The following is a 57671-nucleotide window of genomic DNA, read 5'->3' on the forward strand; positions in this document are numbered from 1 at the left end:
GGTCCATCGAAGTGATCTCCGGTAGTTTCCTGGACCCGTTCGCCGGGATTCGCCTCATCCGGATATACCAATCAACCGACATGTGCGTAATCGCTTATTGTCAAACGGCCGTCTCGGGCGGCAACACGTACCACAAGCCGTCATCGTGCCGGAAGAAAAAGAGGACAACCACGGCTTCCGGTCGCTGCGCCTCGACGCATACGTAGCGCCTCAGGTTAGAGCGTGTGTGACTGAATCGCATTACGCGAATCGGCATCGCCAAAGTCGGACTCAGCCATTCTTCAATCAGCAAACGCAGCGATTTTCCCGCGCTCACCCACTTCTCCTACAACCTCGTTCCGATTGGATCGGCCCGCGTCCTTACCTACTCGCGAAGACAAAGATCCAACCCCAAGGAACTTTATAATTCGCGTAACGGATACTCGATGCAATCCAACGAGGTAACGGCAGCGACCTCCGCAGTTTTATGAATTCCTGATTCAGTACCCAGGAAGATCTTTTTTATGCAGGGTCAAATGGCATTTCATCGACACTGCTTCCGTCGCAAGAGTCGTCACGAACCATTTCGGAGCATAAATTCGTAACCCAACCTGCACCGCCCCGAACTATTAAGCGGCCGTATTGCACGAAGCGTTATTGCGCTATCACACAGCTGACGACTAGGATGCTCCGCTGCTGCGATGATAAACGTCGCGCCACGAAACGCCTGCTTCATTGCTCGCTTAATCCTCCGCGCGAAACACATCTAACGGGACCGGCTACTCTCGGCCGAAGCATAGAAAGATGCAGTTGTGCCTCGCGCCAAACGCGAAAGCGCGATAATCATCACGATGACATCGGACTGCGGAATCTGCAAAGTAGAAACCGTGCGGATCGGATAACACTACGACCTATCATCCGGGAATACGCATGGTGACAAATTCTTCCGCAGCGGTAGGATGAACACCAAGCGTGGAGTCAAATTGGGCCTTCGTAGCACCCATTCCAACGGCGATAGCTACGCCTTGAATGATCTCAGCCGCATCACGTCCTACCATGTGCGCGCCGAGGATCCGCTGCGTGGCACTGTCCACCACCAGTTTCATGAAAGTCTTTTCGTCACGCCCCGACAGCGTATGACGCAACGGTCTGAAAGAAGACCGGTAAATATCCACCTCAGCATATCTCTTTCGGGCGTCTGCTTCCGCCAATCCAACCGTCGCCACCTCGGGCTGACTGAATACTGCCGATGGCACCGTATCGTATTCCGTAGGCACCGTCGGTGAATCACTAAACAGTGTCGTCGCCAGCGTCGCTCCCTCGCGGATAGCAACCGGTGTCAGCTGAATCCGATCGGTCACATCCCCGATCGCATGAATCGAATCGATGCTTGTCCTTGACCATTCATCAACCACGACTGCCCCATTTTCCTTCAAGGCTACGCCGACGACTTCAAGGCCCAGCCCTTGCGTATTCGGCGCGCGGCCGATCGCATACAAAACGGTATTGTAATCACCATGGGTGCCATTCGCGTGAATGATCCTCACGGTATCGTCCGAGATTTTCTCCAGCGCAGAAACTTCAGTGCGGGTACGAATCCCCACGCCTTTCTTTTTCATTTCCACAGCCAGCGTGTCGCGGACGTCATCATCGAAACCGCGCAAGATTTGATCACCTCGGTAAAGCACATCGACACGCGCGCCCAAACCATTGAATATGCCAGCGAGCTCAAGCCCAATGTACCCGCCACCCACTATCGCAATCCGCTCCGGAAACGTTGGAAGATCCAACGCTTCGTTCGAACTGATCGCATGCTCGATTCCCGGGATGTTGGGCATCACAGGTCGTGATCCCGTCGCGACGACGATGTGTCGCGCGCTGATCCGGCCGCCGCCGATCTCCACGTGATTGCTGCCGCTGACAGTGGCGCGCCCATCAAAGAGCGAAACGCCCGAGTTCGCAAGGAGATCCAGATAGACGCTATTGAGGCGGTCAATTTCGAGACCCTTTCTCTCGATCAGCTTACTCCACGAGAAAGTTCCGGGTTCAAAGTGCCAACCGTAGCCCTCCGCATCTTCCAATTCTTCCTTGTAATGCGACGCATAAACCAACAGCTTCTTCGGAACGCATCCCCGGATAACACACGTGCCGCCTACCCGACTCTCTTCGGCGATCGCTACACGCGCACCGTAGGCGGCAGCCATGCGGCTTAAACGCACGCCACCAGATCCAGCGCCGATCACGAACAAGTCATAGTCGAAATTCATCTCTTTGGTTCTCGCGTTTCTAACACCTGATTGACGCCTTATGTCAGTTTGATCTCAAACCCACGCTGGACACGTGGCCGAGCCATAAGACTGTTGTACCAGCGGTGGACTTGAGGGAAGTCCAGAAGATTGACTTGATGCCGCTCGTGCCGCCACACCCAGCCCAGCACGGCGAAGTCCGCAATCGACAGTTCTCCTGCAATAAACTCTGATCGACCTAATTGCAGATCAAGCACCCCATAAAGTCGACGGGTTTCGTCACTGAAGCGCTTCAAGCCGTATCGACGATCAACTTCATCCTTAAGACCGAGAAAGTGGTGCACCTGTCCCGGCATCGGGCCAAAGCCGCCCACTTGCCACATTAACCACTCCAGAACCGAAATACGCTTGCGCGTATCCGTGGGCAAGAATTGTCCGGTTTTTTCAGCCAGATAAAGAAGGATCGCACCGGATTCGAATAGGCTAATAGGTTTCCCGTCCGCGCTGCGCGGATCTACGATGGCGGGAATCTTGTTGTTCGGGCTGATCTTCAAAAACTCAGTCTCGTGTTGCCTTCCCTTTGTAATATCCACGGGCTCTACGACGTACGGCACTGCCATCTCTTCCAGGGCGACGCTGATCTTACGGGCATTGGGTGTATTCCAGGCATAAAGCGTAATCGTCATGTTACTTGCACCTCGTCGCTCGTGGGCCGGTAGTGGCTAGCTCAGTGGCACAGCGATGTAGCGCTGGAACCCCGCGCTCGCTGCGATGCGTCCGTACCATGACGCGAGCGCTGGCAAATCCAGCCGTTCTACGCCTTCTAGGCCAAACCAGCGCCGTGCATATGTGCCAAGAGCGATATCGCCTATTGAGAAATGATCACCCTCGATCCACCGCCGCGATGCCAAGTATTTGTCCAGCATGGCCCAATGCACACCGACCGAACGGAAATCGGCGTCTAGCGTGGCCATATCGCGCTGCTCCGCAGGAGTGCGCACGAGAGCCACGAATACAGTCCTCTCGGCCGGCGCGAGCGTGGATAGTGTCCAGTCTAGCCAACGATCAATGCTGGCGCGCACCGGCGGCGAATTCGAATACAGATCTGTATCGCTTCCGTATTGAAGTGCCAGATAACGCAAGATCGAGTTGGACTCCCACAGTACAAAGTCTTCATCGACCAATGTCGGCACCCGACCATTCGGATTCATCGCAAGGTAATCAGAATCCTTATTGCGGCCATGTTGCATGCCCGCATCGATCCGATCAAATGGCAAAGACAGTTCTTCGCAAAGCCACAGCACCTTCTGCACATTCACCGAATTAGCCCGGCCCCATATTGTTAGCATTGTCCGCTCCTTAATGCGCCCGTCAGGCCAGCAATCCATGCGGATCAAGCACGAACTTCTTTGCGGCGCCGGCATCAAATTCGTGATATCCGTCCGGAGCCTGATCAAGTGCAATTACCTGCACATTCACCACTTCCGCGATATTGATCCGGTTCCAAAGGATGGCTTGCATTAACTGCCTGTTGTACTTCATAACAGGCGTTTGCCCAGTAAAGAAACTGTGGGACTTCGCCCAACCCAGACCGAGTCTTACGCTCAGGCTACCCTCCTTCGCAGCTTCATCGACAGCACCCGGATCGCCGGTAACGTAAAGGCCAGGAATGCCAATGTTACCCGCGGCACGCGTTACTTCCATGAGTGAGTTCAGCACTGTGGCGGGGGCCTCAAGGGCCGATCCTGATACACCATGACCACGCGCCTCGAAACCCACGCAGTCGATCGCGCAATCAACTTCCCGATGGCCCAGCACGTCTTCGATTTGATCTACCAGCGGCGTGTTCTTCGATAAATCTACGGTCTCAAAGCCCATTTTCCTTGCATGTTCAAGACGAGCTTTGTTGACGTCACCGACTATGACAACGGCAGAGCCCAGTAACCGTGATGACGCTGCGGCCGCCATGCCCACTGGACCAGCACCTGCAATATAAACCGTCGTTCCTGGCCCCGCCCCAGCCGTCACCGCTCCGTGATAGCCGGTGGGAAGTATGTCGGAAAGGCAGGTCAGATCGCGTATCTTGCTCATCGCCTGATCCTTATCCGGAAACTTCAACAAATTGAAGTCCGCGTAAGGGATCATCACGTACTCGGTCTGGCCACCAATCCAGTCACCCATGTCTACATAGCCATAAGCACCTCCAGCTCGCGCCGGGTTGACGGTTAAACAAACGCCCGTATTACGTTGCTTGCACATCGGACAGCGCCCGCATGCCACGTTGAAGGGTACGGAAACCAGGTCACCTACCGCTATTGTTTCGACATCGGAACCGATCTCGATGACCTCTCCGGTAATCTCGTGTCCGAGAACGAGACCGACCGAAGCGGTTGTTCTTCCGCGAACCATGTGCTGATCCGAACCGCAAATGTTCGTCGAAACGACACGCAAAATTACACCGTGATTGATTTTCTTCCCGCGCGGGCTCTCCAGCCTCGGGAACGGTATCGTCCGCACCTCCACGCGCCCGTTGCCAGCATAGACAACGCCTTTGTTTGATGTCATTTTCGTCTCCGTTATGGTTTCCGTTTTCCAGCATATTCAAGCCACCGATCACGTTGAGGAAATTCCCTGCAACATCGAAAGATGACTGAACTCGATCGCTGATCTCCTCTGTGGAAACTGCCTGTCCAGCGTTGAGAGCACATGGCGATATTAGAGCGTTTAGTCATGCGAACGGCTATCCCCTCTTGGGAATGTTGCTGATGCCCGTGCCGGATATTGGTCCAACAGATCAATGGATCGGCGACCGTTCCTCACCTGACTAACAGGAATACCCGACATGCCGCTTTGGGAATGGACGCCAATTTCCGGTACCCGCAGGATGCACGCACAGAAACCGGCGTCCCGGGTAATCGCGCTCGGCGAGACGTTTGATCCGACGTGCCGGTCACAGAGAAAGAGCCGTACGACCGATCCCGCTTCATGGAGCAGTAAGCCATGAGCCTGATCCGGACCCCGGAAAGGAGGCCGGGAATAAAGGATGTCGAAGACAAAAAGCTTAAACATAAATAAACGAAAGGGGTTCCATACCCCGAGGAGGAGACATGATGACAAACATACGCAAAGCGTGTAGCCAGACGTTCGCCCTGAAGGCCGTTGCGATTACGCTATTTTCTTGGGGTGCCACTCCATCATTCGCGGTGGACGGCGCACAGTTAAGTAGCTTCGGCGTGATCGCAGGCGGAATGGCAGGTGTTTCAATCGCCCTACCCCAGGATAGTGTGTCCGCAGCGAACAATCCCGCCGGAATGGGAGTCGTGGGAAGTCGTTTCGACTTCGGGCTTCAGGGCATCGAGCCGCAGATTGACTATGAATATGGATCCGCCAACAATCACCTTCATTCCGGTGGCGTCTCTGTTGTTCCCGAGGGTGGATTCAACCTGCAGATCAATCCGCGTGTCACCTTCGGCGTATCGCTGTTCGGCGTGGGCCTGGCCGCTAACTATGGAAGTCCAGCGTTGTCCATCCCCGGCGCTCAAATCGCCAAATCGAGTCTTCAGGCCATGGCAGCGGCGCCCACTGTGACCTATAAGTTTAACGAACAAAACATTATCGGTTTGAGCGTCGTTCTGGCATACGAGCGATTCTCAGCAGAGGGCATCATTCTACCGGACGAAAGCGGTGGCCTGACCACACTGCCGTCGCACGGAGTGTCTCGAGCATTTGGATACGGTGGTCGAATCGGCTATCTGTGGAAGCCAGTGCCAAACTTCACGCTAGGCGCGATGATAGCGACCACGATCCGGATGGGACGACTTTCAGGCTACGACAACGACATTCTGGCTGCTGGAGGTGGCCGGATAGACGTGCCCCCTGAATATGGTATTGGCGTGTCGTATGAACCCGTTCCTGCGCTCAAACTTGCCGCGGACTGGCTTCACATTTCCTGGTCGAAGACTATTTTGGGGTCCGCACAAACGTTTTCGTGGAAGGACCAGGACGTGTTCAGGATCGGCGCTTCGTATGATATCAGCCGCCGCTGGACTATTCGTGCTGGATTCAGTTACGCGAACCCGACGTTCAACTCCAACGCCGTCGCGCAAAACTTCCTTACTCCTATCGAAAATGGCAAGACGGTGTCTGCGGGTTTCACATATCGAGTAAGCAATAAAGACGAAATCAGTGCACTTTTCGAATATGGCATTCCGGTCAATATGCACGGAACTGGCCCGAGCGAGGGGTTTAACGTTAAAACTACGACGGAAGTTATCGGCATCACTTATGGCCACAAATTTTAGCACCGATGGGGTCGGATTTTTTTGTCGGACGGTCAAGCATATACGGTTCTGAAGGACCAACCATGTGGTGATCTGACGTGACCGGAGAATTCGACCGATGAGGCCTTGTGTCTTTTCGCTGCCGGACAGTCGACATTCCACTTTGGAATTTCCCCTATTGCCGAGAAGCTATAGCCGCCAAGTGGAGGAAACACCATACTTTCATCATGCGGCGTCACGGCTATGCCGGCGCCCCAGGTTCGCGGCGGTGCCGTGAATAACATAGGTTCAACTCAAGCAAGGAGCTAGCATGAACAACGATTCTATTAGAGGACTGCATCACATTACCCTCTGCACTTCATCAGCTCAGGCCGATGTTGACTTCTTTGTGAAGGTCATCGGTCAACGATTCATCAAACGCACCCTCTTCTATGACGGACGCATTCCGATTTACCACTTGTACTTCTCCGACGAAGTTGGCACACCCGGAACCGTCATGACCACCTTCCCGATGCTTCGTACCGGCCTCACCAGTCGAAAAGGTTCTGGCCAGTTCACCGCGATCGCCTACTCGGTTCCGCCGGGTGCGCTAGACTTCTGGCGCGAGCATTTCCGGAAGAACAACGTCGAATTTTCGGGTGAATCCGAGCGTTTCGGTGAAAAGTATATCCGTGTCGTTCACGCCGGCATCGATTTCGAAATTGTGGAAGACGAAACAGACCTCCGCACCCCCTGGAAATCGGATTACGTGCCCGAGCAATACGCGGTACGCGGCTTTCACAACTGGACTGCTACCGTGCGCGAGTTCGAGGATATGGAGGTTTTTCTCAAAGCCGCTTGGAACTTCAGGGCGACGATGAGCGACGGGAACTTTACGCGCTATGAGACTCAGGAAGGAGGCGCCGGCAAACGTCTCGACGTCTTGCATGCTCCAGACCTCAGACAAGGAAGCTGGACCCTTGGTCAGGGGATCGTTCATCACGGTGCGTTCGATGTTGCTGACTACGACACCCAGTCGCGCATCAAATTCGAATCCGAGAGTATGGGATTCACTGACTTCTCCGACCGAAAGAACCGTGGCTACTTCGAGTCCGTATACGTGCGTACACCGGGTGGGGTCATGTTCGAAGCGACTAAATCACTCGGCTTCAAAATGGACGAGGAAGAGGCACAACTCGGAACGGAATTGAAGATGTCTCCGGAACTCGCGCCATCACGCGATGAAGTACTCGCGCTCATGGAGCGGGACGATCCAATCCATGTCTGAGATCGGCAAACGCGCCATGGGCAAATCAGAAAACAAGGAGACAACTCAATGAAATCATTCAAGCTGATCGGCATCGGCGCACAAAAGGTATTGCTATTTCCGGGTTTGATGGGAACCAAGGACGCATTCGATCCCATGCTGAAGTATGCGGACCTCGAGCGCTTTCAGTATGCCGCGGTTGACTACCGTGGCTACGGCTGCTCGAAACCGATGGACGGGCTATTCACGCTTCGGGAAGCGGTCGTAGACGCATGCAAGCTGGTGGAATTCCTCGGGTGGAAGAACATCGCGGTGGGAGGGCATTCACTGGGTGCGCTCGTTGCGCAAATGCTCGCGGCCGCCATGCCGCATCGGACGTCCGCCATCGTCTCCATCGCTGGAGTCAGCGCAAAAGGCCCGGTATCGGATCCAGCGCGTGCTGCACTGATGGCGGGAGCTGCCACATCGGCGGAGAGGCGTCAGCAGATTGTCAAAGGCGGGACTGCAAATCGCTGTTCCGACGCCTTTGCGCAGGCATTGGTGGCGGCAACCTTCGCCGAAATCAGTCCTGCTGCTTTCGCAGGCTACGCAAACGACGCGAGTCGTACCGATATCCGTGAACAGGTCAAGGAACTTCCGCATCCCGTTCTCGCGATGGTGGGCGAATTTGATCCAGCGTGCTCCGAACAGGCTGCTCGGGAAACCACGGCAACTTTCTTCAAACAGGTCGAGATTCAGGTTATACGGGGCGCAAGTCATTATCCGCTGTATGAAGCGCCCGCCGAGACTATCGCCTCCCTGGAACGCTTCGTTAGCAAGCACGTCGCACTGCAAGAGCTCGCTCCACCGCTTCAATTGGGGACCAACAAAAATTCTTGATCTCAATGAATACAACATCACAACTGAGGTGCACCGACGCATTGCAAGTGCCCCCTTGACGATTTCGCGAAATCCTGATCGCGCTGGTGCAGCACCTTCACGATTTCGCTCGCGAAGTCAAATTGACCGAGCCTGAATGGATGACCGGAATCGAATTGCTCACGAGGACAGGACAGATCTGCAGCAATACCCGACAGGATTTCGTCCTCCTGTCCGACTCACTTGGCCTTTCTCAGCTCGTGGTCGCTCAGCGTCATATCGAGTGGAGGGCGTGAGCAAACAGACAGTATTTGGCCCGTTCCATGCGGAGGAAGCACCGAAAGCCGCAGGTCTGAATACTGATATCGCCGGGGGTGCCAAGGGGTGACCCACTGTATGTTTCGGCGCGCGTTCTATCGGCCGGGGCTCCAGTTGCACAGGCCGTCGTGGATGTCTGGCATGCAGATGCAGGAGGCCGATACGACGTGCAGGACGCGAACTGGACGATTGAGAAATCTCGTATGAGGGCGGTACTTGAAATCGATGCTGACAGTCGCATCGGATTCTGGTCGGTTCTTCCAAAAAGCTATCCGATTCCCACGGACGAACCGGTCGGAGAGATGATTCGCATAACAAATCAATCTTCGACGCGACCCGCTCATGTTCATTTTAGGATCGGAAAGGAAGGATTCGACACGCTTGTCACACACCTCTCTGCTGACGGCGATAAGTACCTCGATGCTGACGCTGCTCTTGGTGTGTGAAGTTCGTGCATAGAAAACTATGAAAGTCGCCCCCCGGGATAGTACCGGACGGCAGATTAATGGGTCTCCATTTTTTACCCTTGATTTTTGCTTCGTTCTGGGTTCCGCCCTCACCTGTTAGGGAGAAGAAGATGCATTTCGTCATTGTCGGACGTGATCGGCCCGGCGCAGAGGATCTTCGCTTGAAAACACGCCCAAGCCACCGGGACTATATTCACGGGCCCCATGAGAATGTCGTGCTCGTATTGGCCGGACCTCTTCTTGCGCCCGACGGCCACACGATGACGGGATCCCTCCTCGTCGTGGAAGCGGAGAACCGAGAAGCAGTTGAGCAATTCTCACGGCGAGATCCCTATCGCAAGGTTGGGCTTTTCGCAGATGTACAGATCGATGCATGGAACTGGGTCACCGGCAAGCCGGGTCAAAAGTAAGGCGTAGCTTGTGGCACAACGATATCTCGAATAATTTTGATCTTTAGTATAACTGATTGATAAGCAGGAGAGCAGTTAAAATGAATCAAATTACACTCTATCATTTCCCCATGTCCATTTGCTCAATGAAGGTACGATTGTGCCTCGCTGAACTGGCCGTTCCCTATGACGAGCGGATAGTGGATATCGGGCTTGCACTCGAAAATCTGGAGCCGTGGTACGTGCGACTCAATCCACGCGGCGTCGTACCCACGCTCTGCGACGGGGAGCTGGTCGTAACAGATTCAGCAAAAATCATGTATTACCTGGCAGATCGCTTCGAAACCGGGTTGCCGCAAGAACCTCAACAGAGAGCGGAGGTGGGACGGTGGGTAGACGTCGCAGATACTTTTCCGTTGCATGCAATCAGTTATAGCCGCTGCGGTATTCCACGCGGGAACGAATTGCTTGCAAGCCGCCTTGCTCGGATCGTCGAAAACAAAGCGCGTCACCCGGATCTCGCTGATACCTATTCTGCGTTGTACGATCGGGTTTCCGCCCTGCGCGACGCGTCGGTAGACGGCGAAGGTACCACCGCCGCGCTTGCTGAACTTGATACGGCATTTTCAAATCTGAACGCCATTCTGGCTTCGAACCCTTTCATTGGTTCCGAGACGTATTCGATTGCCGATGTAATCTGGACCGTGACGTTGGCGAGGTTGGATATGCTCAAATTGGGTGATCTATTCTCCAGCTTCCCGTTGCTGTCAGCATACTACGAGCGCATGGTCGCGCGACCCAGCTTTGACGCGGCTCGAATCTGCCGTGCCTGGGTCGGGGCGATCTAGCGCCAACTGGAATATCTGTAGGCTCGTGGACCGACCGTGAGACAGAGACACGCCGCATATGCGTGGAACACAGAACTGTGCAGGACATAGGAGACGAGACATGTACCCATTTCAAGACGACCTTTATGCAGCCCGCAATCAGTGGTACATCGCCGCTTTTTCGCAGGATGTCGGAAGAGAACAACTTCTGGAACGATGGATTCTGGACGAGCCGGTAGTGTTCTATCGCACAGTCGTTGGCGATGCAGTCGCACTGGAAGGTCGTTGTGCGCACCGGCATTTCCCGCTCAGCAAAAGCAATCTTCAAGGCGACAACATTCAGTGTGCCTACCATGGCTTCACTTACAATTCGACCGGTTCCTGTGTTCACATTCCAGCCCAGGAAAGGATTCCAGCGGCGTGCCGCATCAAGGCTTATCCACTTGTCGAACGATGGAACTGGCTGTGGATCTGGATGGGAGATCCGGTGCTCGCTGACGAATCCATGATACCGGACCACAAAGAAATCGGTCTGACCGACCCTGCTTATATTTCGAACATAGTGGTCTATAACGAAGTCGCGTGTCGTCATCAGTTACTGCACGACAATCTCCTCGACCTCACACACATATCGGTTCTGCACAGTGCCACCATCGGCAATGGTAGTGATTCGGTCGCTTCGACACCTGAAACGCATGAAGAAGGTGATAACTGGGCGGCAAGCAAGCGTGTCATCAAGAACTATCCCTGCCCCGAAGTCTTCACCTCGTTCCTCGGCTATAGAGGCAACATCGATCGTACAATCACGTTGAAATTTCTGATGCCTGGTCTGCACTGCGGAATGGACGAGTTCCGCAGACCCAGTGTCGGCGATCAGCCCGGTGAACTGCTTGGACGGCTGGCAATTTACCACGGCGTAACGCCAGGCCGAAGGCATACTACGCACTACCATTTCGCAATTGCACGCGACTTCGCGAAGAATGAGGCCACGACCGACGTGTTCAACCATGCGATGAGCGCGGTGATCGAGGAAGACAAAGTGGGACTCACTGCCCTTGAGGAAATGCTCGCGGGGCTCGGTGATCGCCGTCCCCGGGAAGTCCTGGCAATGAGCGATAGCCATCAGACACGCGCACGCCGCATTTTCGAGAAGCTGATCAAGAATGATCAGGCGATGGTATGTGCGGTGTCTATCGTTCCCATTGCGAACTAAGGTCTGAACCCGGGCGGAGAAGCGGATGGGAATGCTTATCGAAGGTGTATGGGAGCCCGACGACGCAGCAGCGCGTGTCGGGCCTCGCGGTGAGTTTGTGAGAACGCAAACTACCTTTCGCGGCACAATCTCGAAAGAGCGCGGCGCAATGTATTTTCCCGAAGCCAACCGCTACCATCTCTATGTGTCGGACGCATGTCCGTGGTCGCATCGAACTGCGATCACGGTCGTGGTCAAGGGCTTGGCCGACTTCATCTCGCTGTCGTCAGTCGCGCCGCAGGTCGGCACGAACGGCTGGACCTTTGCTGAATTCGCAGATGGCGACCACGATCCGATCTATGGCGCCGATCATCTGCATCAAATCTACAGCGCAGTGCAGGCAAACTATACGGGCAGGGTCACCGTTCCTATCCTATTCGACAAAAAGACTCGCACCATCGTGAACAATGAATCCACCGAGATTATGCGAATTCTTAACTCGGTATTCAATTCAATGGCACGCCATCCGGAAGTCGACCTGTATCCGAGAGCACTGCATGAAGATATTAACTCACTCAACAATCTGATCTATAGCACGGTCAATAACGGTGTCTACCGCGCTGGCTTCGCGATAACGCAAGAACAATATGAAGAAGCGGTGATCGGGCTTTTCCATACTCTTGATCTTCTGGAACGGCGATTAGCCGGAAAGCGCTATTTATGCGGAGATTGTTTGACCGAAGCCGACTGGCGCCTATTTGTGACGTTGATCCGTTTCGATCCGGTCTACTATAGTCACTTTAAGTGTAATGTTCGGCGAATCGTCGATTATCCGAATTTGTCCGGTTACCTTAGAGACCTGTACCAATTTCCCGGCATCGCGAGCACGGTTAACTTTGAGCACATAAAAAATCATTATTATCGTAGTCACCCTACGCTCAATCCAACTGGAATAGTTCCGGTCGGACCAGATTTTTCGCTACTCGATACGCCTCACGAACGGCAAAGCTTGAGGCGTTCGTCGAGCGCATGAGAATCAGGACACGTCTTGAAGAAGCGGACAGCGGCACTAACGCCCGATATTGCAGATCAAACTGAACAGTTATGCTCCCATCCATCGTTCAAATCGGATGGTTTTCCGTCAATAGGAATGGCCGAAGGCTGTGCAGCTAACCCCGACGAACATGAAAGAGGCGGGAAATCGCGGCGTGACTTGATACGTTCCAAGACCGAATCGGGGATGTCAAATACACCGTGGACGAAGGTACGCAGCCATTGACAGGCGGGATCGTGTGAAAATCGCTCGTGCCAATATTGCAGAACAGTAAATTCCGGCAACTTCAACGGGCAGGGTAAGCATTCGAGATCAAATTCTGGTGCCAATGCTATGGCGGCAGCCGATGGAACGGTAAGAACATGATCCGTATGGCGCGTCAGCATCGCAGCGAGCAAAAAGCTTGGAACTCTCACGGCGACGTTCGACGGTAGTATTTCATCGAGTAGAAGCGTTTCTGCTCGTCCATGGATGTGTCCGGACTTGCCGCTCGCGACAATGATATGCGTTTGCTGCTGGAACAGATCGGTATCGAAGACCGGCGCAGCGCACACGGGATGGCCACGGCGAACAAGGCAGATGTACTGTTCCACAAATAGGCGTTGCTGATAGATTCCACTTTCTGACAACGAAGAAAAGGCACCTAGAGATAGATCGATGTCCCCGACCTCAAGTCCCTCAAGAACCTCGTGTTGATTTCCAGTAGTTCCAGTTATGCGAGCGTGCGGTGCCCGTCGCTTCAGTTCAGGTATCAGGATTGGCAATAGAACTGACATGCCCAAGTCCGATGCATGGATCGCAAATATGCGATCGGATGAGGCAGGATCGAAAGATGGTGCGATGGCAATGCGCTCATAGTATGTCCGTAGCACATCAGCGATAGGAGCTTCCAAGGCCTTGGCCCTAGGCGTTGCCTCCATACCATTTGGTGATCTAACGAATAGCGTGTCGCCCAGATGCCGACGAAGACGCTGCAACGATTTGCTGATAGCTGACTGCGTGACACCAAGATTCTCGGCTGCGAGCGTAAGACTATGACATTTTCGAATCTCGTCAAAAATCACGAGCAGCTTCAGATCGATGTCGGGTAGCTTATGAAAATCCATTGGCCGTTCTCCTTCAAGGCTGACAAGCGCCTGTGATGTTCGATCGAATGATTGTGGAAGCGTACTCTCCACGCGGTCTTAACATCTAGAAGGCACATGACCATCGGTAGTTGGTCTCCCGTTTCCGCAATGCAACATTCAATACGCAGCATGCGACACCATGCTTTCTCGCAACTGTCTGTGAATTGACGTTTGGATGGCCTTTGCGGATTGACGTGAATGGCGGTATTTCATGCTACGTAGCCGTTGGTAAGGCGTCAATAGAGGCTCGCCCGAGGCCAGTTTAACCCTCTACTGTTTTCCTGCAGTTGTCGGATAGCCACCATGACTGGGGGCGCAAGATGGAATCTTGCCCTGCGCTGTGATTGGAGACCAGCCCCACAACATAGTACGCGTCGTCACGCATAAGCGATGCTCGCGCAAATGATTCGGCATCCCATACCGACGACCCTTCGTAACCGTCTGACCGTGCTTGTAATTACCCGTACCCATTTGCGGGCCGGTGTCAAGCGAGCAAAGCGATGCCATGCTTTCCCGGGGAAAAAGTGTGACTGTACCCACAAAGGAATGAGCCGATCTCGGAACGTTGTGCACGTTGACTGCGGATTTCGGCGATGGTGATCAGCCGTTTCGGTGAACGTGATCAGTATGGAAGTTGGTGTTGCGCGGTCAGAGAATTATAACGAAGGTGATCACGATGGGGATGAGTCGGATTGCTTTGCGTTGGTCTTTCGCATCGAATCACCTTTTATTGGAAGCCTATGCGCTTGGTGCACGAGCCGGTCGAGGATTGCGACGGCGAGCGTGGGGTCTTGCAACCACGCATGCCAATGTTCAAGGGGCAACTGCGAGGTGATGATTGTCGAGCGTGAGCCCACGCGATCGTCGATCACTTCGAGCAGGTCGTTTCGCGCGCCCTGATCGAGTTCCTGCAGTCCCCAGTCGTCCAGCAATAGCACGTCAATCTTGGCGAGCTGAGCGAGACGGCGTGTGAAGCTGCCGTCGCCATGGGCGATGCGTAATTCTTCGAACAGGCGCGCGGCGCGCACGTATAACGCGGAGAACCCTTGGCGGCACGCCTGCTGCGCAAAGGCACACGCGATCCAGGTTTTACCGGCGCCGGTCGGTCCACTCAGGATGATGTTCTGGGCGTTGCGGATCCAGTCGCAACTAGCGAGCGTGGCAACGACTCGCTGGTCCAAGCCGCGGCTTTGCCGAACGTCGATGTCCTCGATACAGGCTTGTGGGTTCTTCAGCCTGGCGGCCTTCATCAGGCGTTCAAGACGGCGCGTGTCGCGCCAAGCCAGTTCGCGTTCGACGACCATGCCGAACCGGTCCTCGAACGACAAACTGGTGCTAGCGGTTAGTGCGGCTTGTTCCTCGAAGGCGCGGGCCATGCCGTCGAGTTTCAGGTTCCGAAGTTGCGAGATGGTTTGCTGCATCAACATGGTGACCTCCTTCGGTCAGTGATAATAGTCAGGCCCGCGCACGTTCTCGTGTTCGGGAGATTGCCATTCAGTGAGTTCGATCGGCATAGATGCCTGTCGGTCCAATCCGGACTTGAGGATCGATAGGACAGAGCGACGCGTGGGCGAGCCGACCACGAGGGCGCGCTGACAGGCCGCTTCAAGGCGCTCGCGCCCGTATTTGCGGGCCAGCGCTAGCAGTCCCAGACAAGCCCGGTAGCCCATTTCGGGATGCGGGCGGTTGGTCAGCAGGTGCCGGACGATTGCCTCGGTGCCGGGGCCAATAGATGCGCCCCAGTTCAGCAGGCGCCCGGGAGTCCACTCCAGGTGAGCGCGGTGAGCGACGGGCATGTGCTCGGGCAACGTCGTGTGTTTGTTGCGCAGATGGCTGCGGGCGTGAGCCGCTACCCGTTTGCCACCGTGAAGGATCTCAACGCCGAAACGGGTCAAGCGGGCATAGACTGGCTGGCGCACGAGGCTGTGCGGGGCGCTGTAGTAGTGGTGATCGACCTCAACATGGTAGTCAATGTTGACGACGCATCGCACGAAGGTCGCGATCTCGTAGCGCTGGGCGGGTAACGGCCGCAACGCCGGTTGGTCGAGCCGCTCGAACCATTCGCAGCGATTACCCTGAAGCTTCTTGAAGGGGCGTTGGTTGAGATCAGCAATGAGACCAGCGATCGCGCGGTTCAACTCGGTCAAACTAAAGAAGCGGTGGTTGCGCAGACGAGCAAGGACCCATCTCTGGACCACTTGAACTGCTACCTCGGCCTTCGCTTTATCACGCGGCTTTCTTGGCCGTGCTGGGAGCATCGCTGTCGCGTAGTGGTTCACGAATTCCTGCGCCGTGCGGCCAAGGCCCGGTTCGTATCGGTCAGGTCGCGCAATCAGTGCGCGCGGATTATCTGGGACCAGCAGACTCGGAGCTCCGCCGTAGAATTCCATGGCGCCGATAAGCCCGCCGATCCAATCGTGCGTGCCCTCCGAACGCGTCGCACAGGCATACGTATAGTTCGATGCGCCGAGTACAGCGACAAACACGTGCGCACGAAACGCAACGCCACCGCGCCCGTCGAGGATCGGCATGGTGTGCCCGGCAAAGTCGGCAAACAGCTTCTCGCCGGCGCGGTGTTGCTGGCGCATCGAACGTTTGAGCGTCTGCGCCCAGTCGCGGTAGCGCTGGCAGAACTGGGTGTAGCGGTAGGTGCGCTCGCCGAGGTGCGCCTCAACGTACTCCTCCCACAATAGTTGCAGCGTCACGTTTGCGCGCCGCAACTCGCGATGAACCAGCGCGTAGTCCAGGTCGACACGCCGGGCCTGCGAATTCTGATCGGCCGGCAGGCTCAGCTTGGCCTCGAGTTCATCGTCAGCCAGCGGTTCGACGCTCGCCCAGTCCAGATCGGCCGCGCTTGCACGCGCTGCATACGCCGATACCGCTCCCACGCTGATACCCGCGGCCCGGCTGATCTGGCGGTGCGACAAGCCGCACACCCACTTCAGCCGCAGGACTTCTTTCAATTTGCGCATGCTCATCCGATGTGCCGGCATTACCTGTCCCCTATAAAAGAGACGAGGCTAACGCCCGTCGTTGATGTCATGCGCAACACCACCGCCAGACCGAAATAGCGTTCCCGTTTCGGTCCGGTGATCACTCATTCCGGGAGCGTGATCACCTGTTTCGGCAAGATGATCAGTCGTTTCGGAAACGGGTGATCAGCGATCACCATCAACCGAAATGTCTGATCACCTTCCTCCGGATTCACTGATCACCTTCCTCCGGATTCACTGATCACGTTCAACCGGAATCCGTGATCACGTTCGCCGAAATACGCACGTTGACGTTAGTGATACTTATATTTCGTCCTGCGTTCGACTGGACCTAAGTAGCTCGCGCTTGGGCCGCGTCATGCGCGATTTTGAGTTCAATGCCGCCCGCTTGACTTACTTTCCGCAGGTCGCCGGTCGAATTTGCGCTTAATTTCCCGGGCGCCCGGGTAGGTCAGGGTTTGCGCAGCGCTTCGGCGTCAATCAGGCGCTCGGTTTCGTCCTCCCATGCCTGCATCAGCTTCTTCGCCTTCCGATAGTTAGCGGTGGCCTGCCGCAAGACGGCGGCCTTCCCGGGCGAGACTGTCCGATGGACAAGCTTGCCGTCTTTCATGTGCCCCCATTCATAGTACGGGCCGTGGCGGGCGTCGTGATTTTGGGCGCAGCGGCAGCCCGGCTTGCCGCAAACCTTCATGCGCTCCAGGAGCGTGCCGGAACACAGATAGTCGATCGCATTGAGCGTCTCGCGGATGCGCTCGATCCGCTCGCGGCCCTGCTTGATGAGTTCGCGAAATTTGCGAAAGAGCAACTCGATGGCTTCGGCAACGCGTTCGTCCGGGCCCAATAAAGAATCTTCACTTTGGAGCGGTCGCGCGTCACGAAGACGAACAGGTTGCCCGATGAAGGCTTCTGCTCAAGTAACGGCTCGACGAGATACGACGGCCCGTTGAGCCTTGCGCACGTCTACCGGGTCGCGACAGACGTAAGCGCGAACGTCCGAGGCAATCAGCACCGGCCACCTCCGAACTGTCCGAGCACGACCAAGGTCAGATCGACGCGAACAACGACGGAACTCGCGTTGATGGGGACTCTTTGAGACGAAACCGGTGCGCCGCTACGTGCGCCTACTCTCCCAGATACGCCGCCCTTACCTTCGGATCATCCAACATGGTCTTCGCGTCACCTGACATGGTGACCAGACCCGAATCCATCACGTAGCCGCGATTTGCCGCCTGCAACGCCAGCCGTGCGTTCTGCTCAACCAGCAACACCGTCAGCCCTTCGCCCGAAATTTCGCGCACCACCTCGAAGATCTTCTCGACCATGATCGGCGAGAGACCCATCGACGGTTCGTCGAGGAGCAACAGCTTCGGGCGCGACAATAGCGCACGCGCCATGGCAAGCATCTGCTGTTCACCACCCGACAACGTGCCCGCATACTGCGAGGCCCGCTCTTTCAGCCGCGGGAAGAAGCCGAACATGCGGTCGGTGTCCTTGTCGATTTCGTCCTTGTCGTTACGCAAGTACGCGCCCATCTGCATGTTTTCAAGAATCGACATGCGCGCGAAAATGCCCCGGCCTTCCGGGACCATTGCAAGGCCGCGCTTGAGCAATTCGTGCGACGGCACACCCTTGATCGACTGACCCATGTATTCAATATCGCCAGCCGAATACGCCTTCAGGCCCGTGATGGCTTTCATCGTGGTCGTCTTGCCCGCGCCGTTCGCGCCGATCAGCGTCACGAGTTCGCCCTGGCCAACTTCCAGATCTACGCCCTTGACGGCGTGAATGCCACCGTAGCTGACCTGCAGGCCCTTGATCTTCAGCATTGCGCCGTTCGTACCATTCGCGTTCGCACCATTCATCGTAGCCATCAGTGAACCCCTGCCCCGAGATAAGCCTCGATCACCTTCGGATCCTTCTGCACGTCCTGCGGCAGACCCTCGGCGATCACCTTGCCGTAATCGAGCACCGTCATCCGGTTGCACAATCCCATCACCAGTTTCACATCGTGTTCGATCAAGAGAATCGTGCGGCCATCGCCGCGAATCTTGTCGAGCAGGCGCGTGAGTTCGACCTTCTCCGTCGCGTTCATGCCGGCGGCAGGTTCATCGAGAGCGAGCAACTTCGGATCGGTGGCAAGCGCACGTGCAATTTCCAGGCGGCGCTGGTGCCCGTACGACAGGTTGCGCGACGTGTAATCCGCGTATTGCAGCACGCCCACATACTCCAGCAACTCCAGCGCACGCTCCTTGATTTCCTTCTCTTCGCGACGCTCGGACGGCGTCTGCAGCACCGCGCCGATCAGGCCATGCTTCGTTCGCACGTGGCGTCCGACCATCACGTTCTCGAGCGCCGTCATGCCGCCGAACAGACGAATGTTCTGGAAGGTACGCGCAATGCCCGCCTTCGCCACCTGATGCACGGCGGTCGGCGTGTACGGCGTACCGTCGAGCACGAACGTACCCGAGTCCGGCGTGTAGAGACCCGTGATCACGTTGAAGAACGTGGTCTTGCCTGCGCCGTTCGGGCCGATCAGGCCGTAGATTTCGCCTTCCCTGATTTCCAGGCCAACTTCAGCCAGTGCCTGCAAGCCGCCGAAGCGCTTGTTCACGCCCTTCACGGACAGTCGAATGGGTTTATCACTCATTGTGTTTTCTCCGCTCTCTCGGGGGCTCAGGCCCGCACCGGCTTCTTGCCGGCGCGCTTCGCAATTTTCGCGATCTTGTCTTCGTGCTTCGGAGACGGCCACAAGCCTTCCTGTCGGTACAACATGATCAATACCATCGCGAGCGCATACACGAGTTGGCGGATCACCTCTGTATCTACGACCTGATGGCCGAAGAGCATGTGCTGCAGCGGGCCCATGGTCGAACGCAGGAATTCCGGGAGCACGGCCAGCAGCACCGCACCAAGAATCACGCCCGGAATGTGGCCCATGCCGCCGAGCACCACGCAGGCCAGCACCACGATCGACTCGGGCAGCGTGAACGATTCCGGTGACACAAAGCCCTGGAACGTACCGAACATCGCGCCCGACAAACCGCCGAACGACGCACCCATCGCGAAGGCCAGCAGCTTCACGTTGCGGGAGTTGATACCCATCGCCTTGGCGGCGGTTTCGTCTTCGCGGATAGCCGCCCACGCACGACCGATACGTGAATGCTGCAAGCGCACGCACACGACGATCACGAAGAGCGAACACAGCACGAACAGGTAGTAATACAGGTACACGGACGGGAACGAGAACCCGAGGAACGAGTGCGTCTTCGCGAGACTGAAGCCACCCATCGACACCGGATCGACACCCGTGATTCCCTTCGGGCCATTCGTAATGTTCACCGGACGATCCAGGTTGTTCAAGAAGATTCGCACGATCTCCCCGAAGCCCAGCGTCACGATGGCAAGGTAGTCACCACGCAGACGCAAGGTCGGCGCACCAAGCAGCATCCCGAAGGTCGCGGCCACCGTCATTGCGCACGGCACGATGATCCAGATCGGCGTATGTAGGCCGCCGGGGAACAGACGCGCGATCCACTCGAACTGCGTGGTCAGCTGCGGCGAGGACAGCAACGCAGCCACGTAAGCGCCCACCGCATAAAACGCGATGTAGCCCAAGTCCAGCAGGCCGGCAAAACCCACCACCACGTTCAGGCCGAGTGCCAACATCACGTACAGCATCGCGAAGTCGAGCACGCGGACCCAGTAATTGCCGCCGGCCGCGCCGATCAGCATGGGAGCGAGGATCACCAGCGCGGTCACCAGCACCGTGACGGCGTAGTTCTTCGCGGTCTTTCTTTCAGGGATGAGCGTGGTCGACGGCTCGATCGGTTGAATTGAAGTCATGCTTGGTCTCCCCTGTTTAAGCGCGATCTGCGACACGTTCGCCGAGCAGGCCGGACGGACGGAACACCAGCACGATGATCAGCACAATGAAGGCGAACACGTCCTGGTAGTTACTGCCGAACACACCGCCAGTCAAATTGCCGATATACCCGGCGCCGAGCTGTTCGATCAGGCCGAGCAGCACGCCGCCCACCATCGCGCCGCCCAAGTTGCCGATCCCCCCCAGCACCGCCGCCGTGAACGCCTTCAACCCTGGGATGAAGCCCATGTAGAAGTGCGCGTTGCCGTATTCGGAGGCGATCATCACACCGGCGAGCGCGGCGAGCGCGGAGCCGATCATGAAGGTCGCGGAGATCACGAAGTTAGGGTTGACCCCCATCAGGCTCGCGACACCCGGATTCTCGGCAATGGCGCGCATTGCGCGGCCGAGTTTCGTCTTGTGTACGAGCAGCAGCAGACCGCCCATCACGAGGAATGCAACCACGATAATCACGATTTCCGTCATTGAAATGACGGCCCCCGGACGATCGGCAGTGGCCGTGATCACGTTGATCGGATCGGTCGGCAGCAGTTGCGGGAAGGCCAGCGGATTGCGGCCCCAGATCATCATGGCCAGCGTCTGGAGAAGAATCGATACGCCGATAGCCGTAATCAGCGGCGCAAGACGCGGCGCCTTACGCAAAGGCCGGTAAGCCACGCGTTCGATGGTGTAGCCGACCAACGCGCAAACGACTGCGGCAACCAGTAGCGCGATGACCAGCACCAGCGATAACGGCATGCCAGGGAAATGGTTTTGCATGACGCCAATGGCAGACAACGCAACCATGGCGCCGACCATCAGCACGTCCCCGTGAGCGAAGTTGATGATGCCGAGAATCCCGTACACCATCGTGTAACCCAACGCGATGATGGCGTAGACACTGCCTAACACCAGCCCGTTGAGGATCTGCTGAACAAAAATGTCCATTTCTTTACTCCGGGGGGCGGACATCGGTGCTTCAAAAAGACGTCCTTGTTAAATGTATCGACCTATCTAGTACCGGCCCGACGTGCGCAGTAGTCGTGTCGGGCTCGAGTATGAGAACACGCGCGCTGCCTTGCATGTGAAACTCGGATAAGGACGGAAACGCAATGTCGGCCTAAGGGCAAGCAAGCGTATCTGCTCCGCCAGAGTGGGATAGAGTCGAGAGACAACGCGGCCATACAACGTGACGCCGTTGGGCGCGTAGACCGCCAAGCCCAAAGCGCTAACGATTATGGTTGCCAGTGCTAACACTTTCATGCGTACATCCTTAACAAATATATATCTCGCTTTATAAGGAATCCAATATAATTTCAAGGCTCCTTCCATACAACGAACATCGGTGCAGGGATGCCACGATCCTTCCCCATCGAGCGGGGCGGCGAGCCCATTGAGATGCTTTTTCACAGATCGCATTTCACCCTCACTTCAGATAGTTCCGGTTCGATCCTGGTCAGCTCAGTTGGACGCTCGTCAGCGGCCTCTGATATTGCCCGACGTGTTAGGCTCACCTGCCTTCTGCCCACGATAACGAGTGACCAGCGTCTTCATTGACATGAGCAACCAATGCCGTCGGTCATCACCCATCACTGCTCCCTGGCCGAACTCACTCGTACGGAGAGTCTTCGGGATTCTGTTCATCTACGGGTGAATTTTCCGGAAAATTAAAATTCGGTTTTCACCCGGCCTTAGAAAGAATGAGAAAAATGGATGACACGTAGATACCGAATCACGTGTCATCCAATACCTCGCGCTGCCATCGGCGACAGCAATCACCGCGGGTGGCAACGTTCTGCATCGGTACGTCAGCAACTTCAACTACCTGAAGAATCTCGTAGTGAGAGTGAATTCCCATGTACGTCGTGGCAAGCACCCAGGATGCCTTCTACGACGTAGCAAATCAGAACTTCGTACGGATTCCTATACGTGTTAGCACCTGATTTGTGGTGGTCGACTGGCCGGCCGGCCAGCCATCGAAAATATCAGCGTAGGCCCCACCAGACGCCTTCTCGTACACGCCCATAAAATAGATATCGGTGCGCTTGCTCAACCTGTAGTCAGCCATCACGTTGAATTGGTTGTACTTCGGACGGTTGGAACTGGCCAAGTAATTGACTTTGACGGCAGTAAAGGTATATCCGGCCGACAATGTCGTAGCTGGACTCACTGCGTACTGGCCCCAGAGTTCATAATTGTCAAAAAGTACTGAACTGTTGGTGCCATTGGCAGACCCAAAGCGTGTATTCGTGTAGTCGAGCCCCAACATTGCTTTTCCGATCGCATAGGTACCGCCTACTCCGATCACCTGCATGTTCGCCGGGTTGCCGACATAGCCGAAAGGACCATTCGCACTGGGCGTGGCCTGATTGCCCACGAAATTTCCACCGGGAAACTGTGTCGCTGGATTCTTCGCCGATTCGTACACTGCTGTGAGGTAGATCGGGCCGTTGGTGTATCCCACGCCGCCCGCCACGGTGCTGTTTGCAGTCGCCGAACCGGCTTTGCCGCCGAGGGCATAAAGGGCTTCAAACTGCAGACCGCTATAATTTATGCTGTTGTACTTAATCGCATTGTTAATGAAAAAGCTATTGTCCGAGTTGTCAATGTCGCCGGCATGCGAGAAGTCTGCTCCCCAGTTGCCATTCATGGTGGTGGGCTGAAGGTAGTCCTGTATCGTATCGTACTGGCGACCCACAGTGACAGTACCAAACTTGTCGCTGGAGAGCCCTACGTAGGACAAGCGACTGAACCCCAAACCGCCGCCGCCAAGCGCGCCAGTGTTTGTGTTAAACCCGCTTTCAAGTTGGAAGATGGTTTTCAGGCCGCCGCCCAGATCTTCCGTACCTTTCACGCCCCAGCGGGAACCCTGAAGCACCCCACTTACCATTGAAACGATCGCCCCCGCCTTGCCCGCATTATTCACATAGGTGAAACCGTCATCGACGATGCCGTACAACGTGACGCTGTTTTGCGCATAGACCGGCGATGCCAAGGTGCTACCAATGGCTGCTGTTAGTATTAAGTTTTTCATATTGAGCTCGTTGATAAAACCACTATTGGTTTCTTTCTATGAGATAAGGGGAGTTGTTTTCAAAACGGCACAGCAGACTCCCATACTCACCCGATTTATCAGTCATCCTAAATGATATTGACTTGCCTCGATTGCGATTAATATTTTACTCATAGCCGATCGCCGCCAGAATCGATCGACCCTTCAACTGAATGAAGGCTGGCCAACATCCTCTCAGACCTGATTTTTCGGAATAGCCTCAGGCCATGTGACTTAAATGCAGGCTGGCCGTTGTCCAAATCAGAAAATAGGACCAGCGTGACTTAAGCTCACATTTTCAGCGCGTCGATGAGCACCTTCTTTCCGGCGCGGTACGTGTATACCGAAATAGCACCGTGCTTAAGATCCCCATGCTCGTCAAATTGCGTCTCGCCGATGACGCCGCGATAGTCGGTCAAAGGCATTGCAGTAATTATCTTGGCCGGATCAGTCGAGTTCGCGCGCCTCATCGCATCAACAACTATATTTACGGCGTCGTACGAAAATGGCGCATAAATTTGAATCGGCTCATGGAACTGAGCCTCGTATTTTTTCGCGAATGCCGCGCCGCCGGGCATCTTTTCGAGACCAAGACCCGGTTCGGAGCACACGACATTGTCAGCCGCCGCACCCGCTAGACTGGATAGTTGCTCCGTACAGGCTCCATCACCAGCGAGGATCTTGGCCTTAATACCTAATTGGCTTGCCTGCTTAGCAAATGGTCCGACCGTCGCATCCATTCCACCATACATAATTGCGTCCGGTGTCTGCCCTTTGATCTTCGTCAAAATGGCACGAAAATCAATCGTCTTATCGCTCGTGGCGTCCCTCGAAACCACGATCACGCCCAAAGTCTTCGCTTTCTTGACAAACTCGTCGGCCAATCCCTGGCCATAGGCCGTAGCATCATCGACTACTGCAACACGCTTGACCTTTAACGCGCCCGTAGCATATGTCGCCAACGCGGGGCCCTGCTGCGCGTCTGTTGCCACCACCCGGTACGTCGTTTTGAATCCTTGTAGGGTGTATTGAGGGTTCGTGGCTGATGGCGAGAGCTGCAAGATGCCAGCATCGCTGTAGATCTTTGATGCAGGGATGGACGTCCCCGAGTTGCCATGCCCGATCACCGCGACGACGTGGTCGTCTACGAGCTTTTGCGCCACCTGAGTCGCCGTGCGAGGATCATTTGCGTCGTCCTGCGAGTCGAGCAGGAGCGTCACTTTACTGCCGCCGAGTACCAGACCTTTAGAATTTATTTCATCCACCGCTAGGCGCGCGCCGTTCTCCGAATCTTTGCCGGCATGAGCGCTCCCACCCGTCAGCGGCGCAGCGAAGCCAATACGCACGACCTCATCCGCAAAGACGCTCGTGATATGCGCCGACAAGATTGCCGCTGTCATAGCAACAGACAAGGTATTTAGTTTTAACGTTTTCATGACCTCTCCATTTGAAAAAAATTGGCTAGCGAAATGCTGTTTGGTTTGCCCATCAGCTTGCAGGAACCGAAAACGTAGCTGTCTGACGAATGTGCCGGGAACGACAGGGCGAAGCCGGCGAGCGTTAAGGCCGAGCGGACAACCAACGGGCAACGTTCGAGGGCATTTTCATTTGACGTTTCCTTGAGGTTAAGCGGTTGAGGAGGACAGCCGACCTCGCGCATGAAGCTCGCACTGCGCCGCAAAGGCCTTGAACAGCAAGTCGATGTGCGTCAGATTGGCATTCGAGTCCTCCGGATGCCATTGCAGGCCTATCCCCCAAGAATCGTTGAGCTCGATACCCTCGACGATGCCGTCAGGCGCCACCGCCGAGACGATCAGGCCATCACCCAGCCGGTCGGCGGCCTGGTGATGGGCAGACTGAATGCCCATCTCTCCTTCGCCGAAAATTCCGGCGAGCTTTGTCCCTGGCAAAATCCGTACGCCGTGTTCGGTCATTGCAGAGTTATCTTCGGCGACATTGTGAATTGTGCCGACACCAACGTCCTGAATCAGTGTGCCGCCAAGCGCAACATTGAACACCTGCATCCCGCGGCAAATACCGATCACGGGCACTCGTGCAACCACGGCGCCGCGCACGAGCGAAACCTCAAATTCGTCAACACGCGGATTCGTGCCATACACACAGTTGCTTTCGATGTCCTGCCCGTATATTTGAGGATGGATATCGCAGCCACCGAGGACGATCAGGCCGTCGTACTCCTCAACGAGTTCAACTGGCAGCGCTGTGGATGAGGCCGCGTTGACGATGACGCCGGTCACACCCGCCCCTTCGAGGTGTCTCAGGGCGTTGTCCGCGAGGTCGCGGATGGCCGAATTCAACGTCGGAGGGGCAAAGTCCGAGTCGAAGGATCCTGAGACGAGGACCCGAGGCGCGTTCGCCGAACGAAAGGCGTTTTTCTGTATCATGTTGAGTATGGTGTAATCATTGATTAGGCACAAAAACTATAACATGTAGAGTTTATGACTAAAAAACTTTCCATCTCGTCGTTTACCCCAGTAAGCGGGCAGAGTGCGCCCGACGCAATCGTGCGCCGGCTCACGGACGCAATTACTTCAGGCGATCTCAGGCCGGGCGACAAGCTGCCGCGTGAGGATGAACTCGCCAAGTCTCTTGGGGTCGCGCCAATGACGTTGCGCAATGCGCTCGCGTCACTGCGTGAATTTGGGCTCGTGGTGACCACCCGTGGACGGTTTGGCGGATCATTTGTCGCAAGTGACGTTAGCGAGCGGTTGATGGAAGCGGCACGAACCAGCTCAATGACTGCACAGGAGTTACGCGACCTTACGGATTGGCGTCGGGCAATTTCTGGAGAGGCTTGCTATCTGGCGGCGGAGCGAGGAACCCCATGCGACTTCGAACTCATTCAGAGAGCAGCGGTCGAATTTCTGCGATGTGCAGCCGACCTCGGACAGCGACGGATGGCAGACGCAAGCCTGCACACCTTAATAGCCGAGGCATCGAGATCTGCCGACCTGCTGCGTGAAGAGATCCAGATTCAGGAGAAGTTGAATATTCTGATTCTTTCCCAACCAACACCGTCGCTCGCCAAGGACACGCCTTCCATGCGACATGACACACTCATTTCTGCAATTATCAGCAGGAACCCGGAAGGCGCCCGGAAAGAAATGCTTGCGCATGTGGAGTCGACATACAATTGGACCAGCAGTATGTCAAAGGCATACCGGAAGTAGAGTGCGTTTCGAATTACCGTAAAGCCTGTCTTCCGGACTTCGGTTGCGCGCCATCATCGCCTACTAACGCCCAGGATCGGCCTTCATCGAATCACATGACCGATCGTGGATATGCGCAGCATGCGACCACGACTGCCATCTCCTCACGCTCCGGCGGAAGCGTGAGGCACAGGTTTCAGTTGCCACGCGATATTCTCGAGCGGCGATCGCGTACGCGAGGCGCATTAATTTTCATTTATTTCCGAGCTGACCTTGCGCTTAAATTCAGCGGGATCAAGGTCACACAGGCTTGCCGTCCCGGCTATCTGTTCCCAATCGTAGCGCATCGGGACTGTCGCGCCCTTCGCCCAAAAAACATTTTGGTCAGCCCGATGAGCATCGTTGATTTCGCCCGACGCCCCCTGAAACACAACCCAGCGACAGTTGTTCCATTTCCCTACGTCAAAGGTCGTACGCGCCAAAGCAGAGTATTTCGTAGCAAATCCTTCGCCTGCACTATAGGTGGCGAAGATCGTATCGTTGTCCCCGCCAATCGGAGCGCATTGCATGTCAAGTTCACCTGCCGCCTCTGGGAAGACAGGCGAAAGCGGATGTTGGAGTTGTGGGGCATGCATTTCATCCCAACTGTCTCCATGCGATCGCTCGACGGCTCGCTCAAGGGCGATGTCGAACACTTCCGGCCACTTTAGCCTGCAGCGTGCTGTCCTGCGTGCAGCGAACCGGCAAACAGCGACTTGGTCCGACGTCCCATGGACGGAGCTGGTTTTAGACGGCTGTTGTCAATGAGCACTTTCCCGTCGCCGAAATAGCGCCTCCCAGCGTTTCAGGCTGTGGAGCCCAGGGCCTTCGCGATGGCGGAGCTTTCAGACACGAATTTACGCTGCGCAACCAGCCATTCGTAAAGGGTACAGTCCCAAGGCCGTCACGGCCACCGCCCACAAGCTTGCCCGTCTCATCTACTCCATGCTCACCAAGCGCGAGCAGTACACCCGAACAAGGTCAGGACTACTACGAGGAGCGCAACCGCGAACGTTTTCCGCGACAGATTTCTCAGCATGCTATGAAGCTGGTCGCTGCCGAACAACCTGAATCCGCATGAAAAGCGCATTCATGATCAGTCACTTGAAAGTGTTACTTAGGAGCGGCCTTGGTATAGCAGCATGCTTCACCTTGAAGTAGAGGGCTCAGGTCGCCATTTGATTTGCTACGCCTCGAGCCCATTGCGTCAGTCAATCGCTTGCAGATGAAAGCACTTCCGGCACATCCTTTGCAACGCTCTCGCTCAACGGCGGCCCGTTGAATCGCCGACGCAAGCCAGCAACCCACCAAAGGAGCAACAGGATAACCGAGAGTCCGATGACAAGATAGAGAACCTTTTCGTTCGGCGGCCGTACTCCCGTGAATACAAGTACAGCTCCGCCCACCACTGCGAGCACACCTACTGGACGCGAAAATGCTTTTAAATCAAATGGTCCTTTTCGAGTCCAGCGGTTTCCTTCAGCGAACACTCCGGCCGCCGTCGGCATAATGTACGAGAGGTACAGTAAGACGGCGCAACCAGTCGACAAAACCACGAAGGCGTCGCCATACAACGTTGCTGCAATTGCGAGTGCCGTCGTAACCCAAATTGCAGGTCCGGGAGTACTGGTCCGCGGATTTACGCGTCTCAGCCATTTAGAGCCTAACAAACCACCATCCCGCGCGAACGCGTACATCATCCGTGATGTTGATGTCATTGCGGCGAGTCCGCAGAGGTAGTTGATCGCGAAGATTGCAACGCCCAACATCACCTTTAACCACGTCGGCAATGGCGCCAGCAGCGCAGAGAAGAAATCGCTGCCCTGCTTAACCCCCTGCGCAACATCGGGCATCACGAGCACGAAGGTACAGATCAACAAGTAACCAAAAATGATTGACCAAATCACGGATGTCAAAATCCCCTTGGGCACGGCGCGACTCGGATTGTGTGTCTCTTCTGAAGAGTGCGCGGAAGCGTCAAAGCCGGTAATCGTGTAGACGGTCAGCAGAAGTCCCGAAAGGAAGACGCCGACACTACCAGTGCTTTTAGGCCATGGGCTTCCGTCAGCGCCGGTGAAGTTGGTAAATGTGTACAACCTTTCGATATGAAACGGATGCGGCGCAGTCCATAGAAGTGCCGCCATTAGCACAACAGTTACGGCAAAAATTAGCCAGCCAGACAAATCGGTCAGACGCATCGTTATGCGAGGAACGTATTGGTTGAGAATCGCTTGCGTGACCGTGCAAGATGCGATGAATACCGTCTGTGTACCCCAACCAAGGGATTCTGGCCTAATTCCGAATAGCGGCGCTATGAACGACTTGAAGAACGGGTCGTAGACGCCGAAATTGACCGACGCCAATACAAAGATCAACCCGATAAGGTTGAACCACGCCGTCGCCCACCCCCAGCCTTTTCCGCCCAGAATCGAGCTCCAATGATAGAGCCCACCGGCGGTGGGATACGCAGATGCGATTTGTGCCATCGCCAGGGCCACTATCACCGCAAACAGCGCGCCGATCGGCCAACCCAAGCCTACTGAAATGCCCCCAGCAGCACCAAGCGCTTGTGGGAACGCCGTAATGCCGCCAGCCAGCACACAAATGATGGCAAAGGAAATGGCAAAATTTGAAAAGCCTCCCATATGCCGCGACAATTCTTGCTTATAGCCTAGACTCGCCAAGAACTTTGCGTCTTCGTCATTCCCCTCCGCTGAGGTACCTATACGCTCCGTTGCCATCGTATTGCTCCCAAAAGTAGTCCAATCCCAAAAAGGCCGATGAGGTAACTCGGCCGAAGGCTCGCAATAAGTTCACAATCGCAGCGCAATGTGCCATCGAAAATTCTCGCCGCTGCGCGACTGACGTAAATAGCCCTATTGACGACCCCCCATGAATAGCTAATGTCGTCAGTCAAAATCCAATCCATACAATTCGTATACCTAACAATTACCCTACCGGAAATTTTCTCTGTAACGTCTCTAACCTACCGCCAACCCTTAGCGCGATACGGCCTCCGTGAATCGCTCGTACCACTCAATGACTGTCGAGGCTTTCCGCCGAGGCTCAAAGATCGTCGATGCGTTGCTACTGTCGCCGATCAGGGCCAGCGCGAAGGCGCCGGTCCCGAAAGTAATTTTTCCGTCTCCTTTCCTGTGACAGCCATGTCCATACGGCGCGGCCTGCGTGTCAACGGACGGAGGCGGTGATCGCCGAAGCGCCCCCGCAACCGAAATCCCGCACCGTGGGTCGAATTTCCGGCAAGAAATCGATAGGAATGCCAAATTGGCGACACAGTTCCTCATCCCATTCACCTGCTTCCAGATTCATGAGGAATTTCCGCGACGCCGTCGTCGCGTTCGTCACAGACGTGCAGGTCAGTCGGTCAAGGAAGTAAGTGTTTGTCGCAACATCAAATAAGTCGTTGCTTTTTGGATTTACCACAATTCCACCCTTTTAGCCGCATACAATGGCCAAACGGTATTCTTATATGCCCGAACAGTCAATTCATCAAATAGGATCACGGGAAAATACTGAGTAATTGGCACGTGCCGAAGACGCTTGACGTCCCGGTCCGGTCACGCACGATTCCGTAAAAGGCTTGCTTGGACTCGCCGCCTCCCGCTTGCATAAAGGATTACGACGAAATGAAACCCAAAGAAAGGCACGCATCAATCCTTACGCTTTTACGTGAAACTGGAAAAGTTACCGTCGACTTCTTATCCGACCATCTCGGCGCGTCTCGTGAGACAACCAGGCGCGATTTGACCGAATTGTCACTTCTCGGCCGGCTTCGTAAGTATCACGGCGGTGCCGTTTTGCTTGACCAGCCTACCGAGGGGGTTTTTCGCGCCCGTCTGCAGGAACAAGCCGACGGAAAGCGGGCGATCGCCCGCTTCGCCGCAACGCTTTTCGACCGCGACGATACTGTTTTCATCGATACCGGAACTACGACGCTAGCGTTTGCTCAAGAGCTCGCCGCCCGCCCATCAATGACTGTCGTTACTAACTCCTTGGCGATCACGCGAACGATGGCACGCAGTGGTGAGGGACATCGGGTTTTCCTGATTGGGGGGAATATCTGGAGGAGGCCTCCGAAAACGTTGGTCCGCTTGCTGTTCAGCAGATTGTCCAATTCATCGCTCGTGATGCCGTGATCACTGTCGGTGCAATCGACGCTGGTGGGGCGATGGATTACCAGCTGATGGAAGCGGAAATAGCCCGGGCTATGATCGGGCAGGCCAAGCGAATAACGGTCATCGCTGACTCAACTAAACTGAACCGTACCACCCTCTTCAGGGTATGCCACCCGACCCAGATTCATCGTTTGGTCGTGAATGCATACCCCGAGCCACATTTAGCGGAGGCGCTAACGGCCGCGGGCGTTGAAATTTTAATAGCACAAACTGACCGAAAAGCGGCCTAAAAGTCCGCCTCGGGCCTGCCGGGGCTCCGTATGCAAGTGTGTTCCATCTCCCGCCACAGAACCCCGGAACCGGCGAACGCCGGACATAACAGTGCTGAGTTCCAGAGGGTGATTGCAGCGACGGCGAAATTCAACCCACCTGCGCGGTACCGCTGGTTCTCATAGGAGCGGTCGCGAATTTCTCCAAGCCAATGAAAAAACACGGCGCGAGCGAGTGAATCGCGCGCTTCACCCTCGTTCCAACCCGATCTTTACGCGCCGGCGCAGCGATGGGTCGCGCAACCATTCCAGCATGAACAGTGATCGCTCGCGACAGCGCGACCCAATCGACGCCAAGCTCGAGACCATAGGCCAAATCATCTCAGTCTTTCGGCGACAGCGCGCGACGATCGGAATGCCGAAAACGACTTGCGTCACCAAGCTGTGCATCGATCGCCACGCGGATCGACGTCATGCGTTGCTGTCGCGTAACATCGCCTTGGCCTGGTCGATCGGCAACGATCCGTCCGACAGGTAAGTGCAGTCGAGGACCGCATTGCCAACAGTGAAGAGATCCGCACCGGCTTGGCGGATAGCGCGCACACGTTCGGGTGTTCCGACCGAGCCGGACACGATCAGGCCGCCGGGGCAGATCACTTCGCGCGCAGCGGCAATAAGTTCGAGGGGATCCGCCTGCGATGAGCGGAAAGCGAGCAAGTCGACACCGGCGCATCCTTTGTCCATGAATCGCTTGCAGTCGTCGACGATTTTTTGAACTGATCCTTCCAGTTGCACCGGGTGGCCGACCGGACGACCGGCGGCCGGAAAATACAGCGTTTCCGAACCTGCCAGCACTGCTTGGATCTCGTCGACCTGTGTCCCCCCGAGAAGCCGCCTGACACCCAGTTCCGCAGCAATTTCAGCAGACCGAATGCAAGCGGCTGGCGACTCGGAGACAACCTCCATATAGGAAGTGCCTCCCGCCTCGTGGATTGCATTCGCAAGCGCCTGCAATGTCTCACGCTCCACGCCGACATCTTTGAAACCGAAATGTCGAATCCCTGATTCTTCGAAAAGCGAAAACAACTCAAGACAGTTCACAACCGTTTGGTCGTTGCGAGTAAAAAACAGCGCGAATTCCATGTTCCATCCTTGTGGCGAATGTCAGAGCCAGATCCCCAAATGTGGATCGCGAGCGGCCTTCCGTCTTTCGGAAGCCACTCACTATTATGCCCGAACAGAATATAATTATGCCCATACGGTCATAAAACGATACAAATCGCTATGAAAGCAGGTCCGCTGTCCTGGAACAGATCCATGACTTGGCAGCACCGCGCCATACTGACATTCTGCCGATGTCCAGCAGGGCCTTCTTGCCGCCCCGAAAATCGAATAGCGAAATCACGCCGTGCTTCAGGTGCATCTGGTGCAAATAGGTGGCGTGGTCGAGATGTTTCTTATAGATATGGATACCTTATCGATTGAACAGGACAACACTCCAGGCTGAGGGCGCAGAGATGTCCTCGAGCGCGACAGCGGAGAGGTCGAACTGCCGCTTGCGAATGCGATGTATCAACTCGATGCCTGAAATCGTGGTCGCGGCACTCCTGAACCGTTTGAACCCGAGCATCACGTTCATTCTGGACTTGATGTGACGATGGTCCTGGTCGGGTAGCAACAGCGCATTGCTGCGCTGTTGCCCCCTTCTATGAGCAGAAAGTTGTCAAGGCCTTTCACGACCTGACTCACGAATCATTGTCCAGGTCCCATCGGGCGGCCTCTGTAAAGAAGCGCCGTAGCGGGGTCAAGGGCAGGCGAAGCCTGAGCGCAGCGACCCTTGACGCGGCGAAGGCGCGATAGGCTGGCATAAGTTGGTGAGCGCGCGGTATTGCGCTCGCCAACCTACAGGCGCATTCCACGTCGCCCGGTAATTGCTGCGATCGAATTCACGTCCCTGCGTGAAGCCGTCGTGGCGCTCGTGAGACGATCCAACGTCGCACAACCTTCTATCCGCTGGCGGTTCGCCAGCCCTATCCTGCATGCGCGCTGCGCCGGAATCTTGTCCGGGTGACATACCCCATCTAAGAACCGTACGTGCGCCTTTAGGAGCATACGGCTCAAGCCTCTACAAAGACATCTGTCGACACCCGGTAGTACAACTTTATTTTCCGGCATACTGCGGATTTCTACGGCAATTGAGATGGTGCACTTGGAGGTTGCTGGCTGCATCCGTCCCGCCATCAGTTTGCTTCACAATATGCGTAACATCCCAGCGGGTGTTCATTGTGATGGGCTGCTGACAGTAAGAACACAGGCCATCTTGCCTTAGCCAGACACGGTACAGCTTACTGCGACCTCGTACCGAGTTCAGCATCTTCTTACCCCATCGGGATTCGAAGTACGGCGCCCATTGCGGATCGTGAGGATTGGCGTCCGCTTTGATGTTGATATGCCGATCATTGGCGTATCCGATTCCTTGAGCAAGATGACCTCTCTTGTCGTGCCATCTTCTTTGTTTTCTGTGGCGGCAAATACCCAGTCCCGGAAACCTTTGGTCTTGAAGTATTTGATCTTCACCCATCGGGCTCCTTTTTTAGGGTGCCTTCTTACCGCCCATCGCCATAGCGTTGACCAGACCTCGTGATCAACCCGATCGAAGGCTTTCTTGGCGACTACATGACTGTGGTAATTCGCCCATCCTCGAAGAACAAGATTGAGCAGCCTTATCAGGTTCGCCTGTTTAGCCGTCTTGTTGGCTGCTACTGCAATACTTCGGTCGTGATGCCGAAACTCAAATTCTTATCGTCTAATCGATACCAAAAGTGCAGACGCGATTAGCATCACTAGAGACATCCAAAGTAATGCGCCGTTCATGCTCCCAGTGGAGCTCCTCACGAAGCCGACCACTACAGGACTTGCAAAGGCGCCCATTACGCCTATGGAGTTGATCATGGCAAATCCTCCCGCATAGGCGCGGCCCTTGAAATGCTCTGCGGGGATCGCCAAGAACACCACGTAAGCCATATTCATCAGGGCATCAGCCAATGTGATGCAGGTCAATGATAGCCAGAATGTCTCATGCCAAACTGCACAACCCGCTAGGGCTACCCCTCCCAATAGCGCGGGAATAGCGCTGTGCCAACGGCGTTCCTTGACACGGTCAGACCGGCGAGCGCCAAAATAGAGTCCAATCAAACCAGCGATGTTCGGTATCGCCGCGAACAAACCTACAGCTATCGGCGATTTCGCACCGTTTTCACTGATGATTGTAGGCAACCAGAAATTAATGATGTAAAGGCCAGCCAAAATGCAGAAGTATGCGGCGCTCATCAGATAAATTTTCGGATTGGCAAGAGCAGATCTAAACGTGCCGGCATTCGGACCGCCGTCCGAAAGCTGTGATCGAACGATTGCCTTTTCCTCGGCACTCAACCATTTGGCGTCTTCCATTCGTTCAACCATAACGAACGGAACCAGCAGACCAAGCAAGATGCAGGGTGAGCCTTCCAGGAGATACAGCCACTGCCAACCCGATAACCCGTGATGGCCCGACAGCGACCCAATGATCCAACCGGAGATAGGGGATCCAAGAGCACCGCCGATCGGACCGGCAAACATGAAAATTGCAATCGCACGGCCCAGATATTGTCTGCCGTACCAAAACGACAGGTAGTACATGACGCCAGGAACGAAGCCGGCCTCAAAAATTCCGAGCAGGACCCGCATAACATAAAACGACGTTTCGCCTCGGATGAACATCATGCACGCCGATGTCAATCCCCAAAGAATCATGATGCGGCTTATCGTCTTCCGTATCCCGAAACGTGGCAACAACAGGTTGCTTGGAACTTCAAAAAAAATGTAGCCAATAAAAAATATCCCCGCCCCGATCCCATAGGCAGTATTCGAAATTCCTAGCTCGTGCTGCATTTGGAGTTTCGCAAAACCGATGTTAATTCGGTCAAGGAAGGACATCGTGTAGCAAAGCAAGAGAAAAGGAAGCAGCCGCCAACCTATTTTTCGGTATACGCCTGCTACTGCATCGGCCTGTGGGGCAATGGGTACTGGGACATCTGGGCTCATGGGATCTTTATGTTTTGGCTGTTTAGTAGCTTCTTAGGCAGGGTCGATGTGCTCGACCGCGCATCGCTGAGCGATCAAGCTCCAGTCGTACCGCATCCTGACGGTTTTTCCTTCCGCCCAGAGCCCATTCTGGTTCGTACGATTCACGTCTCCAATCCGCCCAGAGGCCCCTTGGAATACGACCCACTCGCAGTTTTCCCAGTTTCCAACGTCGAAGCTGGTGCGTGCCAGTGCCGAATATTTCGTCTGGAATCCCTGTGATGCACTGTAACCGGTTGCGAAAACTGTATCGTTATCTCCCCCAACGAGAGCGCAACGCATATCCAATGCTGCCGATTCGTCGGGGAAAACCTTGCTCAAGGAATGATGTAGAACAGGCGCATGCTGTTCAGCCCAATTGCCCTCATCCAAGTCGTTTCCGACACGGTCGATAGCAATACGAAACACGTCGTCCCATGACTTTCCCTTAAGCAGGCTTACGTCCGCGCTTCGTAAAAGGTTGGGAACGATCCACCAGAGATGATCTAGCAAGGCATTAGAGTGCATCAATCTGCTCTCGCGATTCCCAATCTCCAATATTTCAGCAACTACTTTCGTAACCGACAAGCGGAGCTTTGAATAGGCAACAGCCGCCGGCGAATTGACTGTCATCTCGCCATTCCATGCACGCAGATCTTCCAACATCGCCTTCGCGGGGCCAACGACTGTGGGTTGACGATTCGCCATTTCCTGAAACAGCAACCCAGGCTTGGTCGCGACATCCATATATATGTCACTCATCGAACTGATTGACAGCTGCTTTTTGCCTGCGAGCAGCTCCCTAATTCGACGCGCCCTGTGCGGCGGATGGCAATCGGTACAAAGATACAGACCGTTCCGATCGTCGACGACCCGATTATTGGCGGTCACAATACTACCCGCCGACGGGTTAATGCTTTCGGGCATGTCAAAAGGAGCAACCATTCCTTGCCATTCAAAATCCCCAGTCCAACCCGGTACGGGTAACCAGCCGTTGACGCTAGATCGTTGCGGTACCTTGGCACGAACTCGATGCCCAATCGTGCCGTGCGTATCGGCGGCTACCAAGTTGTGGTCTATCAAACCCCAGGGATGCACCGCCTTGTATAGTTGCTCTACGCTGGCAGCTCGCATCATCTCTGGGAGACAGTCGAACGAATTGTCCGTCTCGAAAAACTGAACGGAGCGAAGGGTGATGGCGCTTCCGTCAGCCGGATTGCCTAAAATTACCGGGCCGTGCGAAGTTTCGAGGCATTCGATTGATTCGTCGGCCTTGCCGCGCACCTTGATCGTTTCCAATCGCGATCGAACCTCATGCCATTCATCCTTAAAAAGGACTTCTTTGCCTTCGGAGCGGAATTTTTCGACATAGAGATCGTGTATATCGACAAAAGCGTGCGTCACACACCAAGCCACATTGCCGTTATGTGCCACGTGTGGAAATCCCGGAACCCCGGGTACGGTGAGGCCGATGACGTCAAAGTCATCGCACGCGATGTGGGCCTGACTATACATCGTCGGCACCTCAAGCTCTCGGTGCGGGTCGCCCATCAAAATGGGCCGCCCGGTCGACGTTAGATGCCCCGATATCGCCCAATTATTACTACCCCCACCGGTCAGGTCGGATGATTGAGTAGCAAGGAGTGCTTCTATTGATGGACGAAGCTCATCGAGCGTGGAAATCAAACGCTCTGATTCGATGCTGCCCGGAATACACAGCAGATCAATTCCGCCGTCGTCGTATCGCAATTTGGTAACATTTCCCGCGCCGACGTAAGGCAGCATCGCAGCACGAAAGAGCTTCATCCAGAACGAGCCCATCAATAGACCGATTTGGCGCATCACTGCGATCGAATGCCAGGACTCCCAACGTTCGGGCGATTCTCCAAGCAACTCATATTCTTTTTCTTTAATACCGAGGTCAATATACGAATTAACGCCTCGGGCGTACGCGTTCAGCATGTCTTTTGCTGTGCTGCCGAGTGCCGCGTAGTCCCGCTGCGCGGCTGCGGCGCTATTCAACCGGCGCGCTAGCTTATCGGCCTCCAAGCCGTCCGGCCCCAACCACTCGGCCGATCTCCCCAGCGCCTTGCGCCGCTGAAAATCCATATGCCACATTCTGTCGTGTGCGTGCGCGTAACCTAAAGCCCAGAAGCAATCCCAACTGTTCTTCGCACGGATATGAGGTATGCCGTACTCATCGCGGTAAATGCTGATTCGCGCTTCAGGTCCGTGCAATAAACGTTTGACGTTGTCGCGGTTCTTCAAGTCTCTACCCTCACGTACGGAAATATCGGAAGCAACCACAAGGCCGAAGCTTTTCCAGCGTCGTGATATGTCATTGACCGAACGGTAGCTTAATTGTGACCATTCAGTCAAACCATCAATAACAATACCTAGGGGAATCCCTTATTTTTGACTGGTGAACGTCCGCCAGGGCCTGCACATGAAGAGAGACGGTCCGTCAGGGCGGCCGGCTTGGATCTGGTGCAAATAGGTGGCGTGGTCGAGATGTTTCTTATAGATATGGATACCTTATCGATTGAACAGGACAACACTCCAGGCTGAGGGCGCAGAGATGTCCTCGAGCGCGACAGCGGAAAGGTCGACTGTCTCTGCGGTCCCTTCGGCGATTAAGCCAGACAAGCATGCCATCCGGTTGTGCTCCTGCGATCATCCAGACGGAACAGCTCATCGATCGAGCTGTTCACGCCCGTAGCAAAGTTTAAACAGCCTTTGGTCTTCACTACCTCCCAGCACATTTATCCATTAGAGGGATAACTCGTTGGAGGCTTGCCATCCGTCGGATGCTTCCGCTGCAACGGCTGCTGTGCGGACAGGCCCGTGAAAATTTTTGCGTGCCCGACCCCGAGCACTGCCTTCAGCAGGGCTTCGGGCATATGGGTCACGCCCCGATGGTGGGCATGTTTCCGAGCACCAAGGACGCATCGAGGATCGCGAGTTTGCGCATGCGGTTTCTCCTCCAAGTTGAACTATGGGGTGTAGCGTTTTAGTAATATTGCTAATGAATTCATCAGCCTGGTTGGTCATCACCTGCCTCGCGTCTGACAACCGAAAAACGCTAATAGCAAGGGTTATTAGATCGATAACCACGCAGGGCGTGGGAGCGCAAAATATTCGTAAAAATATTGCGTTTCGCGTCCAATGAAAATGACTGTTCAGTTATGTAGCCAGGTCTGGGAGATTTCTGGCGTAACGCGGAATATCGGTTGGAATAGCCGCGTCGGCGAATCAGGTAATCGCTCCCCCGAACGGTCAGTTTCACATAATATGGATAACAAAATATCGTATCCTTTGCCTCGCTTTAGAATCCAAAAACTACTCGACTACCTCCAGCCTCTCGATCGCGTCACAGCCGCCGAAAACCGCTCCTTCCATTCGGCGACCACCGCCGTCGGTTGCGTCGGCGAGAATATCGTCGACGCGTTGCGGTACTCAGGAAGGCGGCTGCCAAGTCCCAACGCCGCCAGCTCCGCACAACCGAACGCAGTGAGTTCGTCGAATCGCTGGGTCACTATCGTGCGGTTCAATACGTCGGCCAAGAACTGCGTGAAGTAGACGTTTCGCGCAAGCCCACCGTCGATAGAAAGGCGATCTGTCACGCTTACCTTGTCCTGCATCGCGGACAAGACTTCATCCGTACATAACGCCACGCCCTCGAGCAAAGCCTGGCAAAGGTCGCTATTCGTCGTGGCGGCAGTCATGCCGATCCAGAGCGCCCCGGCACTGCGATCCCAATGCGGGCAAGCGAGCCCTGAAAGCGCCGGGACAAACACGAGTCCTCGGGAGATCGCAGCGGGCGTGTCGAATGTGGCGATATCAGACAGTTCAGTGAACAAACCTAGCCTTCTTGCCCACTCGACCGCCGAGCTTGCGTCATATACCCCGCCGTCGAGTGCATAGGTGATTTCCTCACCTATTTTCCAGGCGACTGTGGGCAACAATCCTTGCTCGTGAGCCCGAACGATCTTCGAGCCGGTCAAGGTCAGCGCGAAAGCACCGGTCCCGAACGTCACCTTGGCGTCGCCGGTTTTCCGGCAGCCATGGCCGTAGAGCGCCGCTTGCTGATCCACGATTGACGCCGTAACCGGAACCGCTCCAACCTGCCCGAAATCGCCTACGGTCGAGCGTATCTCCGGCAGGCATTCAATCGGGACGCCGAACAGACGGCACAGTTCGGCATCCCACTCTGCTGACTCGATATTCATCAGCGAGGTACGCGACGCTGTCGTGACATCGGTCGCGTAGACGCCGGTTAGTTGATCCAGAAAATAGGCGTCGGTAGTGCCCAGCTTCAGCCGGTTCTTGCTCAACGCGCTGGAAACGCGTTCGTTATGCTTGATCAGCCATCCCAATTTGGACGCAGAAAAGTATGGGTCGAGAGGCAACCCCGCACGCGCCAGCGTGATTTCCTCCGCACCCTGCCGGCGCAATTCCTCGATCGAGTCGGACGTGCGATTGTCCTGCCAAACGATTACCGGAGACAGCGGCTCGCCCGTCTGCGCGTCCCATGCAAGGCAACTCTCGCCCTGATTGTCGATTCCGATCGCGTCGATCGTTCCCGCCGCCTCGATACACGTGTTGATATTCGCCAACAATTCAGCAGGCGAATGCTCGACCCAACCCGGTGCGGGATGATGCTGGCGATGGCGCACTGAATGCACTATCTCAGCGCTCCCATTACTATCGGCCAACAATACGCGCGTGCTGGTAGTCCCCTGATCAATGGCGGCGATCCGCATAAAGCTGCTCTCCTCTATTCTCGACGTATTTCACAAACACGCTTTCAATTCGATCAAAATCGAATTCGTGTGCTCGGGAACGCTCAGGTCCGCGAGCGGAATCAGGATTCGCCGCTCCGGCAGAGCCGATATCTTCCTGCTCCATAACGGCTTCCCGTCGGCTGTGATGGTCAGCCTGCCGCGCATCTGCTGATCGACGCGGACCTGAATGTGATCCAGACCACCGCGTACCAAAGGTAGTGTGATGCGTTGCGGCACGACGAGCTTGATGCCGTTGCCGCGCTCCACCGACGCGCTCGCATGAATCTGCGGAAGTCCTCCGTCCAGATCGTCCGCAACCATCGCGCCAATACGCCGTCCTTCGCGGAACGACCATCCTGCCGTTTCTATAGGACGAAGCAGGTTTCCTGCCGCGAAGTAACTGCGGTCGGAACAACGCCCGTATTGATCGATCTGGGGTCCGCCGGTGCCTGGATCTACACAGAGATGGCTGCTGCGGACCAACGACGCTTCGGGGGTAAATCGTCCGGTGAAAAGCACACCGTCGCAGTCCACCTCGCGAAAAGTGTCGTCCGGCAGGCGCACCTTGACGGATTCCACGCGCTTCGTCCCCTGGATTTCCTCGATTTGTGTGCCGTAGAAAACAGGAATGCCCAAGAGCCTCGGAAAGAAGGCAAACGGGCGATAGGTCGTCGGCCTGCTGTTGGCTTCGACGATACCGACTGGCTTGATGCCGGCCTTCAGGCAAGTCAACACCGCCGATATTGCGACGAGTTCCGTTCCTACAATCAGCGGGCGCCGGAATGGCATCAGGCCACGCAAATAGACGTACGCTTGTAGCGCGCCGGTGTTGATGACGCCGACCGGCCGATCGCCCGATGTGAAGCGCGCGGAGCGCGGCGTCTCACGTATGCCGGTGGCCAGCACGACGCGTTGCGCCATCGCCGTCGATCGGCCTTGCGCATTGACAAGCTGGATCTGACCGCCCGGATCCAGCCGTGTAACGGTGGTTCCCGTCTGAATATCCACACCGTTTTCGATTGCGAACTCGACGAGGCGCGCCGCGTAGGCCGGCCCGCTATAAATCCGGCCAAACTCGCGCATGCCGAACGGTGGATGACCGCAATGTCGCGGCACACCGCCGGCAGACGGTTCGCGCTCGATGAGCGTCACCTTTTGCACGCCGCGACGTTTCAACTCCACCGCTGCGGCAATACCGGCCGGACCGCCACCGATCACGAGAACATCGCTCTTCAAGATGTTAATCATGACGTTGTCCCTACAGCGAGCGAGGTCTCGAGCAGATCGGCCGTTATTTCAGCGATGCGCGCGCTACAGTAAAACCCTTGGCAACGCCCCATACATGCGCGGGTCCGGCGCTTCAGACCACCCAGATCGGACGGCGGCAGCGTGCTGCTCAGAGCCGCCTCAATTTCTCGCCGAGTGACGAGTTCGCAATGGCAGACGATCTCATTGTCGCCAGCTCGCTCCCAGTCCCGCTCACGATGCTCTGCAATATTTGGCATGCACGGCCACACGGGCGCGGCAACGGGTGCGTGACGAAAAGCGGAAGCCCCATAAAGCTTGAAAGCGTGCTGTGCAAGTCCCAAAGCTCCCGTCAGGCCCGTCGAGCGAATGCCACCGAGTGTGATGAAGCCCCGTTCGCTATCGGCGAGCACCCGGTACTCCTTCTTTTCGCTTGCGGGACGAAGCCCGGCGTAGACTGCGGTGACCGGTACGTTGCCGAGCGCGGGCACCAGCTCTGCGGCCTTCGCGACAAGATCCATGAGCGCCTTCTTATCCACGCCCGCGTGGACACGGTCCTCCTGCTCCTCCGCTGTCGGTCCCACCAGCACGTTGCCAAACGCCGTGCGCGTGATCACGACACCCTTCGTCCGTTCCGTGGGAACCGGCAACAAGATTGTGCGGATGAACGCGCTTGCCGATTTGTCGAACACCACGAATTGCCCCTTCCGCGGCCGGATCTCGAATGACGCCGAGCCCAGAAATAACCGCTCGACCACATCGCCCCAGAGGCCTGCGCAGTTCACGACAAACGAAGCCCGGAACTTGCCCTTCGTTGTCTCAATGGCCCATTCGTTCGCATCTCGCCGGGCCGCAGTGACTTCAGCACGGAACACCGTTTGCGCGCCATTCGCGACCGCCTGGGTCAGATAGGCCAGCGGCGCAGACCACGGGTCGATCACGTGCTCGCGGGGAACCAGCAGGCCGCCCATCACACCTTGCGCAATATGCGGTTCGCGCTCGAGCAGTTCGCGTTTCGACAGACGTCGCACGTCGTCAACACCGTTCGCCCGCGCTTGCGCTTCGATCTGTTCGAGCGCTGCGTTTTCCTGATCATTCCAAGCCGCGACGACCGCGCCCGTTTCGAGAATTGGCAGATTGAGACGGTCCGCGATAGACACATACTCCTCGTAGCCGGCCTGCATGCAGGCTTGTTCGAGACTGCCCGTCGGTGCATCGAATGCGGTGTGCAGGATCGCGCTGTTGGCTTTGCTCGCGCCGGACAAGATATCGGTGCCCTTTTCGACCAGAAGCACTTTCGCACCCTCTAGCGTAAAGCGGCGCGCGACCGCGCAGCCGACCACACCGGCGCCGATCACCACCACGTCAAACAGGTCGTCGCCATTCGCTTGAGTCAACGCACTCACCTATAAATCAAATGTCTGTGCCCGAACGGTACTTCAGTATGCCCGAACAGTCAATTAGACAGTACATAATTAGGGTAAGTGAGGATCCTCGCCCCAGGCAATGCCCGAAACGACGTGCGGTCCATCAGAGACCATCGCTGGGCAGTATCCGGAACTCGTAGATATGGCATAAGAGGGTAGGTATCTCCGCCGAAAGGGCAGCTAGGACGAGTTTTGCGCCCGAACGAGAGACATCGAACCAACTATCGGTCGAATGGATTCCCGGTCGAACTGGCTTGACGGGGCGTCGTACGTCACGCACGATGCCGGCTGTCGCGTGTTAACTGTAAGCGCGCCCACGCTAGCAGAAGGATTTCTGACGCATGAAACCACAAGATAGACACGCCGCAATTCTCGATTTAGTACGCGAGCACCGAAAGGTGACGGTTGATTACTTGGCGGATGAGCTTGACGCTTCGAGAGAAACTATCAGGCGTGATTTGACCGAATTGTCGGTTCGCGGCCAACTTAGGAAATATCACGGCGGAGCCACACTGCTTGATGAGCAGACGGAGGGAGCGTTCCGCAGTCGTCTGCACGAGCAGTCGAATGAAAAGCGGGCTATTGGTCGGTTCGCCGCGAAATTGTTCGGCGAAAACGACACGCTCTTCGTAGATACGGGCACCACGACGCTCGCTTTTGCTCAGGAACTTGCAACCCGCCCGTCGATGACAATCGTCACGAACTCACTGATGATCACGCAGACGCTTGCGCGTAGCAACCAAGGGCATCGCGTGTTTCTCGTGGGAGGGGAGTATCGCAATGACGCATCGGAAAACGTCGGGGTCCTTGTCGTCGAACAGATCCGAAAATTTAACGCTAGAGATGCTGTCTTAACCGTTGGCGCAATCGACGAGCAAGGTGCCATGGACTACGATCTGCAGGAAGCGGAAATCGCCCGTGCGATGATCGACCACGCGAAGCGCGTGACAGTACTTGCCGATTCGACCAAGCTCAATCGCACTGCACTCTTCCGAGTGTGCACGCTGGATCAGGTGCACCGGCTCATTCTCAACGCACCGCCCGAGCCCGACCTTGCAACTGCGCTGCGTGAGGCAGGGGTAGAGGTCCTCGTTGCCAACCGGGACTTGGGAGACTCATGATTCACGACGACCGCAACGATCCCGCCAGCGAGAGTGACGCCTCTGACAAAGTTAGTCTCGCGCATCGGACTGCTGTCCAACCATACATTACCGAATCCTGCAAGGAAGCGAGTCATCCCTATTGTTGGTGAATTTTGTCACCGATGCGGTCGGATTGACAAGGGCAGTGGAAGCAGAATCGCTTGCGTGAGGCAACTAGGCCATATTTAGGCCATATTTACGGCGTTGCGTACCGTGTCACAAGCCCTGCCTAACCAGTAGACTACTCGTTCGACACCGCGGCTTACTGCTTGTCCGAATGGCTGAGTACGATGCTCGTCACACCGGGCAAGGTAACCCTTCATCCGAGAAGAACATCGTCACGCTCCACTCAAAAAGCCTGCCAGTGGGTCGATGCATAGGCGCTTACATTGGCGCTATCCGCACCTGTCTGCTCCGCCCCTGTGTCGCGGGAGGTCAATGCCACGATGTCGTGGTCCAGGTCCAGCACAGGCGATGTGTCCTGCGAGCCTGGCAGGTGAGCTGTACCTCGAGTCTCGCGCAGTCCTTCACCGGCAAGAGTAAACATGGCTACAGCGGCCCGTAATTCCCCAGCCTGCTGCTCGAGGTCCTGTGCCGCTGCCGCTGCCTGTTCGACCAGCGCGGCATTGCGCTGCGTGACTTCATCCATCTGCGTGACGGCCTGGCTTACCTGGGTGATGCCACGGCTCTGCTCTTCGGAAGCGGCTGCGATTTCGCCAACAATGCAAGAGGCCTGTTGGATCGAGTGCTGTAACTTCGTCATCGTAGCCCCAACCTCGACTGCCTGCCTCGAGCCATTTTCAATCATCTCAACCGATGAGCCGATCAAGGTTTTGATCTCCTTCGCCGCAGAGGCCGAACGCTGCGCAAGACTGCGAACCTCATTGGCCACAACTGCAAAACCACGTCCCTGCTCTCCAGCGCGGGCGGCCTCTACCGCAGCGTTTAGCGCGAGGATGTTTGTCTGAAACGCAATGCCTTCTATGATCCCAGTGATTTCGGAAATCTTGCTGGAGCTGCCACTGATCTCCTCGATCGTACCGACCATGACCTGTACTGCATTGTTGCCTGTATCGGCAAGGTCTGTGGCGTTGTTGACGAGGCCGTGGGCCTGACGGGCACTGACCGCGTTCTGCGCTACCGTCTGCGTCAGTTGCGCCATGCTCGCGGCTGTCTGCTCAAGCGAAGCGGCCTGTTCTTCAGTGCGTGCTGACAGGTCGGCGTTACCCGTTGCAATCTCCTTAGCCCCTAGATCAATCGACTCCGCGTTGTGGTTGATGGTCCGAACGATCTCAACCAGGCGGTCCTGCATCCTCCGAAGTGACGTGCTTAGACGCCCGGTCTCGGTTCTTGTCGTCTGGCCGTCCATATGATCTGTCAGGTCTCCGGCCGCGAGTCGTTCCATTGCGCCGATCACTACGGCAAGCGGGCGTGTCACTTTCTTGCTCACCACCTGTATCGATCCAACAGCGAGGAGCAACGACAGCACGAGCGAGCCCGCAAGCAGCCCTCGAACAAAGATTGCGTGCCGTTGCGCGATCGCGAACATCTCTGCGGCCCGTGCCTTGCGCGCGGTAACCACGGCCGTTACGGATTGATCGAGGCGCGTAAATGCTGCATCCATCGGTCCTGCGACCAGCGATCGATATTGCATCATGTCGCTCGCCTTCAAAGCCTGCGAAGCGGGTCCCAAAGCGCTGTCCACGAGATCCGCATAAGCGCTGACCACTGCCGAATCCGCATCGGTTGGCGCGCTGCCAGCGATGGTCTTACGGAACCGCGTCCATGACTCGTTAGCCCCCTCAACCAGCGACAGCCCGCTTGCCAGGGAAACCTTCGAAGCATCGAGATCACCGTTGCCGAACTGACGGTCACAAGCATCAAAGGCCGCGCGGGCGCGCAGCAGAGATGAATAAGCTGTAGTGAGCGCATCGGCGGACGCCATATCGGCCTTCGCTAGACTCACCGAACGATTACTTGTCGAAAGTGCCTCCATGCAGCCAGCACCAACAACCATCAGCAAGCTGATTAGCACTCCCACGACGAACAGCACGCTTGTCTTAATAGAGATGTTGGCGAACATGGTGATACCCCGAATTATTTTTTGCACGAAGGCGCAGATGTCCGTTCTAGATCAGTCAACCTGCGCGGTCGCAAGCGGCTTTTCTTCTTTCAAGCCTTTGCGGATCAGTTCGGCGAGGCGGTCGATATCCTCGAGGGTGTTGAACATACCGAACGAGATACGAATACCCCCGCGTTCTGGAGACACGCGAACCTGATTGCGAGCAAAGAAGTCCGACCATTTGTCCACAGGAAGCGCGAGCACGTAAATATGCGAGCGTTCGCCCCGGTCGCGGGGTCCGACCAACGCGACGCCCATTTCGTCCAGATGCTGGATCAGGCGATCACCGAGTTTCAGCACGTGCTCCTGGATTTCCGGTACGCCCACACTCTGAATCAGGTCAATGGCCGCAGACAGCGCCTGCAGATCCGGAAGGTTGACATTGCCGAATTCGAAACGGCCTGCGTCCTTTCGCGGCTCCAGGTCGTCGGCAAGGGCGATGTAATCCGCCGGCGGGCGTGCCATGCTTGACATGGCGAGATACGCAGGCTGAAGTTCGTCGAGCCCATCCTGGACATAAAGAATTCCAAGCCCTTGCGGAACCAGAAGACCTTTGTGCGTACCAGCTGCCAGAACAGAAATGCCCAACGCTTTCACGTCAACCGGGACCACACCAACCGACTGCATCGCGTCGACCACGAGGTAGATCCCGCGTTCCTTGCACAGCTTGCCTATGCCGGCGACGTCATGCACCTGCCCCGCGTGGAAGGTCACGTGGGAAAGCGTGATCACCTTCGTTCTGTCGTCAATATGCGGAGCAAACGTCTCTGCCGTAGCGATCTCCGTATCCGCGAGCTTTGCGAAGCGCACTTCGACGCCCTTGCGCTTAAGGTTGAGCCACGCGTACGCATTGTTCGGGTGATCCCCTTCGATCAGCACGACGTTGTCGCCCGCTTTGAGCGGTACTGCATTTGCCGCGATGTTAAGACCTTCCGAGGTGTTCTTCGTAAATGCGATTTCCTTTGGTGATGCGTTCAGGAATTTCGCAACGCTTTCACGGGTTTCTTCCGCACGACGCAACCACACAGGCTTAGGTCCGGCCATCTCATGGCCCTCGGAGAGGAACTCTTCGAGGGCTGCCCGGACATTGGTCGCCAAGGGCGTCTGGTGCGCCGAGTCGAGGTAAAGAATACGCTTCGTAACAGGAAATTGACCGCGCACGGTTGAGAGTGTTTCGGTTGCTTTCATCGTAAGTCTCGCAGTTCGAGGTTTATCTTGCCGGCCATAGCCCGAGAGGTCTATGCACGCGTGGAAGCTGCCCGTTCGACCGGCGGCAAGAGTTATAGGGAAGTCAGGCAGAGACTTGCTCTTTGGATCCAAGGACGCTGCTCAAAAAAGCACGCGTACGTTCATGTTTTGGCGCACGGAAGAATTCGGCGGGAGGAGCCTCCTCGACAATATTTCCGCCATCGATAAAGACAACCCGGTCGGCAACCTGCTGCGCGAAACCCATCTCATGCGTAACGCACAGCATGGTCATGCCTTCACGGGCCAGCGAGACCATCGTCTCCAGTACTTCCTGCACAACCTCAGGGTCGAGGGCGGACGTCGGTTCATCGAAGAGCATTACGGAGGGCGTCATGCAGAGCGCGCGTGCAATAGCGACGCGTTGCTGCTGACCGCCGGAGAGTTGACCAGGGTGCTTGTTAGCCTGGTCTTGAACACGCACTTTCTTGAGAAAGTGCATAGCTCGCTCACGTGCCGCTTCCTTCTGCTCTCCGCGGACCTTCACCTGCGCCAGCATGCAGTTCTGAAGAACGGTCATGTGCGGGAAGAGATTGAAGCTCTGAAATACCATCCCGACTTCCCGACGAATGTCCCCGAACTTGACAAGCGGCACACCCGACTTTGCATCTGTGACGCAGACCGCCCCGCCTTCAAATGACTCAAGGCCGTTGATACAACGAATCAGTGTCGACTTCCCAGAGCCTGACGGGCCGCAGATGACTATGCGTTCACCTCGCTTTACATCGAGACTGACGCCCCTAAGCACTCTGTGCTCGCCATAACTTTTTTGGAGACCGGACACAGAAACGATGATGTCTGCCCCGGAATTTTCAACTTGCATCATGAACCTCTACGTAGATCAAATCGCACTCACGGCTGGGGCAATCCCAGTACTCGGGCTGACTTCGTGCGGCGAACACTTAAGGGTGTTTTCTTGCGCAGTCGCTCCGCAATCTCGGATCCTGCAGAGCACAGCACCAGATAGACGACAGCCACGAATGTGTAGAACTCGACGAGCTTCGAATCACGTTGCGCGATCTTTGCGGCGGTACCCAGGAAGTCACTCAACGAAAGCACATACACCAGCGAGGTGTCTTGAAACAGAATGATGGTTTGCGTCACGATTATTGGCGCCGTCGCCCGCAAGACTTGTGGAATGATGACTGACGCGTACATCGTCCAGGTGGAAAGTCCGAGCGCCCGTGCACCTTCGTACTGCCCCTTGTTGATCGACTTGAAACCGGATCGCACGATCTCTGCGTAGTACGCTGCCTCGAACATCGTGAACGTGATGAACGCGGTTGACTTCGGCCCGAGGGGTATCGGACGTCCCGATGTGGACAAATAGCCAAGCACGAGCGGGACAAGGAAGAAGAACCAGAAGAGCACGAGGATCAACGGTATGCAGCGCATCAATGTCACATAGACGCTCACTACCCGGCCCACCACCGGAACATTCAGCTGCCTGATGACTGCCAGTCCGGTTCCGAGTAACAACCCGCCGATGCACGCGACGACAGTAAGTTCGACGGTGAATGCAAGGCCCTGCATCAGAAATGGCAACGCGTTGTAGATGGCCCGAAAGTCGAAGTTCATTGCTGCACCTTATTTGTTCGGGCCCGCGTTGCCATGCATTCCCGGTACATCAACGCGACGCTCGAGAAGGGCTGCAACCTGGTAAATGATGAGTGCGGTCACCAGATAGATGATCGTTGCGCTCCCAAACGCACCGAATGTCTGGAACGTGAATTCGTTGATCTGCTGCGCCTGCGCGGTCAGCTCCACAAGGCCAATCGTCAGTGCTACTGATGTGTTCTTAAGCAACCCCAGCGCCTCGCTCGTCAAGGTCGGCAAGGTGATTCGAAGCGCTTGCGGCAGCAAAATCATGCGGTATGCCTGCAATGACGTCAGACCGAGTGCGTGAGATGCCTTGAGTTGCCCGTCAGGCAAAGCGTTAATCCCCGCACGGACCTGCTCGGCGATCCGTGATGCGGTGTACAGGCTCAGAGCGATGAGCGCCGGAACAAAGCTCGCCCAAGGCGGTGCCATCGCCTTGATGGCATTGCCAACGGATGCGGGAACGATCTCCGGGAACACGAAGTACCAGAGGAAAGCCTGCACAATCAAAGGAATGTTCCGGAAAAGTTGAACGTAAGCTCGTCCGAGGAGGTTCAACCCGGTTGACGCCGAGGTACGCAGGGATCCCACGACGACACCGATTGCGAAAGCGCAAATGCCGGCGCTTACCCAAAGGGCGAGGGTCCAGGCAAGTCCCGACATCAGCCAGTTGATGTATCGGTTGCCGTCCACGGTCTGTTCGAACAGGAATTGCATTTGCTGCTCCGAGCGTTAACCAGGGCGCGAACGCTGTTCGCGCCCACCTTCATCGTTAGGCGGGTACCTTGTCGCTCGGATGAGCGATCCGCTCTTTCAGGTCATCGCTGATCGGAAAGTTCAGATTGACGTTGTTTGGCGGAATAGAGGTTTCGAACCATTTCTTGTAGATCCGGACGAATTCGCCGGACGCCATCATTTCCCCAAGCGTCTTGTCCACGAGCGCCTTGAGTTCCGGCGCATCCTTTGGAACCATCAGGCCGTAGTAAAGCGTGTTGTACGAATCAGGCAGAAACGTGTACTGATCGGGATTCGAGGCTTCCGCCTTCTTCGCGGCCAGCAGGATGTCGTCCTCCATGAACGCAGCGGCACGGCCCGATTGCAGCATCAGCATCGACTCGGCATGGTCGTGGGCCTGAACGATACTCAGCCCCAACCCGTCCTTGTCGCTAATTTGCTTGACGAACTGAACGGCGTTTGAGCCCTGCGTGACGACGACCGTCTTACCCTTCAGGTCCTGGGCGCTATTGATGCCGCTCCCCTTCTTCGTCAGCCACTTTGTGTGACTGACAAACGTCGCGACCGAGAATCCAACCTGCTTTTGCCGATCGAGGCTGTTCGCGGTGCCGCCGCACTCGATGGTCACCGTACCGTTCTGGATGAGCGGAATGCGGTTGGCCGATGTAACTGGCAAATACTTCACACTCAGATCAGGCACGCCAAGCGACTTCTTCAGGTGATCGACGATCTGGGAGCAGAGGTCCATCGAGAAACCGACCGGTTTCTGGTTCTGATCAAGGAAAGAAAATGGAACCGATGACTCCCGGTAGCCAATAGTGAGCTGCTTGCTGCTCTTTATTTGGTCCAACTCCCCGCTTGCAAAGGCTGTGAGGCTCACGGAGCAACCCAGACAGGCAACTGCAGCAGCGACAATCCATTTTTTGAACATTTCTGGTCCCTCATGCAGCTTGTGGTTAAGAATCCGGCAGCCAACACTGGCAGCGCTCAGCGTTGCTTACCTACGAATCAATTAAACAAGCTCAAATTTATAAAGTCAAATAAATCCCGATTAGCGGAAACGCTAAGTACCGTTTTTCGGTATATGTCTTTTGTCAGGTGAAACAAAGTCCGCGCGCCGGCGCAACGTGCGCTGGTGCTCGCGAAGAGAATGTTGATCGGGGGAGAACTACAACTTGAATGCGTCGACGGTCGTCGACAGCGAAACAGCCTGCTCAGCTAACGCGTCGGTGGCAGCAGCAGATTCTTCTACAAGCGCGGCATTCTGCTGCGTGACGTCATCGAGATCGCGCAAAGCCACCCGAACCTCTTCCAGGCCAGATGCCTGCTCCTGGCTCGCGGCCGCAATTCGCCCGAGAATTTCTGAAAGGTGTCCCGCATCTCTGGCTATCTCAGAGGTGACATCGACACTCGTTTTCACCAGTTCGCTGGCACTCAAGACCCGTTCCCGTGCGTTCACCGCCATGGTGGAAATCTCCTTGGCAGAAGTCGCCGTTCGTTGGGATAGCTGTCGAACCTCGGCGGCAACGACAGCAAATCCACGCCCAGCCTCACCCGCGCGTGCTGATTCGACGGCCGCGTTCAGCGCCAGAATGTTTGTCTGTGCAGCAATGCCGTTTACGGCACCACTGACCGACGAAATATGTTCGGCAAGCGCACTGATCTGGGCCATCGTTTCGTCAATTTTTAGCACGGCAGCCTGCCCCCGCCGGGCAGAATCAATGGACTCTGCTGCAAGCGACGCGGCACGGGCTGTATCGTTGCTGTTCTGGTTCACCATGCCGGACAGGGCTTCAGTCGACGCCGTTGTCTGCTGTAATGCAGCGGCCTGGCGCTCGGTGCGCGCAGACAAATCCTGGTTCGCGCCCGCCAGTTGTGTCGAGCCTGACATAACCTGCTCGCTGGACGTTTTCACCCGCCCAAGCACCTCTGCGATGAGATCCGCAAACCGGTTGAATGCCCCCGCTATCTCCACGATCTCGGTGCCGCCGGATACGGTCAATCGCTTCGACAAGTCTGCGTCACCCGATGCAATGTCTTCAAGGGCCTGTTTGACGGTATCCAGACTGCGCATCGAACGGGAAACGACGACCACGAGAATTAACGCCGCGACGACTAGAACCGCGATCGCCAGGATGATCGCAAGCCGCTCGGAAGAGGTGATCGCAGATAGCGCCTCACTTGCGTCGACCGCGATGACGAGCCGCCATGGAGTACCAGCAACCGGACGAACGAAAACAAAGTTGTCCTCTCCGTTAAGCCGCAATCTCGCACTGGTGCCTGAGTCCGACAAACTGGCGATGACGTCAGATGTAAGACCTCGATACGTGTCCTGAACCTGTTTCAGCACATCCGCGTCGTCAGGGTGTGCCAGAATCGTTCCGTCAGCTCCTGCCAGGAAGGCAACGCTGTGAGGGGTCGGCTTGACCGCGCCGAGCGTTTCCTGCACCGTTGCCATCAAGACATCCGCGGCGGCGACTGCCCGCACCTGGCCGTCCGTAGTGACCGCTTCCGAAAACGTGACGGTTAGCTTTTTACTTCCTGCCCCGACATATGGCTGGCTGACAAACGGCCGCATCGATTGCACAGCTCCGACATACCAGCCGCGCTTCGTTGGGTCATAGTCGGGTGAGCGGCTACGTTGTTGAAAAAAAACTGCGCGCTTATCCGCATATCCGATATACACATCATCGAAGCCGCCCGCAACCTGTGCCGCCCGCAATTCCGCGCTGACGTCGTCCTTGAGCACTGCAGGTTTTAAGGAATTCACAACCTGCCTTTTCGCTTCAGCCCAGTCAGCGATCTTGGACGCGTTCGCCAGCGATAGCTGCGTCAGATTCTGATTCAGGGTTGCTTCGGTCCCGTGCTGGACTGTGAGCAGCAAGCCCCATGCGACGGTGATGATCCCGATGGCGGTCACAGCAGTACTCGCGGCAACCACGCGCCCCTTCAACGATGAAATCATGGTCTTGGTTCTTTTTTGGAATTCGTTACGAGAGGGCCCGCATCATGTGCGCGAGCTGAGCTGGTCGTGGTGGCCGACGGACTGCGGTGTCACGTCAAGAAAATCGGGATTCGTGCTCGACAGTTTGGATTTTGCGCGCCGGACCTCCCACTTTGAGATGACGGCAGTCGCGATGCTGTTACCGACAACGTTCGTCACGGTCCTGCCCATATCAATGAAGGTATCGGCGGCCAGCAATAGTGCGATTCCCTCGGCAGGAATGCCGAAAAGCGGAAGGGTGGCCGCCACGACCACGATCGATGCCCGCGGAACTCCAGCGATCCCCTTGCTTGAAACGAGCATGACCAGCAGCATGCCGATCTGCTGCATGAAGCTCATATGAATGCCATAGGCTTGCAGCAGGAAGACCGACGCGAACGCCTGATACATCATCGAACCATCGGCATTAAACGAATAGGCAAGCGGAAGAACAAACGCCGTAATTTTGTTTTCAACGCCGAACTTTTCGAGTTGCTCGAGCATCTTTGGGAAGGTGGCCTCACTGCTCGACGTCGAGAACGCGATCAGCATGGGTTCCTTTACAAGCCCCAACAAACGGAACACTTCACGACCGATGAACAGAAAACCTATACCAATCAGGACGAAGCACAATAGGGCCATCCCGCTGTACACGCCACCGATGAACTTGCCATAGACCACCAGCACGCCGAGCCCCTGAACGGTGACAACTGAAGCGACAGCCGCGAATACGCCAACAGGAGCAAACAACATCACGTAGTCGGTCACCTTCAGCATCACCTTGAACGCGCCTTCAATCGCGGAACCGAGGCCAGCCATTGCCACCTCTTTGTCCCGTAATGCCGAAACGGCAAAACCAAAGAAAATCGCGAAGACCAGGATGGCGATGATGTCGTTTTGCGCCATAGCCAGAAAAATGCTCTGGGGCACGATATGTGAAACGAAGTTCTTGAGACTGAATGCCGTCGTGCTCACGTCGGCTGCGGTACTGCCATGAGGAACTTCCACGGACACGCCGAGGCTCAGCATATTGGATAGGAGCAGCCCCAGGATCAGGGAGAGGACCGACGCCGCGATAAACCAAAGTATTGCCCGTCCACCGATGCGCCCAACCTCGGCAGGGCCTTCGGTGTGTCCCATTCCAGCCACTACTCCGGTGAACACGAGTGGCGCGATAATCATTTTGATCAGTCGCAGGAAGACATCAGTCAACATGCCGAAGTATCCTGCGATCTCCTTGTTCAGATCTGCAGACGAACTGAAGGAGTGGATCAGGAAGCCGACTCCGACTCCTGAGATCAGTCCCGCGAAAATCCACGTGGAAAGACGGTTGCGTTTCATGATGCGTATCCTGCGTCAAAGACTACAAATGGAGTCTGCCCGGCTCCGGGGACGTGTAAAACGATCGGAAATCATCGGCTCAAAGACTCTTAAGATGTCGTGCGTGATGCTGGAGATGCTCATCAATAAACGTGGACACGAAGTAATAGCTATGGTCGTACCCGGGTCGCAGCCGCAGCCGCAGATGTACGTCAGCACACTGCGCCGCCTGCTCGAGCAGATGAGGCTTTAGTTGCGTGTCGATAAACTCATCAGCCTCACCTTGGTCAACGAGAATCTCCGGACCGTGCCAGCCGATATTCTTCAGAAGGCTGGACGCGTCGTACTGCTCCCAGTCTGTTTGGTTGTCGCCCAGATACCCAGCGAGCGCCTTTCTCCCCCATGGGCATTCGATCGGTGATGCGATCGGCGAGAACGCCGAGACCGTGCGGAAAACTTCAGGATTTTTGAGCGCAATGGTCAGGGCGCCGTGTCCACCCATCGAGTGTCCGGATATACCAAGTCGTGAAGAATCGACAGGAAACGCACGCGTGATCACGTCGCGGAGTTCCTCGACGATGTAAGAGTACATCTTGTAGTGCGACGACCATGGGGCGCGAGTCGCATCGACGTAGAAGCCTGCGCCGCAGCCGAAGTCGTACGATTCCTTGTCATCGGGCACAGCATCGCCGCGCGGACTGGTGTCCGGTACGATGAGCGCGATACCCAGCGCACTCGCCATTCGCTGCGCGCCCGCCTTCGTGATGAAATTCTGCTCAGTACAGGTCAGTCCGGATAACCAGAACAACGCCGGAACTTTCTTGATTTGCGCCGCGGGAGGCAGGTAGACGGCGAAGCGCATTTCGCACGCAGTCGTCTCCGACAGATGTCGATAGATCCGCTGCGTCCCATCAAAGCAACGAAAACTGGAAATCAAGTCAAGATTCATGACAACCCTGAAACTGGAGGCCGCGAGAGGCAGCGATGATTGCTACGTGCGCCGCGGGCGGACAACCCACGGCGCTCTACTACTTAGATGCCAGGCATCGGAATGAAGCCAGGTATCTGCTTCACTCGTTCGATCCATGCGAGGACGTTCGGATAAGGCTTCAAGTCGATGCCGCCTTCGCCCGCGAGCGCGGTGTAGGGGAAGCACGCAATGTCACCGATGGTCGGGTGACCGAGTTCCAGCCATTCGCGGTCGGCCAGGTGGTCATCAAGAATCTTGAAGACACGGTTGGCGCCAGCCTGCAGCTTTTCGAGGTCAAGCGGATAGTTCAGGATCTTGACGAGGCGCGCGCCGGCGGCGTTCATCACCTCCCCACCGCCAGTGGACAGCCACTGGTTGATGCGCCCCATGGCTTCCGGCGTGTCCGGATACCACTGGTTGTCCTTGTCGTACTTGCGCGCGATGTAGACCATGATGGCCTGAGCGTCGCGCAGACGCAGGTCGCCGTCCTCGAAAATCGGGATTTCGCCGAAGGGGTTCAGATCGGTGTACTTCGCCGTCTTATGTTCCTTGTTCACGAAGTCGACCGTCACTGACTCGTACTTCACGCCAAGAATGTTCGTCAACAAGCGAACCTTGTAGCAGCTACCGGACAACACGAAATCGTACAGTTTGACCATTATGTTTCCTTGTTTTCTAAGTAAGAAGAGAGGTGCGTTGAAAGTCAGAACGTGACGACCGAGCGGATCGATTTGCCTTCATGCATCAGGTCGAAAGCCTCGTTGATACGCTCGAGAGGCATCACGTGGGTGATCAGATCGTCGATGTTGATTTTTCCCTCCATGTACCAGTCGACGATTCTTGGAACATCGGTGCGGCCTCGCGCACCACCGAAGGCGGAGCCTTTCCAGACACGACCGGTGACGAGCTGGAAAGGACGTGTCGAAATCTCCTGGCCAGCGCCAGCCACGCCAATGACCGTGCTGACGCCCCAACCCTTGTGGCATGCTTCGAGCGCCTGACGCATCAGGGTCGTGTTGCCCACGCATTCGAACGTGTAATCGGCACCACCCTTCGTCAGGCCGACGAGGTACTGAACGATGTCGCCTTCCACTTCTTTCGGGTTGACGAAGTGCGTCATGCCGAACTTTTCGGCGAGTTCCTTGCGCGCAGGATTATTGTCGACACCGACAATCATCTCCGCGCCCGCAAGACGGGCACCCTGAATGACGTTCAGACCGATGCCGCCCAGCCCGAATACGATTACCTTCGCGCCGACCTCGACCTTGGCCGTGTAAAGCACAGCACCGAGGCCCGTTGTCACGCCGCAGCCGATATAGCAGACCTTTTCGAACGGCGCGTCTTCGCGAATCTTGGCGAGAGCGATTTCAGGAACGACCGTGTAGTTGGCGAACGTCGACGTGCCCATGTAGTGCAGGACTGGCTCGCCGTTAAGGCTAAAGCGGCTGGTGCCGTCCGGCATCAGCCCACGGCCTTGCGTGGAGCGAATTGCCTGACACAAGTTGGTCTTGCGCGAGAGGCAGTACTCGCAGTGCCGGCATTCCGGGGTGTAGAGCGGGATGACATGGTCGCCCGGCTTGAGCGACTTCACCCCTTCGCCGACCTCAACAACCACTCCGGCTCCCTCGTGGCCAAGAATGGCCGGAAACATGCCCTCTGGGTCGTCACCGGACAACGTGAATAAGTCCGTGTGGCAAACGCCTGTCGCCTTGATTTCAACGAGCACCTCGCCGGCGCGCGGGCCAGCAAGTTGAACGGTTTCGATACTCAAAGGTGCGCCTGCTTTCAGGGCCACTGCTGCTCGTACGTCCATTTAATTAATCCTCTCTTGTGTACAGACTCCCGCCGTCGTCGCACGTGTCGTCTCAACGAACAATGTCCCATTTTCTGCTTCTCAAAATTCCACAGTCAAGCATCAGTTTCCCACTGACAACACAAGATAAAATCGCGAAAAAGTGAATTTATATCTGTATTTTCAATGATTTAAGTAATTTCATTGAAGAATGCACGCTCAGAGCGCGGTGTAAACACCTACGATAAATATCTTTTATTGGCACTCTAAAGTGCCATATAACGGACCTTGCCAAATATATTGGCTTCATCGGCCCGCGGAGGGTCGCACGAGTGGCTCACAGACAATCGATTGAGGAGAAGTGGAATGGCGGAGACAGCGCAAACCCGAGTTGAGCATGACCTTCTCGGCGACAGGGACGTGCCACAGTCCGCCTATTACGGCGTGCACACACTGCGAGCACTCGAAAACTTCCCCATCAGCGGCATACCAATCAGCCAGTACCCGGAGCTCGTCAGAGCGCTGGCGCTCATTAAGCTGGCTGCGGTAAAGGCAAATGCAGAATTGGGACTGATCGACCATCGGCGAGCCGAAGGGATTGCTCTGGCATGCGGCGAGATAATTGCCGGTCAGTTGCACGAGCACTTTGTGGTCGACGTAATTCAGGGCGGGGCCGGAACTTCGACGAACATGAACGCGAAT

49 protein-coding genes and 4 pseudogenes (1 of these 53 running past the window's edge) are annotated in these 57671 nt (G+C 56.0%); 13 read left to right on the forward strand and 40 right to left on the reverse strand.

Annotated elements, in window-relative coordinates:
• Positions 1-893: 893 nt before the first annotated feature.
• From gor to fdhA, 4 genes are read right to left on the reverse strand one after another with little or no spacing between them, the layout of a single operon-like run.
• Entirely contained in the window at positions 894-2246 is a 1353-nt protein-coding gene (gor, locus tag PQQ51_RS28295; RefSeq protein WP_408500489.1) for a glutathione-disulfide reductase, read from the reverse strand.
• 38 nt (positions 2247-2284) lie between these two features.
• Entirely contained in the window at positions 2285-2911 is a 627-nt protein-coding gene (locus tag PQQ51_RS28300) for a glutathione S-transferase family protein (protein ID WP_408500491.1), read from the reverse strand.
• Positions 2912-2947: 36 nt separating this feature from the next.
• A complete protein-coding gene (locus tag PQQ51_RS28305; RefSeq protein WP_408500493.1) occupies positions 2948-3574 on the reverse strand; it encodes a glutathione S-transferase family protein in 627 nt (208 codons plus the stop codon).
• 22 nt (positions 3575-3596) lie between these two features.
• Positions 3597-4790, reverse strand: coding sequence for a formaldehyde dehydrogenase, glutathione-independent (gene fdhA / locus PQQ51_RS28310; RefSeq protein ID WP_408500495.1), 1194 nt, complete (start codon positions 4788-4790; stop codon positions 3597-3599).
• A 542-nt stretch (positions 4791-5332) separates the two neighbouring features.
• Here fdhA and PQQ51_RS28315 point away from each other — a divergent pair.
• The 9 genes from PQQ51_RS28315 (at position 5333) to PQQ51_RS28355 (ending at position 12835) form a co-directional block, all read left to right on the forward strand.
• A complete protein-coding gene (locus tag PQQ51_RS28315) occupies positions 5333-6526 on the forward strand; it encodes an OmpP1/FadL family transporter (protein ID WP_408500497.1) in 1194 nt (397 codons plus the stop codon).
• Between the two features lie 289 nt (positions 6527-6815).
• The gene (locus PQQ51_RS28320; protein WP_408500499.1) at positions 6816-7772 is read left to right on the forward strand and encodes a VOC family protein; all 957 of its coding nucleotides are present in this window, start codon (positions 6816-6818) and stop codon (positions 7770-7772) included.
• A gap of 48 nt (positions 7773-7820) precedes the next feature.
• Positions 7821-8630, forward strand: coding sequence for an alpha/beta fold hydrolase (locus tag PQQ51_RS28325; RefSeq protein ID WP_408500501.1), 810 nt, complete (start codon positions 7821-7823; stop codon positions 8628-8630).
• A gap of 86 nt (positions 8631-8716) precedes the next feature.
• Positions 8717-8905 (forward strand): dioxygenase, encoded by a 189-nt coding sequence (locus tag PQQ51_RS28330; RefSeq protein WP_408500503.1) that lies wholly within the window; start codon positions 8717-8719, stop codon positions 8903-8905.
• Between the two features lie 78 nt (positions 8906-8983).
• Positions 8984-9373: a dioxygenase family protein gene (locus PQQ51_RS28335; RefSeq protein ID WP_408500505.1), complete on the forward strand. Its 390-nt coding sequence runs from the start codon at positions 8984-8986 to the stop codon at positions 9371-9373.
• A 131-nt stretch (positions 9374-9504) separates the two neighbouring features.
• A complete protein-coding gene (locus tag PQQ51_RS28340; protein WP_408500506.1) occupies positions 9505-9804 on the forward strand; it encodes a YciI family protein in 300 nt (99 codons plus the stop codon).
• An 80-nt stretch (positions 9805-9884) separates the two neighbouring features.
• Entirely contained in the window at positions 9885-10631 is a 747-nt protein-coding gene (locus PQQ51_RS28345; protein WP_408500508.1) for a glutathione S-transferase family protein, read from the forward strand.
• A gap of 100 nt (positions 10632-10731) precedes the next feature.
• Positions 10732-11823, forward strand: coding sequence for a Rieske 2Fe-2S domain-containing protein (locus PQQ51_RS28350; RefSeq protein ID WP_408500510.1), 1092 nt, complete (start codon positions 10732-10734; stop codon positions 11821-11823).
• 25 nt (positions 11824-11848) lie between these two features.
• Entirely contained in the window at positions 11849-12835 is a 987-nt protein-coding gene (locus PQQ51_RS28355; protein WP_408500511.1) for a glutathione S-transferase family protein, read from the forward strand.
• Between the two features lie 56 nt (positions 12836-12891).
• Here PQQ51_RS28355 and PQQ51_RS28360 read toward each other — a convergent pair whose 3' ends face one another.
• From PQQ51_RS28360 to PQQ51_RS28410, 11 genes are all read right to left on the reverse strand, one after another.
• Positions 12892-13962 carry a LysR family transcriptional regulator gene (locus PQQ51_RS28360; RefSeq protein WP_408500512.1) on the reverse strand — a complete coding sequence of 357 codons (1071 nt, stop codon included), beginning with the start codon at positions 13960-13962 and terminating at the stop codon, positions 12892-12894.
• 692 nt (positions 13963-14654) lie between these two features.
• Complete coding sequence (istB, locus tag PQQ51_RS28365; RefSeq protein WP_408500513.1) at positions 14655-15410, reverse strand: IS21-like element helper ATPase IstB; 756 nt, start codon at positions 15408-15410, stop codon at positions 14655-14657.
• A gap of 15 nt (positions 15411-15425) precedes the next feature.
• Positions 15426-16976 (reverse strand): IS21 family transposase, encoded by a 1551-nt coding sequence (istA, locus tag PQQ51_RS28370; RefSeq protein ID WP_408500515.1) that lies wholly within the window; start codon positions 16974-16976, stop codon positions 15426-15428.
• Positions 16977-17427: 451 nt separating this feature from the next.
• Complete coding sequence (locus PQQ51_RS28375; RefSeq protein WP_408500517.1) at positions 17428-17817, reverse strand: DUF6788 family protein; 390 nt, start codon at positions 17815-17817, stop codon at positions 17428-17430.
• Positions 17818-18097: 280 nt separating this feature from the next.
• Positions 18098-18802, reverse strand: a complete 705-nt coding sequence (locus tag PQQ51_RS28380) for an ABC transporter ATP-binding protein (protein WP_089163536.1) — start codon at positions 18800-18802, stop codon at positions 18098-18100.
• 44 nt (positions 18803-18846) lie between these two features.
• Positions 18847-19623 carry an ABC transporter ATP-binding protein gene (locus tag PQQ51_RS28385; protein ID WP_089163469.1) on the reverse strand — a complete coding sequence of 259 codons (777 nt, stop codon included), beginning with the start codon at positions 19621-19623 and terminating at the stop codon, positions 18847-18849.
• Between the two features lie 26 nt (positions 19624-19649).
• Entirely contained in the window at positions 19650-20819 is a 1170-nt protein-coding gene (locus PQQ51_RS28390) for an ABC transporter permease subunit (RefSeq protein WP_408500520.1), read from the reverse strand.
• 16 nt (positions 20820-20835) lie between these two features.
• Positions 20836-21786 (reverse strand): branched-chain amino acid ABC transporter permease, encoded by a 951-nt coding sequence (locus tag PQQ51_RS28395; RefSeq protein ID WP_408500522.1) that lies wholly within the window; start codon positions 21784-21786, stop codon positions 20836-20838.
• 955 nt (positions 21787-22741) lie between these two features.
• Entirely contained in the window at positions 22742-23872 is a 1131-nt protein-coding gene (locus PQQ51_RS28400; protein WP_408500523.1) for a porin, read from the reverse strand.
• A 308-nt stretch (positions 23873-24180) separates the two neighbouring features.
• Positions 24181-25290, reverse strand: coding sequence for a branched-chain amino acid ABC transporter substrate-binding protein (locus tag PQQ51_RS28405; protein ID WP_408500560.1), 1110 nt, complete (start codon positions 25288-25290; stop codon positions 24181-24183).
• Between the two features lie 225 nt (positions 25291-25515).
• Entirely contained in the window at positions 25516-26295 is a 780-nt protein-coding gene (locus PQQ51_RS28410; RefSeq protein ID WP_408500524.1) for a gamma-glutamyl-gamma-aminobutyrate hydrolase family protein, read from the reverse strand.
• Between the two features lie 54 nt (positions 26296-26349).
• On the opposite strand from PQQ51_RS28410, the gene PQQ51_RS28415 reads away from it, so the two are divergent.
• Positions 26350-27081 carry a FadR/GntR family transcriptional regulator gene (locus tag PQQ51_RS28415; RefSeq protein ID WP_408500525.1) on the forward strand — a complete coding sequence of 244 codons (732 nt, stop codon included), beginning with the start codon at positions 26350-26352 and terminating at the stop codon, positions 27079-27081.
• A 224-nt stretch (positions 27082-27305) separates the two neighbouring features.
• Here the strand turns inward: PQQ51_RS28415 and PQQ51_RS28420 are convergent, their stop codons facing one another.
• The 4 genes and pseudogenes from PQQ51_RS28420 to PQQ51_RS28435 form a co-directional block, all read right to left on the reverse strand.
• Entirely contained in the window at positions 27306-27755 is a 450-nt protein-coding gene (locus tag PQQ51_RS28420) for a penicillin acylase family protein (RefSeq protein WP_408500526.1), read from the reverse strand.
• A 17-nt stretch (positions 27756-27772) separates the two neighbouring features.
• Positions 27773-27985: pseudogene (locus tag PQQ51_RS28425) on the reverse strand (IS66 family transposase); the annotation flags it as partial.
• Positions 27986-28310: 325 nt separating this feature from the next.
• Positions 28311-29840, reverse strand: a complete 1530-nt coding sequence (locus PQQ51_RS28430) for an amino acid permease (RefSeq protein WP_408500527.1) — start codon at positions 29838-29840, stop codon at positions 28311-28313.
• Between the two features lie 448 nt (positions 29841-30288).
• On the reverse strand, positions 30289-30543 hold the full coding sequence (locus PQQ51_RS28435) for an FGGY family carbohydrate kinase (RefSeq protein ID WP_408500528.1): 255 nt from the start codon (positions 30541-30543) through the stop codon (positions 30289-30291).
• Between the two features lie 203 nt (positions 30544-30746).
• Between PQQ51_RS28435 and PQQ51_RS28440 the strand changes: the two are divergent.
• Positions 30747-31525: pseudogene (locus PQQ51_RS28440) on the forward strand (DeoR/GlpR family DNA-binding transcription regulator).
• 86 nt (positions 31526-31611) lie between these two features.
• On the opposite strand, the pseudogene PQQ51_RS28445 reads toward PQQ51_RS28440, so the two are convergent.
• The 10 genes and pseudogenes from PQQ51_RS28445 to PQQ51_RS28495 form a co-directional block, all read right to left on the reverse strand.
• Positions 31612-31834: pseudogene (locus PQQ51_RS28445) on the reverse strand (Tn3 family transposase); the annotation flags it as partial.
• A gap of 141 nt (positions 31835-31975) precedes the next feature.
• Positions 31976-32647, reverse strand: coding sequence for a 4-hydroxythreonine-4-phosphate dehydrogenase (locus tag PQQ51_RS28450; protein ID WP_408500529.1), 672 nt, complete (start codon positions 32645-32647; stop codon positions 31976-31978).
• Positions 32648-32978: 331 nt separating this feature from the next.
• Positions 32979-33179 (reverse strand): annotated as a pseudogene (locus tag PQQ51_RS28455) (DDE-type integrase/transposase/recombinase); the annotation flags it as partial.
• Between the two features lie 486 nt (positions 33180-33665).
• Positions 33666-33878 carry an HNH endonuclease gene (locus PQQ51_RS28460; protein WP_408500561.1) on the reverse strand — a complete coding sequence of 71 codons (213 nt, stop codon included), beginning with the start codon at positions 33876-33878 and terminating at the stop codon, positions 33666-33668.
• Positions 33872-34273, reverse strand: a complete 402-nt coding sequence (locus PQQ51_RS34465; RefSeq protein ID WP_459252351.1) for a group II intron maturase-specific domain-containing protein — start codon at positions 34271-34273, stop codon at positions 33872-33874. The genes PQQ51_RS28460 and PQQ51_RS34465 overlap by 7 nt, the downstream gene beginning before the upstream one ends.
• A gap of 30 nt (positions 34274-34303) precedes the next feature.
• Complete coding sequence (locus PQQ51_RS28475) at positions 34304-35587, reverse strand: MFS transporter (protein ID WP_408500530.1); 1284 nt, start codon at positions 35585-35587, stop codon at positions 34304-34306.
• Between the two features lie 33 nt (positions 35588-35620).
• On the reverse strand, positions 35621-37873 hold the full coding sequence (locus PQQ51_RS28480; protein WP_408500531.1) for a penicillin acylase family protein: 2253 nt from the start codon (positions 37871-37873) through the stop codon (positions 35621-35623).
• 1079 nt (positions 37874-38952) lie between these two features.
• On the reverse strand, positions 38953-40368 hold the full coding sequence (locus PQQ51_RS28485) for an FGGY-family carbohydrate kinase (RefSeq protein WP_408500532.1): 1416 nt from the start codon (positions 40366-40368) through the stop codon (positions 38953-38955).
• A gap of 30 nt (positions 40369-40398) precedes the next feature.
• Positions 40399-41625 carry an NAD(P)/FAD-dependent oxidoreductase gene (locus PQQ51_RS28490; protein WP_408500533.1) on the reverse strand — a complete coding sequence of 409 codons (1227 nt, stop codon included), beginning with the start codon at positions 41623-41625 and terminating at the stop codon, positions 40399-40401.
• A gap of 8 nt (positions 41626-41633) precedes the next feature.
• Positions 41634-43031 (reverse strand): NAD(P)/FAD-dependent oxidoreductase, encoded by a 1398-nt coding sequence (locus tag PQQ51_RS28495; protein WP_408500534.1) that lies wholly within the window; start codon positions 43029-43031, stop codon positions 41634-41636.
• A 371-nt stretch (positions 43032-43402) separates the two neighbouring features.
• Here PQQ51_RS28495 and PQQ51_RS28500 point away from each other — a divergent pair, with 371 nt between their 5' ends.
• Positions 43403-44182, forward strand: a complete 780-nt coding sequence (locus tag PQQ51_RS28500; RefSeq protein WP_408500535.1) for a DeoR/GlpR family DNA-binding transcription regulator — start codon at positions 43403-43405, stop codon at positions 44180-44182.
• 370 nt (positions 44183-44552) lie between these two features.
• On the opposite strand, the gene PQQ51_RS28505 is transcribed toward PQQ51_RS28500, so the two are convergent.
• The 11 genes from PQQ51_RS28505 to PQQ51_RS28555 form a co-directional block, all read right to left on the reverse strand.
• Positions 44553-46286, reverse strand: coding sequence for a methyl-accepting chemotaxis protein (locus PQQ51_RS28505; protein WP_408500536.1), 1734 nt, complete (start codon positions 46284-46286; stop codon positions 44553-44555).
• A 51-nt stretch (positions 46287-46337) separates the two neighbouring features.
• Positions 46338-47513 carry an aminotransferase class V-fold PLP-dependent enzyme gene (locus tag PQQ51_RS28510; RefSeq protein ID WP_408500537.1) on the reverse strand — a complete coding sequence of 392 codons (1176 nt, stop codon included), beginning with the start codon at positions 47511-47513 and terminating at the stop codon, positions 46338-46340.
• Between the two features lie 103 nt (positions 47514-47616).
• On the reverse strand, positions 47617-48396 hold the full coding sequence (locus PQQ51_RS28515; protein ID WP_408500538.1) for an amino acid ABC transporter ATP-binding protein: 780 nt from the start codon (positions 48394-48396) through the stop codon (positions 47617-47619).
• A 26-nt stretch (positions 48397-48422) separates the two neighbouring features.
• The gene (locus PQQ51_RS28520) at positions 48423-49148 is read right to left on the reverse strand and encodes an amino acid ABC transporter permease (protein WP_408500539.1); all 726 of its coding nucleotides are present in this window, start codon (positions 49146-49148) and stop codon (positions 48423-48425) included.
• Between the two features lie 9 nt (positions 49149-49157).
• Positions 49158-49886, reverse strand: coding sequence for an amino acid ABC transporter permease (locus PQQ51_RS28525; RefSeq protein WP_408500540.1), 729 nt, complete (start codon positions 49884-49886; stop codon positions 49158-49160).
• 55 nt (positions 49887-49941) lie between these two features.
• Positions 49942-50835 carry an amino acid ABC transporter substrate-binding protein gene (locus PQQ51_RS28530; protein WP_408500541.1) on the reverse strand — a complete coding sequence of 298 codons (894 nt, stop codon included), beginning with the start codon at positions 50833-50835 and terminating at the stop codon, positions 49942-49944.
• A gap of 237 nt (positions 50836-51072) precedes the next feature.
• The gene (locus PQQ51_RS28535) at positions 51073-52869 is read right to left on the reverse strand and encodes a methyl-accepting chemotaxis protein (protein WP_408500542.1); all 1797 of its coding nucleotides are present in this window, start codon (positions 52867-52869) and stop codon (positions 51073-51075) included.
• A gap of 42 nt (positions 52870-52911) precedes the next feature.
• Complete coding sequence (locus PQQ51_RS28540) at positions 52912-54228, reverse strand: dicarboxylate/amino acid:cation symporter (protein ID WP_408500543.1); 1317 nt, start codon at positions 54226-54228, stop codon at positions 52912-52914.
• Between the two features lie 79 nt (positions 54229-54307).
• Positions 54308-55156: an S-formylglutathione hydrolase gene (fghA, locus tag PQQ51_RS28545; RefSeq protein ID WP_408500544.1), complete on the reverse strand. Its 849-nt coding sequence runs from the start codon at positions 55154-55156 to the stop codon at positions 54308-54310.
• An 83-nt stretch (positions 55157-55239) separates the two neighbouring features.
• Complete coding sequence (locus PQQ51_RS28550; RefSeq protein ID WP_408500545.1) at positions 55240-55836, reverse strand: glutathione S-transferase family protein; 597 nt, start codon at positions 55834-55836, stop codon at positions 55240-55242.
• A gap of 44 nt (positions 55837-55880) precedes the next feature.
• Positions 55881-56990: an S-(hydroxymethyl)glutathione dehydrogenase/class III alcohol dehydrogenase gene (locus PQQ51_RS28555; protein ID WP_408500546.1), complete on the reverse strand. Its 1110-nt coding sequence runs from the start codon at positions 56988-56990 to the stop codon at positions 55881-55883.
• Between the two features lie 345 nt (positions 56991-57335).
• Here PQQ51_RS28555 and aspA point away from each other — a divergent pair, with 345 nt between their 5' ends.
• On the forward strand, positions 57336-57671 hold the start of the coding sequence (aspA, locus tag PQQ51_RS28560) for an aspartate ammonia-lyase (RefSeq protein ID WP_408500547.1). The gene runs 1161 nt beyond the window's last position; the window shows 336 of its 1497 coding nt (coding positions 1-336); its start codon is at positions 57336-57338; its stop codon lies off the right edge, out of view.

The sequence above is a fragment of the Paraburkholderia xenovorans genome, from assembly GCF_046030735.1.
In the GTDB taxonomy this organism is placed as follows: Bacteria; Pseudomonadota; Gammaproteobacteria; order Burkholderiales; family Burkholderiaceae; genus Paraburkholderia; species Paraburkholderia xenovorans_A.

Coding starts and splice junctions, on each gene's coding strand:
- PQQ51_RS28520 (WP_408500539.1), bottom strand. CDS start 49,148: ATGAACTTCGACTTTCGGGCCATCTACAACGCGTTGCCATTTCTGATG.
- PQQ51_RS28505 (WP_408500536.1), bottom strand. CDS start 46,286: ATGTTCGCCAACATCTCTATTAAGACAAGCGTGCTGTTCGTCGTGGGA.
- PQQ51_RS28535 (WP_408500542.1), bottom strand. CDS start 52,869: ATGATTTCATCGTTGAAGGGGCGCGTGGTTGCCGCGAGTACTGCTGTG.
- PQQ51_RS28340 (WP_408500506.1), top strand. CDS start 9,505: ATGCATTTCGTCATTGTCGGACGTGATCGGCCCGGCGCAGAGGATCTT.
- PQQ51_RS28305 (WP_408500493.1), bottom strand. CDS start 3,574: ATGCTAACAATATGGGGCCGGGCTAATTCGGTGAATGTGCAGAAGGTG.
- PQQ51_RS28350 (WP_408500510.1), top strand. CDS start 10,732: ATGTACCCATTTCAAGACGACCTTTATGCAGCCCGCAATCAGTGGTAC.
- PQQ51_RS28320 (WP_408500499.1), top strand. CDS start 6,816: ATGAACAACGATTCTATTAGAGGACTGCATCACATTACCCTCTGCACT.
- fghA (WP_408500544.1), bottom strand. CDS start 55,156: ATGAATCTTGACTTGATTTCCAGTTTTCGTTGCTTTGATGGGACGCAG.
- PQQ51_RS28525 (WP_408500540.1), bottom strand. CDS start 49,886: ATGCAATTCCTGTTCGAACAGACCGTGGACGGCAACCGATACATCAAC.
- gor (WP_408500489.1), bottom strand. CDS start 2,246: ATGAATTTCGACTATGACTTGTTCGTGATCGGCGCTGGATCTGGTGGC.
- PQQ51_RS28395 (WP_408500522.1), bottom strand. CDS start 21,786: ATGGACATTTTTGTTCAGCAGATCCTCAACGGGCTGGTGTTAGGCAGT.
- istB (WP_408500513.1), bottom strand. CDS start 15,410: ATGTTGATGCAGCAAACCATCTCGCAACTTCGGAACCTGAAACTCGAC.
- PQQ51_RS28485 (WP_408500532.1), bottom strand. CDS start 40,368: ATGCGGATCGCCGCCATTGATCAGGGGACTACCAGCACGCGCGTATTG.
- PQQ51_RS28380 (WP_089163536.1), bottom strand. CDS start 18,802: ATGCTGAAGATCAAGGGCCTGCAGGTCAGCTACGGTGGCATTCACGCC.
- fdhA (WP_408500495.1), bottom strand. CDS start 4,790: ATGACATCAAACAAAGGCGTTGTCTATGCTGGCAACGGGCGCGTGGAG.
- PQQ51_RS28405 (WP_408500560.1), bottom strand. CDS start 25,290: ATGACAGCGGCAATCTTGTCGGCGCATATCACGAGCGTCTTTGCGGAT.
- PQQ51_RS28500 (WP_408500535.1), top strand. CDS start 43,403: ATGAAACCACAAGATAGACACGCCGCAATTCTCGATTTAGTACGCGAG.
- PQQ51_RS28360 (WP_408500512.1), bottom strand. CDS start 13,962: ATGGATTTTCATAAGCTACCCGACATCGATCTGAAGCTGCTCGTGATT.
- PQQ51_RS28450 (WP_408500529.1), bottom strand. CDS start 32,647: ATGGAATTCGCGCTGTTTTTTACTCGCAACGACCAAACGGTTGTGAAC.
- PQQ51_RS28460 (WP_408500561.1), bottom strand. CDS start 33,878: ATGCTGAACTCGGTACGAGGTCGCAGTAAGCTGTACCGTGTCTGGCTA.
- PQQ51_RS28430 (WP_408500527.1), bottom strand. CDS start 29,840: ATGGCAACGGAGCGTATAGGTACCTCAGCGGAGGGGAATGACGAAGAC.
- PQQ51_RS28475 (WP_408500530.1), bottom strand. CDS start 35,587: ATGAGCCCAGATGTCCCAGTACCCATTGCCCCACAGGCCGATGCAGTA.
- PQQ51_RS28400 (WP_408500523.1), bottom strand. CDS start 23,872: ATGAAAAACTTAATACTAACAGCAGCCATTGGTAGCACCTTGGCATCG.
- PQQ51_RS28345 (WP_408500508.1), top strand. CDS start 9,885: ATGAATCAAATTACACTCTATCATTTCCCCATGTCCATTTGCTCAATG.
- PQQ51_RS28385 (WP_089163469.1), bottom strand. CDS start 19,623: ATGAGTGATAAACCCATTCGACTGTCCGTGAAGGGCGTGAACAAGCGC.
- PQQ51_RS28510 (WP_408500537.1), bottom strand. CDS start 47,513: ATGAAAGCAACCGAAACACTCTCAACCGTGCGCGGTCAATTTCCTGTT.
- PQQ51_RS28540 (WP_408500543.1), bottom strand. CDS start 54,228: ATGAAACGCAACCGTCTTTCCACGTGGATTTTCGCGGGACTGATCTCA.
- PQQ51_RS28415 (WP_408500525.1), top strand. CDS start 26,350: ATGACTAAAAAACTTTCCATCTCGTCGTTTACCCCAGTAAGCGGGCAG.
- istA (WP_408500515.1), bottom strand. CDS start 16,976: ATGCCGGCACATCGGATGAGCATGCGCAAATTGAAAGAAGTCCTGCGG.
- PQQ51_RS28530 (WP_408500541.1), bottom strand. CDS start 50,835: ATGTTCAAAAAATGGATTGTCGCTGCTGCAGTTGCCTGTCTGGGTTGC.
- PQQ51_RS28300 (WP_408500491.1), bottom strand. CDS start 2,911: ATGACGATTACGCTTTATGCCTGGAATACACCCAATGCCCGTAAGATC.
- PQQ51_RS28315 (WP_408500497.1), top strand. CDS start 5,333: ATGATGACAAACATACGCAAAGCGTGTAGCCAGACGTTCGCCCTGAAG.
- PQQ51_RS28555 (WP_408500546.1), bottom strand. CDS start 56,990: ATGGACGTACGAGCAGCAGTGGCCCTGAAAGCAGGCGCACCTTTGAGT.
- PQQ51_RS28550 (WP_408500545.1), bottom strand. CDS start 55,836: ATGGTCAAACTGTACGATTTCGTGTTGTCCGGTAGCTGCTACAAGGTT.
- PQQ51_RS28325 (WP_408500501.1), top strand. CDS start 7,821: ATGAAATCATTCAAGCTGATCGGCATCGGCGCACAAAAGGTATTGCTA.
- PQQ51_RS28515 (WP_408500538.1), bottom strand. CDS start 48,396: ATGATGCAAGTTGAAAATTCCGGGGCAGACATCATCGTTTCTGTGTCC.
- PQQ51_RS28410 (WP_408500524.1), bottom strand. CDS start 26,295: ATGATACAGAAAAACGCCTTTCGTTCGGCGAACGCGCCTCGGGTCCTC.
- PQQ51_RS28355 (WP_408500511.1), top strand. CDS start 11,849: ATGGGAATGCTTATCGAAGGTGTATGGGAGCCCGACGACGCAGCAGCG.
- PQQ51_RS28390 (WP_408500520.1), bottom strand. CDS start 20,819: ATGACTTCAATTCAACCGATCGAGCCGTCGACCACGCTCATCCCTGAA.